Origin of the sequence: Rhizobium sp. SG570, from assembly GCF_012275345.1 — a bacterium.
Classification (GTDB): domain Bacteria; phylum Pseudomonadota; class Alphaproteobacteria; order Rhizobiales; family Rhizobiaceae; genus Rhizobium; species Rhizobium lusitanum.
This window is the reverse complement of sequence record NZ_JAAZQI010000027.1, coordinates 1-57,671: the sequence shown is the minus strand read 5'-3', so window position 1 is coordinate 57,671 and position 57,671 is coordinate 1. Positions and strand designations below refer to the sequence as shown.

Annotated in this window: 47 protein-coding genes and 1 riboswitch; of the genes, 19 read left to right on the top strand and 28 right to left on the bottom strand. The window is 61.6% G+C overall.

All coding sequences use genetic code 11. From position 1 onward, the window contains the following. Positions 1-71 precede the first annotated feature (71 nt). Positions 72-1,601, bottom strand: a complete 1,530-nt coding sequence (locus FHT28_RS36755) for an amino acid ABC transporter permease/ATP-binding protein (RefSeq protein ID WP_113134703.1) — start codon at positions 1,599-1,601, stop codon at positions 72-74. A 67-nt stretch (positions 1,602-1,668) separates the two neighbouring features. Continuing rightward, positions 1,669-2,496 (bottom strand): ABC transporter substrate-binding protein, encoded by an 828-nt coding sequence (locus FHT28_RS32745; protein WP_047561427.1) that lies wholly within the window; start codon positions 2,494-2,496, stop codon positions 1,669-1,671. 186 nt (positions 2,497-2,682) lie between these two features. On the opposite strand from FHT28_RS32745, the gene FHT28_RS32740 reads away from it, so the two are divergent. Beyond that, positions 2,683-3,765 (top strand): LacI family DNA-binding transcriptional regulator, encoded by a 1,083-nt coding sequence (locus FHT28_RS32740; protein ID WP_168598517.1) that lies wholly within the window; start codon positions 2,683-2,685, stop codon positions 3,763-3,765. On the opposite strand, the gene FHT28_RS32735 is transcribed toward FHT28_RS32740, so the two are convergent. Next, entirely contained in the window at positions 3,747-5,789 is a 2,043-nt protein-coding gene (locus FHT28_RS32735) for an NADH:flavin oxidoreductase (protein WP_168598516.1), read from the bottom strand. The genes FHT28_RS32740 and FHT28_RS32735 overlap by 19 nt on opposite strands. 74 nt (positions 5,790-5,863) lie before the next feature. After that, positions 5,864-6,775, bottom strand: coding sequence for a DMT family transporter (locus FHT28_RS32730; protein WP_047561360.1), 912 nt, complete (start codon positions 6,773-6,775; stop codon positions 5,864-5,866). A gap of 111 nt (positions 6,776-6,886) precedes the next feature. Here FHT28_RS32730 and FHT28_RS32725 point away from each other — a divergent pair, with 111 nt between their 5' ends. Further along, entirely contained in the window at positions 6,887-7,762 is an 876-nt protein-coding gene (locus FHT28_RS32725) for a LysR substrate-binding domain-containing protein (protein ID WP_047561362.1), read from the top strand. On the opposite strand, the gene FHT28_RS32720 is transcribed toward FHT28_RS32725, so the two are convergent. Further along, the gene (locus FHT28_RS32720) at positions 7,737-8,729 is read right to left on the bottom strand and encodes a GlxA family transcriptional regulator (RefSeq protein ID WP_037197560.1); all 993 of its coding nucleotides are present in this window, start codon (positions 8,727-8,729) and stop codon (positions 7,737-7,739) included. The genes FHT28_RS32725 and FHT28_RS32720 overlap by 26 nt on opposite strands. A gap of 103 nt (positions 8,730-8,832) precedes the next feature. Here FHT28_RS32720 and FHT28_RS32715 point away from each other — a divergent pair, with 103 nt between their 5' ends. The 10 genes from FHT28_RS32715 (at position 8,833) to FHT28_RS32670 (ending at position 22,656) form a co-directional block, all read left to right on the top strand. Continuing rightward, on the top strand, positions 8,833-9,735 hold the full coding sequence (locus FHT28_RS32715; protein ID WP_168598515.1) for a 3-keto-5-aminohexanoate cleavage protein: 903 nt from the start codon (positions 8,833-8,835) through the stop codon (positions 9,733-9,735). A gap of 7 nt (positions 9,736-9,742) precedes the next feature. Further along, positions 9,743-11,233, top strand: a complete 1,491-nt coding sequence (locus FHT28_RS32710) for a carnitine 3-dehydrogenase (RefSeq protein WP_112442547.1) — start codon at positions 9,743-9,745, stop codon at positions 11,231-11,233. A 12-nt stretch (positions 11,234-11,245) separates the two neighbouring features. Further along, entirely contained in the window at positions 11,246-12,406 is a 1,161-nt protein-coding gene (locus FHT28_RS32705; RefSeq protein WP_047561366.1) for an acyl-CoA dehydrogenase family protein, read from the top strand. Positions 12,407-12,410: 4 nt separating this feature from the next. Beyond that, positions 12,411-14,468 carry an acetate--CoA ligase family protein gene (locus FHT28_RS32700; protein WP_113119192.1) on the top strand — a complete coding sequence of 686 codons (2,058 nt, stop codon included), beginning with the start codon at positions 12,411-12,413 and terminating at the stop codon, positions 14,466-14,468. A 6-nt stretch (positions 14,469-14,474) separates the two neighbouring features. Continuing rightward, positions 14,475-15,257 (top strand): carnitinyl-CoA dehydratase, encoded by a 783-nt coding sequence (locus tag FHT28_RS32695; RefSeq protein WP_047561371.1) that lies wholly within the window; start codon positions 14,475-14,477, stop codon positions 15,255-15,257. A gap of 130 nt (positions 15,258-15,387) precedes the next feature. Continuing rightward, on the top strand, positions 15,388-16,977 hold the full coding sequence (locus FHT28_RS32690) for an ABC transporter substrate-binding protein (protein WP_047561373.1): 1,590 nt from the start codon (positions 15,388-15,390) through the stop codon (positions 16,975-16,977). A 156-nt stretch (positions 16,978-17,133) separates the two neighbouring features. Continuing rightward, positions 17,134-18,141: an ABC transporter permease gene (locus tag FHT28_RS32685; protein WP_037197396.1), complete on the top strand. Its 1,008-nt coding sequence runs from the start codon at positions 17,134-17,136 to the stop codon at positions 18,139-18,141. Then, a complete protein-coding gene (locus FHT28_RS32680; RefSeq protein WP_037197394.1) occupies positions 18,138-18,965 on the top strand; it encodes an ABC transporter permease in 828 nt (275 codons plus the stop codon). Before FHT28_RS32685 ends, FHT28_RS32680 begins: the two co-directional genes overlap by 4 nt. Then, complete coding sequence (locus FHT28_RS32675) at positions 18,958-20,589, top strand: ABC transporter ATP-binding protein (protein WP_168598514.1); 1,632 nt, start codon at positions 18,958-18,960, stop codon at positions 20,587-20,589. Before FHT28_RS32680 ends, FHT28_RS32675 begins: the two co-directional genes overlap by 8 nt. A gap of 63 nt (positions 20,590-20,652) precedes the next feature. Further along, positions 20,653-22,656: a CocE/NonD family hydrolase gene (locus FHT28_RS32670; RefSeq protein ID WP_168598513.1), complete on the top strand. Its 2,004-nt coding sequence runs from the start codon at positions 20,653-20,655 to the stop codon at positions 22,654-22,656. A 1-nt stretch (position 22,657) separates the two neighbouring features. On the opposite strand, the gene FHT28_RS32665 is transcribed toward FHT28_RS32670, so the two are convergent. Further along, a complete protein-coding gene (locus tag FHT28_RS32665; protein WP_168598512.1) occupies positions 22,658-23,578 on the bottom strand; it encodes an alpha/beta hydrolase in 921 nt (306 codons plus the stop codon). Positions 23,579-23,860: 282 nt separating this feature from the next. After that, positions 23,861-23,974, top strand: a riboswitch (guanidine-I (ykkC/yxkD leader). Positions 23,975-24,048: 74 nt separating this feature from the next. On the opposite strand from FHT28_RS32665, the gene FHT28_RS32660 reads away from it, so the two are divergent. The 7 genes from FHT28_RS32660 (at position 24,049) to atzF (ending at position 33,657) form a co-directional block, all read left to right on the top strand. Next, positions 24,049-25,122: a putative urea ABC transporter substrate-binding protein gene (locus FHT28_RS32660; protein WP_047561379.1), complete on the top strand. Its 1,074-nt coding sequence runs from the start codon at positions 24,049-24,051 to the stop codon at positions 25,120-25,122. Between the two features lie 62 nt (positions 25,123-25,184). Further along, positions 25,185-26,003: an ABC transporter permease gene (locus FHT28_RS32655; RefSeq protein ID WP_168598511.1), complete on the top strand. Its 819-nt coding sequence runs from the start codon at positions 25,185-25,187 to the stop codon at positions 26,001-26,003. After that, entirely contained in the window at positions 26,000-26,821 is an 822-nt protein-coding gene (locus FHT28_RS32650; RefSeq protein WP_168598510.1) for an ABC transporter ATP-binding protein, read from the top strand. Before FHT28_RS32655 ends, FHT28_RS32650 begins: the two co-directional genes overlap by 4 nt. Positions 26,822-26,823: 2 nt before the next feature. Then, positions 26,824-27,642, top strand: a complete 819-nt coding sequence (locus FHT28_RS32645; protein ID WP_037197385.1) for an urea amidolyase associated protein UAAP1 — start codon at positions 26,824-26,826, stop codon at positions 27,640-27,642. Between the two features lie 15 nt (positions 27,643-27,657). Then, positions 27,658-28,308: an urea amidolyase associated protein UAAP2 gene (locus FHT28_RS32640; RefSeq protein WP_037197384.1), complete on the top strand. Its 651-nt coding sequence runs from the start codon at positions 27,658-27,660 to the stop codon at positions 28,306-28,308. Position 28,309: 1 nt separating this feature from the next. After that, the gene (uca, locus tag FHT28_RS32635; protein ID WP_168598509.1) at positions 28,310-31,846 is read left to right on the top strand and encodes an urea carboxylase; all 3,537 of its coding nucleotides are present in this window, start codon (positions 28,310-28,312) and stop codon (positions 31,844-31,846) included. Next, positions 31,846-33,657, top strand: a complete 1,812-nt coding sequence (gene atzF / locus FHT28_RS32630) for an allophanate hydrolase (protein WP_168598508.1) — start codon at positions 31,846-31,848, stop codon at positions 33,655-33,657. Before uca ends, atzF begins: the two co-directional genes overlap by 1 nt. Before the next feature lie 192 nt (positions 33,658-33,849). On the opposite strand, the gene FHT28_RS32625 is transcribed toward atzF, so the two are convergent. The 22 genes from FHT28_RS32625 to FHT28_RS32520 all read right to left on the bottom strand — a co-directional run. Further along, positions 33,850-35,481 (bottom strand): FGGY-family carbohydrate kinase, encoded by a 1,632-nt coding sequence (locus FHT28_RS32625; RefSeq protein ID WP_168598507.1) that lies wholly within the window; start codon positions 35,479-35,481, stop codon positions 33,850-33,852. Next, complete coding sequence (locus FHT28_RS32620) at positions 35,481-36,209, bottom strand: SDR family oxidoreductase (protein ID WP_037197379.1); 729 nt, start codon at positions 36,207-36,209, stop codon at positions 35,481-35,483. Before FHT28_RS32620 ends, FHT28_RS32625 begins: the two co-directional genes overlap by 1 nt. 24 nt (positions 36,210-36,233) lie before the next feature. After that, positions 36,234-37,484 (bottom strand): ABC transporter permease, encoded by a 1,251-nt coding sequence (locus FHT28_RS32615; protein WP_037197378.1) that lies wholly within the window; start codon positions 37,482-37,484, stop codon positions 36,234-36,236. Then, complete coding sequence (locus tag FHT28_RS32610) at positions 37,481-38,302, bottom strand: ATP-binding cassette domain-containing protein (RefSeq protein WP_037197377.1); 822 nt, start codon at positions 38,300-38,302, stop codon at positions 37,481-37,483. Before FHT28_RS32610 ends, FHT28_RS32615 begins: the two co-directional genes overlap by 4 nt. Before the next feature lie 82 nt (positions 38,303-38,384). Beyond that, positions 38,385-39,470: a sugar ABC transporter substrate-binding protein gene (locus FHT28_RS32605; RefSeq protein ID WP_168598506.1), complete on the bottom strand. Its 1,086-nt coding sequence runs from the start codon at positions 39,468-39,470 to the stop codon at positions 38,385-38,387. 202 nt (positions 39,471-39,672) lie between these two features. Beyond that, positions 39,673-40,557, bottom strand: coding sequence for an AraC family transcriptional regulator (locus FHT28_RS32600; RefSeq protein WP_037197375.1), 885 nt, complete (start codon positions 40,555-40,557; stop codon positions 39,673-39,675). Positions 40,558-40,786: 229 nt separating this feature from the next. Further along, the gene (locus tag FHT28_RS32595; RefSeq protein WP_168598505.1) at positions 40,787-41,740 is read right to left on the bottom strand and encodes an ABC transporter ATP-binding protein; all 954 of its coding nucleotides are present in this window, start codon (positions 41,738-41,740) and stop codon (positions 40,787-40,789) included. Next, positions 41,741-42,757 carry an ABC transporter ATP-binding protein gene (locus FHT28_RS32590; protein ID WP_168598524.1) on the bottom strand — a complete coding sequence of 339 codons (1,017 nt, stop codon included), beginning with the start codon at positions 42,755-42,757 and terminating at the stop codon, positions 41,741-41,743. Beyond that, on the bottom strand, positions 42,757-43,677 hold the full coding sequence (locus FHT28_RS32585; protein ID WP_168598504.1) for a dihydrodipicolinate synthase family protein: 921 nt from the start codon (positions 43,675-43,677) through the stop codon (positions 42,757-42,759). The genes FHT28_RS32590 and FHT28_RS32585 overlap by 1 nt, the downstream gene beginning before the upstream one ends. Before the next feature lie 19 nt (positions 43,678-43,696). Then, positions 43,697-44,572 (bottom strand): ABC transporter permease, encoded by an 876-nt coding sequence (locus FHT28_RS32580; RefSeq protein ID WP_037197372.1) that lies wholly within the window; start codon positions 44,570-44,572, stop codon positions 43,697-43,699. 3 nt (positions 44,573-44,575) lie between these two features. Further along, entirely contained in the window at positions 44,576-45,535 is a 960-nt protein-coding gene (locus FHT28_RS32575; RefSeq protein WP_168598503.1) for an ABC transporter permease, read from the bottom strand. A 54-nt stretch (positions 45,536-45,589) separates the two neighbouring features. After that, positions 45,590-47,140, bottom strand: coding sequence for an ABC transporter substrate-binding protein (locus FHT28_RS32570; protein ID WP_246705015.1), 1,551 nt, complete (start codon positions 47,138-47,140; stop codon positions 45,590-45,592). A 70-nt stretch (positions 47,141-47,210) separates the two neighbouring features. Further along, positions 47,211-47,921 carry a FadR/GntR family transcriptional regulator gene (locus FHT28_RS32565; RefSeq protein ID WP_113102840.1) on the bottom strand — a complete coding sequence of 237 codons (711 nt, stop codon included), beginning with the start codon at positions 47,919-47,921 and terminating at the stop codon, positions 47,211-47,213. Between the two features lie 180 nt (positions 47,922-48,101). After that, positions 48,102-48,971 (bottom strand): shikimate dehydrogenase, encoded by an 870-nt coding sequence (locus FHT28_RS32560; protein WP_168598501.1) that lies wholly within the window; start codon positions 48,969-48,971, stop codon positions 48,102-48,104. Between the two features lie 139 nt (positions 48,972-49,110). Beyond that, a complete protein-coding gene (locus FHT28_RS32555; RefSeq protein WP_168598500.1) occupies positions 49,111-49,782 on the bottom strand; it encodes a TetR family transcriptional regulator in 672 nt (223 codons plus the stop codon). 83 nt (positions 49,783-49,865) lie between these two features. After that, positions 49,866-51,755, bottom strand: coding sequence for a sugar phosphate isomerase/epimerase and 4-hydroxyphenylpyruvate domain-containing protein (locus FHT28_RS32550; RefSeq protein WP_168598499.1), 1,890 nt, complete (start codon positions 51,753-51,755; stop codon positions 49,866-49,868). Positions 51,756-51,860: 105 nt separating this feature from the next. Then, entirely contained in the window at positions 51,861-53,201 is a 1,341-nt protein-coding gene (locus FHT28_RS32545; protein ID WP_168598523.1) for an MFS transporter, read from the bottom strand. Positions 53,202-53,623: 422 nt separating this feature from the next. Beyond that, the gene (locus FHT28_RS32540; RefSeq protein WP_348645050.1) at positions 53,624-53,908 is read right to left on the bottom strand and encodes a DUF983 domain-containing protein; all 285 of its coding nucleotides are present in this window, start codon (positions 53,906-53,908) and stop codon (positions 53,624-53,626) included. 332 nt (positions 53,909-54,240) lie between these two features. Continuing rightward, positions 54,241-55,644, bottom strand: coding sequence for a PLP-dependent aminotransferase family protein (locus FHT28_RS32535; protein WP_037197549.1), 1,404 nt, complete (start codon positions 55,642-55,644; stop codon positions 54,241-54,243). 326 nt (positions 55,645-55,970) lie between these two features. Continuing rightward, positions 55,971-56,093: a cytochrome bd-I oxidase subunit CydX gene (gene cydX / locus FHT28_RS32530; RefSeq protein WP_037197367.1), complete on the bottom strand. Its 123-nt coding sequence runs from the start codon at positions 56,091-56,093 to the stop codon at positions 55,971-55,973. Between the two features lie 18 nt (positions 56,094-56,111). Next, the gene (gene cydB, locus FHT28_RS32525) at positions 56,112-57,266 is read right to left on the bottom strand and encodes a cytochrome d ubiquinol oxidase subunit II (RefSeq protein ID WP_168598498.1); all 1,155 of its coding nucleotides are present in this window, start codon (positions 57,264-57,266) and stop codon (positions 56,112-56,114) included. A gap of 6 nt (positions 57,267-57,272) precedes the next feature. Next, positions 57,273-57,671: cytochrome ubiquinol oxidase subunit I (locus tag FHT28_RS32520; protein WP_168598497.1), on the bottom strand; the 399-nt coding region annotated here is incomplete at its 5' end.

Sequence of the window (57,671 nt, the reverse complement as noted above, 5' to 3'; positions counted from 1 at the left end):
TTGAGTAACCTTGTTGTCTACGATGGATGTTGCGATCGAAAGGCTGCCGAAATTCTCGCCAGCCCTGCTTGTCAGAGAACCTCGGCGAGGAACCGCTTCAGCCGCTCGCTTCGGGGATTGTCGAAGATCTGCCCAGGCGGGCCTGCCTCGACGATGCGGCCTTCGTCCATGAACACGACCTGATCGGCGACCTTGCGGGCAAATCCCATCTCGTGCGTGACGACAGCCATCGTCATGCCCTGACGTCCGAGATTGGCCATCAGATCAAGAACGCCCTTGACCAATTCCGGATCAAGCGCGCTCGTGACCTCATCGAAGAGGATAACCTCGGGATCCATCGCGAGTGCGCGAGCGATCGCAACGCGCTGCTGCTGGCCGCCGGATAGGCTCGCCGGCCGGTGATCCTTGCGTCCGGCGAGACCGACCTCCGTCAGACGCATCTCGGCGATCCGACGTGCCTCGCCTTTCGGCATCCTCTTGATCTTGGTCAGCGACAGCATGACGTTTTCAAGCGCGGTATGATCGGGAAACAGATTGAAATGCTGGAACACCATGCCGACGCGACGACGCAGGCTTTCCGGCTTCATCGCCAGAATGCTTTCGCCGTCCAGCAGGATGTCGCCCCCCTTGGGTTCGACAAGCCTGTTAAGGCATCGCAGCAGTGTCGATTTGCCGGAGCCCGACGGGCCGATAATGCAAGTCACCGTGCCCTTAGCGATATCGAGGTCGACGCCCTTCAAGACATCGAGATCGCCATAGGACATGCTGAGATCGCTGACCTTGACGGCTCCCCCCGTGAAACGCGCCGCACCGGCACCGTTTGCGGGCTGCGTACCCGACGCCGCCGCCAGTTCAGTGACTTCGACAAGCCCGCTGGCGGCACCCGAGCCCTGACCCTGCCGCCCGAGGCGCAAACGCGCATCGATATAGTTGACAAGATGGGTGAGCGGAACGGTGATCACCAAATAGAAGACGCCTGCAAGTAGCAGCGGCGAGAGATTTCCGGTCACGACTGCCTGGTCCTGGCCGACGCGGAAGATCTCGCGCTCCGCCGCCAATAGCCCAAGAAAGTAGACCAGGCTCGAATCCTTGACGTTGCCGATGAACTGGTTGACGAGGGCCGGCAGGACGCGCCGCACGCCCTGCGGAATGACGATCAGCCGCATCCCTTGCCCGTAGCTCATGCTGAGCGCGCGGCAGGCCTCCATCTGGCCGCGTTCGACGCTTTGAATGCCGGAACGGAAAATCTCGCCGATATAGGCGCCTGCGATCAGGCTGAGCGCGATGATCCCTAACGGAAATGGCGACGGGCCGAAGAGGGCGCGGCCCATGCGTGCAAAGCCCTGACCGATGATCAGGATCGTCACGATTGCCGGCAGGCCGCGAAAGATGTCTGTATAAATGCGCGCCGGCAGGCGCAGCCATCGCGATTGCGAGATGCCCATCACCGCCAGCACCATTCCGATGACGACTCCGAGCACTGTGGAGGCCGCCGCCAGGATCAGCGTGTTCTTCAAACCGACGGTGATCATGCTCGGCAGGACTTCCGCCATCGCATCCCAATCAAGGAAGCTGCGGCGGAGATTTTCTAGCCAGTCCATTCAATTCCCCATGAAATTCTCGAGAGCAGGCGGATGCTCCGCCCGGCAAGCCGGGCGGAGCGCGGCCTTACTTCTTGGGAAGATACTGGTCCGGCATCGGCGAACCCGGGAACCACTTTTCGTAAAGCGTCTTCCAGGTGCCGTCCTGCATCGCGTCATGCAGCCCCTTGTTGAGCGCCACACGGAAGGCATCATTGCCCTTCTTGACGACGAAACCTGCCGGCGCGTCGAAGGACGGAATGTTCACGGCGATCTTCAGCGCGGGATAGCGTTCGCCATATTGCTTGGCGGCTTCATAATCGAGGAAATGCGCAGCGACGGTGCCATTGTTGAGTGCCGCGACCGCCGAATTATTGTCCGGGAACTTGACCAGGTCCGTTCCGGTAAAATTCTTCGTTGCATAGATCTCCTGCAAGGTGCCCTGCACGACGCCGAGGCGCTTGCCCTTGAGGCCGTCGGCGTCCTTGATCGCGGCGTCGGAGGTTAGAACCGAAAGATAGCCGGCGAGGTAACCGTCGGAGAAATCCACCGTCTTCTTGCGTGCCTCGGTGGTTCCGATCGCCGCGACGGCGACGTCGAAACGCTCATTGGCAACCGATGGCAGCAGGGCCGAGAACTCCTGGCCGGTGAAGGTCACCTTGTCCTTCGGAAAGCCCATGCGCGAGACGACGTTGAGGAACAGTTCGATATCGAAGCCGCTGAACTGACCGTCGGCCGTGGTAAAGGCATAGGGCTTGGAGTCGCCCATGGTGCCGACGCTGATGACGTTCGGATCGATGAGATTATAGGGATTGTCGGCCGCGACAGCCGGGCCGACGCTTGCCGCGACGAGATAGGCCAGCACGCCCGCGCGCAAGGGCGCCGCGATGGCTGAGAAGATGCCAGATATTTTCATGTTCGTTCTCCGCTCTGAAAGGATGCTCTTATCGGCATTCATGCATGCTCCGCCCACATCCCTGATCGACTATCAAAAGGGATATCTGGACAAGAGACCGGTCTCAAATATAAAGAGACCGGTCTCATCAGATATTTGTTAACTTGAGATTGACCTCCCGTCAACAACTCTTGTAGTCGTCATCCCATGGAAGAACCGCTTGCTTCGAAACGCTCCGTTACCGTCGCCGATGTCGCCAGGGCGGCGAAGGTCTCGAAGGCCACCGCAGCGCGTGTTCTGGGCGGCTACGGCGTGGTCAGCGACAAGATTCGCGCGCAGGTGACGGCCGCGGCCGCAGCGCTCGAGTATCGCCCCAACGAACTCGCCCGCAGCATGACGACGGGCAAATCCGGCATCATCGGCGTGGTCGTCGGCGATATCGAGAACGCCTTCTTCAGCCTCGCCGTGCGCGGCATCAGCGACGTCGCCCGAATGGCCGGCTTCAATGTCATCATCGCAAATTCCGGAGAAGAGCTGGAGGCGGAGAAATCGGCGGTGGATCTGCTGATCGGCAAGCGCGTCGATGGCCTCATCGTCACGCCGGCGCGATGCGACCGAATGGAACACCTGCGGGACATACGCCGCGTCGGAGTGCCGCTTGTGCTGTTTGACCGAAGTATTCCGGAGCTTGGCGTCGACTCCGTGACCGGCGATGACTTCGACGCGGCCGCCACCGCCACACGCTACCTGCTCGACGCTGGGCATCGCCATATCGCTTATATATCGGCCATGGACGCCGCCGACGAGCGGCTTACCGACAGCCGCGAACTTTCCAACTCCGCAGTGCGCGAGCGCGTGGAAGGGGTGCTGAAAGCGCAGGCTGCCGCGGGAATTGAAGACCCGCAGCGCTATGTGCGGCTCGGCGCCACCGATCAGGCGCGTACGGATACAGTCGTCAAACACCTGTTGCAAGAAATGCCGGTGCCGACCGCGCTCGTCGCATCCGACAGTCTCGTCGGCCTCAGGGTGTTCAAGTCGCTGCAAGCCCTCGGACTGTCCATACCCGCCGATATCTCGATGATTTCCTTCCTGGATGCCGATTGGACGACCGTCACCACGCCGCCAATCACCGTCGTCGACCAGCCGGTCTACGAGATGGGCAAGAAGGCAGCCGAAAGGCTGATTTCAAGACTGAACGGCAGGGACATGCCGGTCGAGCGCACCGCCGTCAAAACGAGCCTGATCAAGCGCGGATCGGTGGCCTCGCCGCCTCACAGCAGCGAGCAATAGCGCAGCGCATCATAAATGGCCGCATGGATATTGCGGCTCGCGATCGCATCGCCGATGCGGATCAGGTCGAATGCACCCGCTTCGTTTTTCGCCGGCAGCGGCGCACGACGCGCAATCAAGGCCGGATAGTCGATTGCGCCGAGGTTGCGCGACAGCGGCTTCAGCTCAAGGTAAAGTTCGTCGTTGGCGACGGTGCCATGCTCGACCACGACTTGGGAAACACGGCGCTCCCACAGCGTCTGTTCGGAAAAATCGGACCCCAGAACCGCAACCAGCGCATTGCCGTCGCGGCGCACCGATTTCAGCCGCGTATTGATGGTGACCCGGACATTTTTCTCGGCGAAGGTCTTCGCATAGGGCACATGGTTCATGCCGCCCATTTCCGGCGCGAAGAAACGCTCTGGCGAGACAAGCTCCAGTTCGGCGCCGCTATTGGCGATGACCTCGGCGGCCGACATGCCCGGATGCCCGCCATTGTCGTCGTAGAGCAGGACCTGCCCCTCGGGCTTCACCGCGCCGGCCAGAATGTCCCATGAAGACGTGACAAGGCCATCGCCACCGTCGAGTTCGGGCGACTGTGCAATGCCACCTGTCGCCACGACGACGAGATCGGGCTCGAATGCCATCACCTCATCCGCCCCGGCATAGACGTCGTAATGGATCGTGACGCCGAACCGCTCCAATTCGGACAGCCGCCAATCGATGATCCCGATCATCTCCTTGCGGCGCGGATTGCGGGTGAGGAGATTGACTTGACCGCCGGCCTTCCCGCTTGCTTCGAGCACATCAACCGTATGGCCGCGCTCGGCGAGGACACGAGCCGCCTCCAGACCGGCTGGGCCGGCACCGATGATAACAACCTTTCGTGACACCGCTGCCCGTTCGATCTGATGCGGCATCTCGGCCTCGCGGCCGGTCGCCGCATTGTGAATACAGAGCGCTTCGCCGCCTTCATAGATGCGATCGAGACAGTAGGTCGCGCCGACGCAAGGGCGGATGCGGGCTTCCTGCCCCGACATCACCTTGTTGACGATATGCGGGTCGGCAATATGGGCGCGTGTCATGCCGACCATATCGAGCTTGCCCTCCGCAATTGCATGGCGGGCCGTCGCGACATCGCCGATGCGGGCAGCGTGAAAGACCGGGAACTTGGTCGCCGCCCTCACCTCGCCGGCAAAATCCAGATGCGGCGCCGACGCCATTCCCTGGATAGGGATGACGTTGTTGAGCGCTGCGTCGCTGTCGATATGCCCGCGAATGATGTTGAGAAAATCGATGTTGCCGGAGGTGGCGAGACGCCGCGCGATCTCGATGCCCTCCTCCCGCGAGAGCCCCTTCTCCCAATCCTCATCGGCCACAAGCCGGATGCCGACGATGAAATCCTGTCCGACCGCCTTGCGGATCGCCTCGGTCATCATCATCGAAAAGCGCATGCGGTTTTCAAGCGAACCGCCGAAGTCGTCCTCGCGCCTGTTCGTCGCCGGCGACCAGAACCCGTCGGTCAGATGGCCGTAGGCTTCGATTTCGATGCCATCGAGGCCGGCAGCCTGCATGCGCTGGGCGGCGGCGGCGAAATCGGCGATGATCCGCTCAATATCCCAGTCTTCGGCAGCCTTTGGAAAGGCGCGATGCGCCGGCTCGCGGATCGGCGACGGCGCCAGCACCGGCAGCCAGTCTCCCTTGTTCCAACCGGTGCGGCGGCCGAGATGGGTCAACTGGATCATCACGGCCGCACCGAATTCATGACAGTCGTCGGCAAGCTTCTTCAGCCATGGAACGATCTCGTCGCGATAGGCATGGAGATTGCCGAATGCCGGCGGCGAATCCGGCGAGACGACTGCCGAACCCGCCGTCATGGTCAGCGCGATGCCGCCCTTTGCTTTCTCCCGATGATAGAGCCTGTATCGATCCGTCGGCATGCCGTCTTCCGAATAAGCCGGCTCATGCGCCGTCGACATGATGCGGTTCTTCAGCGTGAGGTGCTTGAGTTGATAGGGCCGGAGCAAGGGATCGTTGGAGGTCATATCGCTTTCATCGCTTTTGTGAAATCGAGGCTCAAGCCGCTATCTTTGCCGAGACGAGGGCCGATGGCTATAGCCTATTCGGCGGGCACACGAGCACGGCGCCCATGTCGCAGATCGACAGCCGTGTGCCAGACGATCGTCGCGAAGATGATCGCCCCGCCGATGAATGTGGCAACGGGCGGCGTCTCGGAGAAGAAAAGCCAGACCCAGAAAGGGGTCAGCACGATCTCCATCGAACTGATGAGGGCCGCATCGGCCGCAGGCATACGCCTGGACCCGAAAAGGAAGAGGACGAAGGCGAGCGCGAAATTCGTCGCCCCGAAGGCGGCCAGCAAAAGCCAGTTATAAACGTCCAGCGAGCTTGTCGAGGCGAAAGGCACGAAGATCAAGAATGTCAGGAGCCCGCCGACAACGCTCGACGGCAGGATCGGAATGCTGCGATCCATGCGCGGGATGACGATGATAAGGGCGAAAGTGATTGTCATGCCGAGCGCCAGCAGATCGCCGACGCCGGTACCGCCACCGATCGAGGAGGCGACGATGACGGCAACACCGATGAGGCAGACGCCGCCGGCAATCAATGTCCGCTTCGCCACACGCTCCTTCAGCATGGTCCAGCTGAGAAACGCGGCGATAAATGGCGCCGTCGCATAGATCATGGTCACATTTGCGACCGTGGTCATGTAAAGCGCGCCGATGAAGCAGGCCTGACTTATCATCTGGCAGGCGAGCATCGCCAGGCCCGCCGGATGAAAGATCGAGGCCCATTGGCGCCGTGAAAACCCACCTTCGAGGAAAAAGCTGGGAATCAGCAGGAACAGGCCGCCAAACAACGATCGCCAGGCGATCGCCGTCCAAATGTCCGTGGTGAGGAGGCGTGCGTAGATGCCGCTGCAGCTCCACGCAAGCATTGCCGTAGCCACGAGTACAACGCCCCTCTCATAATCGCTGGCAAAAGCGGAGCGGGTCGGGAACTGGAATGTCATGTAATGGACTCAGAAAGGAAACCGAAGGAACGCCTCCTGTGTGCGCCGATATTTGACATCAGGCAAACGAATAGTAGAGATAGTAGCTATCAGAAATATTTGTGATCTCCGATGCACGACCCTATCGAAAGCGATTTGCTCCGAACCTTCCTCGTCATCAGCGAGACATCGAATTTTTCCGTGGCCGCGCAGCGCATCGGCCGCACGCAATCGGCCGTCAGCGCTCAGATCAAGCGCCTGGAGGAAACGATCGGCGAAACGTTGTTTGACAGAAATGCGCGAGGAGCGGTCCTGACCCGAGCGGGCAATCAGCTGCTTCCCTATGCCCAGAGGGTCATCGAGCTTCTGAACGAAGCGGCCGCGACCATCCGCACCAAGCCACTTGATGGACCAGTGCGGATCGGAATTCCGGAAGAGTATAGCCAGACCATTCTGCCTGCGGCACTTGCCGCCTTTGCCGTCAGACATCCGGCTGTCGAAGTGACCGTTTCCTGCGACTATACCGCCCGAAACCTTGCAGCCCTGGAGAAGGACGAACTTGATCTGGCTGTCGTCTTCGACTGGAGCAATCAGACGACGGGCGAAATTCTCTGCATCGATCCCACCGTCTGGGTAACCTCACTGGTACATCGCCTGCACGAAGCGACACCGCTGCCAATTGCAGTCTACCGGAATTCGACGTGGTGTCGCGATTTCGCTCTGCGATCCCTAGAGCAAACGGGGCTGCGCTATCGCATCGCCTTCGTCGCCGACACGAGTTCGGGCCTGAAGAATGCCGTCTTGGCCGGCCTTGCCGTTTCGACGCTGTCGCGCAGCAATATTCCGCATGGATGCAGGGAGCTGACGAGCGAAGACGGCTTTCCTCCCGTCGATTCCTCGCGCGTCGTGCTTCGCCGCAATCCCTATCATTCGAGCGAGGCAATCCAGGAGCTTGCCGAGAGGGTGCGCGAAGCCTTTCAGCCTATGTCGGCTCTGCCGCAGCAGTGATACGGCCGCGCAGCCTGCGGCGCGTACCGGATGGGCTTTCGGAAAAGCTCGCCCTGTAGCTGCGGGAGAATGCCGAGGCCGAATTGAAGCCGGTTGCTGCCGCGATCTCGGCAAAGGAATCCTTCGTCTCGATCACCTTGCGTCGCGCCGCGTTCAGTCGAAGTGCCAGATAGTGCACATGCGGCGGCGCGCCGATGCTGTCCTGGAAAAGCGCCTGCAGATGGCGTGCGCTGATGCCGACGCGGCGGGCCAGGCGCGCCAGAACCAACGGCTGCTCGATATGGTCTTCCATCAGGCGGATGGCCTGCGCGACCCGCGGATCACGCATGCGCAGACCCGCGGTCGATGGGGAAAGCTCTGCCGCGCCTTGGGTGGAAGCCGGCTCATAGATGAACAGGCGGCTGACCTCGAGCGCCAGCGAATAGCCCTGCCGTCGACGGATGATTTCGAGCATCAGATCGACGGTCGGCAAAGAGCCGGCCGTGGTGATACGCTTGCCGTCGATCACGAAGCGGTCCTTGACGGCCTTCACCTGCGGATAGGCAAGCGCGAAATCGTCGAAATCTTCCCAATGGACGGCGGCAGAGACATTGTCGAGAAGGCTCGCCTCGGCCAGCAGCCAGCTGCCGGATTCGATGCCCGCGATCATCGAACGATGGCGCGCGGTTTGCGACAATTGCATCTTCAGCGCCTGCGTGGCGCTGCGCCGCCAATTATAGCTGGCAAGCACGAAGAGCGGCGCCGTATCCGACATCGGCTTGAAACCGCCGGATGCCGGCACCGGAATGAGGCTTGTTGTTTCAACCGGCGAGCCGTCCAGCGTCAGCAGGCGCCAACGATAGATCTCTGCCCCGGAAATGCGATTGGCCCCGCGTAGCGGCTCGATCACCGAAGCGATCAGGATCAGGTTCGTTTCCGGCAGGACCAGGAGATCGATGTCGAGTGGCGTATCGGACGGGGTCAGCATAACCATTATCTCAAATTTCCGATAATGTATCGACAGATTCCGATAATGCAAAGCATGAAGATGTCGCATGCCGCGTAATGCTCTCAATACGAGGGAGAACAAAATGCCTCTTGCGATGAACCGAGATGTCTTCATCACCTGTGCCGTGACAGGCTCCGGCGATACCGTTTCGAAATCCAGCCATGTTCCGATCACCCCCAAGCAGATCGCGGATTCGGCAATCGACGCCGCCAACGCTGGGGCCGCAATCGTTCACTGCCATGTCCGCGATCCGGAAACCGGCGCTGCCAGCCGCCGCAACGATCTCTACAAGGAGGTCACCGACCGGATCCGCTCGGCGGACGTCGACGTGGTGCTGAACCTGACTGCCGGCATGGGCGGCGACCTGATTTTCGGCGATGTCGAAAGCCCCCTGCCTCTGAATCCCAAGGGCACCGATATGGCAGGCGCAGCCGAACGTGTCAGCCATGTCGCCGAATGCCTGCCCGAAATCTGCACGCTCGATTGCGGCACCATGAACTTCAGCCTCGGCGACTATGTCATGACCAATACGCCCTCCATGCTGAGGGCCATGGCGAAGAAGATGACCGATCTCGGCGTGCGCCCCGAGATCGAGGCCTTCGACACCGGTCATCTCTGGTTTGCCAAACAGCTTGCCGAGGAGGGTCTTATCGAGGACCCGGTCCTCATCCAGCTCTGCATGGGCATCCCTTGGGGGGCGCCCGACGACCTCAACACCTTCATGGCGATGGTCAACAACGTTCCCACCAGCTGGACCTTCTCGGCCTTTTCCATCGGTCGTAACGCCATGGCCTACCCTGCGGCTGCTATCCTTGCCGGCGGCAACGTCCGCGTCGGCCTCGAAGACAATCTCTATGCCGGAAAAGGCATGCTCGCCACGAACGCACAGCTCGTCGAAAAGGCAGTGCAGGTGGTCGAAGGCATGGGCGCGCGCATCATCGGCCCCGAAGATGTCCGCAAGAAACTGAAACTGACGAAGCGCTGAGGCTGCGATGACCAAGATCAACAAGGCAGCCTGCATCGGCGGCGGCGTCATCGGCGGCGGATGGATTGCCCGCTTTCTGCTGGCCGGCATCGATGTCGATGTCTACGATCCACATCCCGAGGCAAACCGAATCGTCGGCGAAGTGCTTGATAACGCCGAAAAAGCCTATGCGATGCTGACGGGCGCCCCTCTTCCGCCGCGCGGCAAACTGACGTTCCGCGAGACGCTGGAAGCGGCCGTCGCCGGTGCCGACTGGATTCAGGAAAGCGTGCCCGAGCGGCTGGACCTGAAGCGGAACGTGCTGACGCAGATCGACGCGGCGGCACGACCGGATGCGCTGATCGGCTCCTCTACTTCGGGGCTGTTGCCGACCGATCTGCAACGCGACATGCGCCATCCGGAACGCCTCTTCGTCGCCCATCCCTATAATCCCGTCTATCTGCTGCCGCTTGTCGAGATCGTCGGCGGCGAAAAGACGAGTGCTGCGACGATCCAGGCCGCGATGGACAGGCTGCCGCCGATCGGCATGAAGGGCGTGCATATCGCCAAGGAGATCGAGGCTTTCGTCGGCGACCGCCTGTTGGAAGCTCTGTGGCGCGAGGCGCTCTGGCTGATCAAGGACGACATCTGCACCGTCGAGACGCTGGACGACGTCATCCGTTACTCCTTCGGCCTGCGCTGGGCGCAGATGGGCCTGTTCCAGACCTATCGCATCGCCGGCGGCGAAGCCGGCATGCGGCACTTCCTGGCGCAGTTCGGCCCGGCCCTGCAATGGAACTGGACCAAGCTGATGGATGTCGTCGATCTCGACGATGCCCTCGTCGAGAAGATCGGCCAGCAATCGGACGAGCAGGCGAACGGATTGTCGATCCGCGAGCTGGAGCGCATCCGTGACGAAAACCTCGTCGGCATTCTGCAGAGCCTGAAAGGCGGCCACGGCGGCAAGGGCTGGGGCGCCGGCAAGCTGCTCAAGGATTTCGAACAGAGCCTCTGGGCGGCAGGCGGCGGCGAGAAGACGCCGCCTGACGTGGCAAGGCCGCTGCGCCTGATCGACACCAAGGTCAGCCCGGCATGGGTCGACTATAACGGCCACATGACCGAGCATCGCTATCTGCAGGTATTCGGCGACACTTCGGATGCGCTTCTGCGCCTGATCGGCGTCGATTTCGACTATGTCGAACGCGGCCACAGCTACTATACGGTGGAAACCCATATCCGCCATATCGGCGAGGCCAAGCTCGGACAGGCCATCCATTCGACCTGCCAGGTCCTCGCATCGGACGAGAAGCGGCTGCATGTTTTCCATAGGCTACACGACACGGCGAGCGGCGATGTGATCGCCACCGCGGAACACATGCTCCTGCATGTGGATGCCAAGGCGGGCAAGGCTGTTGCCGCACCGGAGGAGGTGCTGGTGAGAGTAAGGCCGATCGCCGCCGCGCATGCAGCACTGCCAATGCCGGAGGGAGCCGGCCGCCATGTGGGACAAAAACGCTAGGAGGAAGCGACCGTGAATTTCGGACTCAGCGAAGAACAGGAGATGATCGTCAAAACGGTCCGGGACTTCGTGGAGACGGAGATTTATCCGCATGAGAACGAGGTCGAGCGCACCGGCATCGTGCCGCCGGATGTTGCCGAGGATATCAAGCGCAAATGCATCGAGCTCGGCTTCTATGCCTGCGGCTTTCCGGAGGAGATCGGCGGCGCCGGCCTCGATCATCTGACCTTCACTCTTGTCGAGCGCGAGCTCGGCCGCGGTTCGATGGCACTGACGGTTTTCTTCGGCCGCCCCTCCGGTATCCTGATGGCTTGCGAGGGCGAGCAGCGGGAGCGCTATCTCCTGCCGGCGGTGCGTGGCGAACGGATCGACGCTCTCGCCATCACCGAACCGGACGCCGGTTCCGACATGCGCGGCATGAAATGCGCGGCACGACAGGATGGCGATGATTTCATCCTCAACGGCACCAAGCATTTCATATCGCATGCCGATGTCGCCGATTTCGTCATCGTCTTTGCCGCCACCGGCGAGGAAGAGACCTCGAAAGGCGTCAAGAAGAAGATCACGGCCTTTCTGGTCGACCGCGGCACGCCGGGCTTTGATATCGTGAAGGGTTATGACTCGGTCTCCCATCGCGGCTACCACAATGCCATTCTGAACTTTACCGATTGCCGTCTGCCGAAATCGCAGGTGCTCGGTGAGGTGCATCGCGGCTTCGATCTCGCCAATCAATGGCTGTACGGAACGCGGCTGACGGTTGCGGCGACCTGCGTCGGGCGGGCTCGCCGCGTCTTCGACCTTGCGCTGCCCTATGCCGCCGAGCGCAAGCAATTCGGCAAGCCGATCGGCGCCAATCAGGGTGTATCGTTCAAACTCGCCGACATGATCACCGAGATCGACGCCGCCGACCTCCTGACGCTGTCCGCCGCCTGGAAGCTGGATGCCGGCATCCCAGCCAATCGCGAGATCGCCTCGGCAAAGCTCTATGCTTCCGAGATGTTGGCTCGCGTCACCGATGAAGCCATCCAGATCTTCGGCGGCATGGGGCTGATGGACGACCTGCCGCTCGCCCGCTTCTGGCGCGACGCCCGCGTCGAGCGCATCTGGGACGGAACCTCGGAAATCCAGCGGCACATCATCAGCCGCGACCTGCTTCGGCCGTTCGGAGCATGACGACATGACGCCACGCCCGCTCGACCGCCTCATCAGACCCAGAACGATCGCCGTCTTCGGCGGTCGCGAGGCGCGACGGGTCATCGAGCAGTGCGACCTGATGGGATTTGCCGGCGACATCTGGCCGGTGCATCCGACGCTGGAAAGCGTGCTTGGACGCCGCTGCTATCGCTCCGTGGAGGAGCTGCCGGATGGGCCGGATGCCGCCTTCGTCGGCGTCAACAGGATGCTGACCGTCGAGATCGTGCGAGCCCTCTCGGCACGAGGTGGGGGCGGCGCGGTCTGTTACGCCTCCGGCTTCAGCGAGGCGGTTTCGGAGCTGGCGGATGGAGCGGAGTTGCAGCAAGCCCTCGTCGAAGCCGCCGGCGACATGCCGATCGTCGGTCCCAATTGCTATGGCATGATCAACGGCCTCGACGGCGCCCTGCTCTGGCCTGATCAGCATGGCATCGTGCGCAGCGAGCGCGGCGTTGCGATCCTCACCCAATCCTCCAACATCGCCATCAATCTCAGCATGCAGCGGCGCGGCTTGCCCATCAGCTACCTGATGACGGCCGGCAACCAGGCGCAGATCGGGCTATCGGATCTTGCCCATGCCGTTCTCGACGACCCGCGCGTGACGGCAGTCGGCCTGCATATCGAGGGCTTCGGAAATATTCGTGCGCTCGAGGCTCTTGCCGCCCGCGCCCGCGAGCTGAAAAAACCGGTCGTCGCCCTGAAGGTCGGCAAATCCGAACAGGCGCAACGCGCCGCAATCTCGCATACGGCCTCGCTTGCAGGCAGCGATGCCGTTGCAGACGCCGTACTCCATCGCCTCGGCATCGGCCGGGTGACAACGCTGCCGGAGCTTATCGAAACACTGAAGCTCCTGCATGTCGCTGGCCCGCTCGAAAGCGATGCGATCTCCTCGATGAGCTGTTCAGGCGGCGAGGCATCGCTGATGGCTGACGCAGCCGTCGGCCGGAACGTGGAATTTCGCGCCCTGAAACCCGAGCAGCTGCCGGCCTTGCGCGCGAGCCTCGGCGAGATGGTGACACTCTCGAACCCGCTCGACTATCACACCTTCGTCTGGGGCGATCTCTCCCGCCAGACGGATGCCTTCACCGCCATGTTCGAAGGCGGTTATGCCCTCAATCTGGTCGTGCTCGATTTTCCCCGGGAAGATCGCTGCGACGGTGTGGACTGGATGACGACGGTTTCCGCTGTCGCCGCTGCCGCCAAGCGAAGCGGCGCCCGGGCCGGCGTCCTCGCGACCTTGCCGGAAAATCTGCCGGAACCGATCGCCAAGCAGCTCATCGAAACCGGCATCGTGCCGCTCTGCGGCATCAGCGAAGCACTAGCGGCCGCCGATGTCGCGAGCGGGATCGCCAGAGTTTGGAAGAAGCCGCGGCCATTGCCGTTGCTGGACCAGCCCGCAGACGCGGGCGAGATCGAAACCTTGAGCGAAGCGGCAGCGAAGGCGGAGCTTGCCGCTGCCGGCCTTACGGTTCCGCTAGGAAGAACGGCCGCTACCGCAAATGAGGCAGCCGAAACTGCACAGCAAATTGGCTTCCCCGTCGCACTCAAGGCGCTCGGCATAGAGCACAAGTCCGAAGCGGGTGCCGTCAAGCTCAACCTATGGGATAAGAATGCAGTCAAAGATGCGGCCGAAGGCATGGCTCCCATCGCCCGCGGATATCTGGTCGAGCGAATGATCGAGCGCCCTGTCGCCGAGCTCATTGTCGGTGCGGTGCGCGATCCCGTCGTCGGCCTGACCTTGACGGTCGGCGCGGGCGGAATCCTCGTGGAATTGCTTGAAGATTCCGTTGTCCTGCCGCTTCCGGTGACGAAAGCGGAGGTTTTGGACAGGATTTCACGGCTGAAGATCCGCAAGCTCATCGAAGGTTATCGTGGCAGTGCTGCAAGCAGTCTCGAAATCGTTGCCGACGCCGTCGTATCAGCGGCAGAATATGTCGTAAAGAACGCCGCGCTGCTCGAAGAACTGGACATTAATCCCTTGATGGTCTTGGGTGAATCACGCGGTGTCGTTGCCGCGGATGCCCTCATCCGGCGAAGGAGGTAGCAGAAGTTGCAAGACCCCATTCGCACCCGATGCGACGACGGTATCCTCGAGGTCGTCATCGACCGGCCGAAGGCGAATGCCATCGACCTGGCGACCAGCCGTACCATGGGGCTCATCTTCCGCGACTTCCGCGACAATCCGGATCTGCGCGTCGCCATCGTTTCGGGCGCCGGCGAAAAATTCTTTTCAGCCGGCTGGGATTTGAAGGCTGCCGCTGATGGTGACGCTGTCGACGGAGACTATGGTGTCGGCGGCTTTGGAGGCCTGCAGGAGCTGCGCGATCTCAACAAGCCGGTCATCTGCGCCGTCAACGGCATCTGTTGCGGTGGTGGCCTGGAGATCGCGCTTTCCGCCGATCTGATCATCGCGGCCGCTCACGCGACCTTCGCGCTGCCGGAAATTCGCTCCGGCACTGTCGCCGATGCGGCGTCGATCAAATTGCCGAAGCGCATTCCCTATCACATCGCCATGGATATGCTGCTCACCGGCCGCTGGCTCAATGTCGAAGAGGCGCATCGCTGGGGTTTCGTCAACGAGATCGTCTTGGCCGACAAGCTGATGGACAGGGCTTGGGAACTTGCCCGTCTGCTTGCAAGCGGGCCGCCGCTCGTCTATGCGGCCATAAAGGAAATAGTTCGCGAAGCGGAGGGAACGACGTTTCAGACTGCCATGAACAAGATCACCAAACGGCAGTTTGCGACCGTCGACGCCCTCTATTCAAGCGAGGATCAATTGGAAGGCGCAAGGGCTTTCGCGGAGAAGCGGGCCCCCATCTGGAAAGGAAAGTGAAAAGCGGCGGCAACCGCAGCATTTTCCCGCATGATCGCGGGCAACAGGCTTCACGCGGAAGAGGAAACCGTGACGTGAAGTGCGCTGCCCGGGAATTTCTGTCAACACGGCAAAAAGAAGGAACAGGGGAATGAACGACTATACGAAATATCTGGCAAGCCGCGTGACTTCGGGCGGGCTCAGCCGCCGCGAATTCATGGGACGAGCAATGGCAGCCGGTGTAACCTTGGCACTCGCCGACCAGCTCTTTACCGAAAGCGCGATGGCGGCCGAGCCGAAGCGCGGCGGGCATCTGAAGCTCGGCCTCGAAGGTGGAGCTGCGACCGATTCCAAGGATCCGGCGAAATTCCTGTCTCAAGTCATGTTCTGCGTCGGCCGTTGCTGGGGCGACATGCTGGTGGAATCCCACCCGCTGACCGGCGCTGCCGTTCCGTCGCTTGCCGAATCCTGGGAGCCGTCGAAGGATGCCGCTACGTGGACCTTCAAGATCCGCAAGGGCGTGAAGTTCCACAACGGCAAGGATCTGACGATCGACGACGTCGTCGCCACCCTCAAGCGCCACACCGATGCGAAGTCGGAGTCGGGCGCGCTCGGCGTCATGAAGTCGATCAAGGAGATCAAGGCCGACGGCGGCAACCTCGTGTTGACGCTGACGGAAGGCAACGCCGACATGCCGTTGCTTCTCACCGACTATCATCTCGTCATCCAGCCGAATGGCGGCTATGACGATCCCCTCGCCTCGATCGGCACCGGCCCCTACAAGATGGTCAGCTTCGAACCCGGAGTGCGCGCCACGTTCGAGCGGAACAAGGACGACTGGCGCACCGACCGCGGCTATGTCGATTCAATCGAAATCATCGGCATGAACGATGCGACGGCACGCATCGCCGCCCTCTCCTCCGGCCAGGTGCACTACATCAACCGCGTCGACCCTAAGACGGTTGACCTGTTGAAGCGCGCACCGAATGTCGAGATCCTGGCGACGGCCGGCCGCGGCCACTACGTGTTCATCATGCATTGCACCACGGCGCCGTTCGACAACAACGACCTGCGTCTCGCGCTCAAATACGCCATGGACCGCGAAACCATGGTCAAGAAGATCCTCGGCGGCTATGGCAAGGTCGGCAACGATTTCCCGATCAACAACACTTATGCCCTGTTCCCCGAAGGCATCGAGCAGCGCACATACGACCCAGACAAGGCCTCCTTCCACTACAAGAAGTCCGGCCATAGCGGCTCGGTGCTGCTGCGCACCTCCGAAGTCGCTTTCCCGGGCGCCGTCGATGCAGCCGTCCTCTATCAGGAAAGCTGCAAGAAGGCGGGGATCGAGATCGAGGTCAAGCGCGAGCCGGGCGACGGCTATTGGACCAACGTCTGGAACGTCCAGCCCTTCTCCACATCCTATTGGGGCGGCCGCCCGACACAGGACCAGATGTATTCCACCGCCTACCTGTCGACCGCCGACTGGAACGATACCCGCTTTAAGCGCCCGGACTTCGACAAGCTTCTGCTTCAGGCCCGCTCCGAACTGGACGAAGCCAAGCGCAAGGAGCTCTACCGTGCCATGGCGATGATGGTGCGCGACGAAGGTGGTGTGATCCTGCCGATGTTCAACGATTTCGTGAACGCCTCCACCAAGAAGGTGAAGGGCTACGTCCACGATATCGGCAACGACATGTCGAACGGCTACGTCGCGACCCGCGTCTGGCTGGACGCCTGATGCCCGAAGCCGGGCGACAACGCCCTCATCTCTGACGAAGCCTGGACCGCGGACACTCTTCGCGGTCCTCCCGACGTTTAGAGCAACTCCAGGAAAAGTGCGCAGCGGTTTTCCGTCCGGAATTGCGTAAAACAACAAGAGCGCGAGGCATCGGCCATGTCCAATCCATCCCCCGGAACCGTTCTGCCCGGGCTGAGGTTCAAGCAGCGCTTTCCGCTGCTGTCCCTGATCATCGAGCGCTGTCTGCTCAGCATCGTCCTGCTGTTTGCGGTCTCCATCCTGATCTTCGGTGGGCTGGAAGCCCTGCCGGGCGATTTCGCGACCACCTATCTCGGCCAGTCGGCAACGCCGCAGGCGGTTGCCAACATTCGCGCCGATCTCGGCCTCAACCGGCCTGTCGTCACTCGCTATGTGGAATGGCTCGGCAACGCCGTGCAGGGCGACTTCGGCACCTCCTGGGCCAGCAAGAACTCCGTCAGTGAGCAGATTGGCAAGCGGCTCGGCAATTCGCTGTTTCTGGCCGGTTTCGCCGCGCTGATCTCGGTGCCGCTCGCCGTCGGCCTCGGCATGCTGGCGGTGCATTTCAGGAACCGCATGCCCGACAAGATCATCAATGTCGTTTCGCTGGCGGCGATCTCCCTGCCGGAATTCTTCATCGGCTACCTCCTTATCCTGTTCTTTGCCGTAAAATTCGGCGTGGCGACCTTTCCCGCCACCGTCTATGAAGGCATGGGCCTCATGGACCGGCTGCAGGCGATCGCCCTGCCGACGGCGACGCTGGTGCTCGTGGTGCTTGCTCACATGATGCGCATGACCCGCGCCGCCATCCTCTCGGTCATGTCGTCGGCCTATATGGAAACGGCTGAGCTCAAGGGGTTGTCTGCCTTCCGCGCCATCGTCAAGCACGCGGCCCCCAACGCGCTGGCCCCGATCATCAACGTCATCGCGCTGAACCTTGCCTATCTCATCGTCGGCGTCGTCGTCGTCGAGGTGGTCTTCGTCTATCCCGGCATGGGCCAGTACATGGTCGATGCGGTCACCGTGCGCGATATGCCTGTCGTCCAGGCCTGCGGGCTGATCTTTGCCGCCGTCTACATCCTCCTCAACATGACCGCCGATATTCTGGCGATCGTCGCCAACCCGCGCCTGAGGCATCCACGATGAGATTGAGAGAGATCCCCATCACCGCCTGGATCGGCATAGCCGGTATTCTGCTCGCCTTCTTCTGCGCGATCTTTGCGCCCTGGATCGCCCCCTATGGCGAGACCGAAGTCGTCGGCAACGTCTGGCAGGCCGCCGACGCGCAATATTTCTTCGGCCTCGACAATCTCGGCCGCGATATCCTGTCGCGTCTGATCTATGGCACACGCACGACGCTGTTCGTCGCGCTGACGGCGACGATCATCTCCTTCTCGCTCGGCATCGTCCTGAGCTTCACCGCCGCCGTCTCGCGCGGATTGATCGACACGATCTTCTCGCGCTTCAACGACCTGATGATGTCGATCCCGACGCTGATCTTCGCGCTCGTCGTGCTGGCGGTGCTGCCGCAGAACCTGATCGTGCTGATCCTCGTCATGGCCATCCTCGATTCCACCCGCGTCTATCGTCTCGGCCGTGCCGTGGCGCTCGATGTCGCGGTCATGGAATTCGTCGAGGCCGCCAAGCTGCGCGGCGAAGGCAGGATCTGGATCATCTTCCGCGAGATCCTGCCGAACACGCTTTCGCCGCTGCTGGCGGAATTCGGCCTGCGCTTTGCCTTCTCGATCCTGTTCCTTTCCACCCTGTCCTTCCTCGGCCTCGGTATCCAGCCGCCGTCCGCCGACTGGGGCGGCATGGTCAAGGACAACAAGGACGGCATCATCTTCGGCATCTCTGCCGCTCTCGTACCGGGCTCCGCCATCGCGGCGCTCGCGGTCTGTGTCAATCTGGTGGTCGACTGGCTCTTGAAGCGCACCTCCAGCCTCAAGGGAGGGCGTGGCGATGCCTGAGCTTCTTTCCGTTCGCGATCTCAAGATCGAGGCAACCAGCTATCCGCCGGGCGAGCCACCGAAACGCGTGACCATCGTCGACGGCGTGTCCTTCGATCTCAAGAAGGGCAAGGTGCTCGGCCTGATCGGCGAATCCGGCGCCGGCAAGTCCACCATCGGTCTCTCCGCGCTGGCCTATGGTCGCGGCGGCGCCGAGATCACCGGCGGCCAGGTGCTGCTCGACGGCGTCGACATCCTGCCGCTCGGCAAATCCGGCATCCGCAAGATCCGCGGTGCCCGCGTCTGTTATGTCGCGCAATCGGCAGCGGCCGCCTTCAATCCGGCGCACAGGCTGGGCGATCAGGTGATCGAAGCCACCGTCAAACACCGGCTGATGACGAAGGACGAGGCCAGGAAGCGCGCGCTTTACCTCTTCCGTGTGCTTGGCCTGCCCAATCCGGAAACATTCGGCGAGCGCTATCCGCATCAGGTCTCCGGCGGCCAGCTTCAGCGCGCCATGACGGCCATGGCGCTTTGCTCCAACCCCGAACTGATCGTCTTCGACGAACCCACAACCGCGCTCGACGTGACGACGCAGATCGACGTGCTGGCAGCGATCAAGCACGCTATCGAGGAAACACATACGGCGGCGCTCTATATCACCCACGATCTCGCCGTCGTCGCCCAGATCTCCGACGACATCATGGTGCTGCGATACGGCAAGCAAGTGGAGTACGGCAGCGTGCAGCAGATCATCGAGGCGCCGCGACAGGACTATACCCGCGCCCTCGTCAACGTTCGCCAGATAGCGAGAGAGGAAACCGCCGATCAATCGGGAGCGCTTCTGAAAATCGAGAATATCAACGCGCAATATTCGAACGGTTTCAAGGTATTGCACGATGTTTCTCTACATGTACCAAAAGGTCAGACACTGGCTGTTGTCGGTGAATCCGGATCGGGGAAATCGACGCTCGCCCGCGTCATCACCGGCCTGCTGCCCCCGAGCGACGGACGGATTTCCTTCGACGGCAAGCCGCTGACACCAGCCTTGAAAAACCGCTCCCGCGAGGAATTGCGGCGGATACAGCTGATCTACCAGATGGCCGACACCGCCATGAATCCCCGCCAGACCGTGCGAGACATCATCGGCCGCCCGCTGACCTTTTATGACGGTCTGCACGGCACGGCGAAGACGGCGCGCGTGAAGGAACTGCTCGACCAGATTGAGATGGGCACCGGTTTCGTCGACCGTTACCCGGCCGAGCTTTCCGGCGGCCAGAAGCAGCGCGTCGCAATCGCCCGTGCGCTTGCCGCCAAGCCGGAGCTCATCCTTTGCGACGAGCCGACCTCGGCGCTCGATCCACTCGTTGCCGATGGCATTCTGAAGCTGCTCTTGAGGTTGCAGAAGGAAGCCCAGCTCTCCTACATCTTCATCACGCATGATATCGCCATCGTGCGCGCCATCGCCGACAGCGTCGCCGTCATGCATCGCGGCAAGCTCGTTCGCTTCGGACCGAAATCACAGGCACTGTCGCCGCCTTTCGATGATTACACGGACCTGCTGCTGAAATCCGTGCCCGAGATGGAAATCGGCTGGTTGGAGCGTGTCTTGACGACGCGAAAAATGGAGAGCGCCGGAAATTGAAGGCTCGACATCTCAAGGCCTCCGCCCAATCTTAATCCTGCCTGCAATACCGGAATGGGACGCATGACCGACCGCAGCTTCACCACCATCGAAAACCACTGGATCACCCTCAAGGACGGCACGCGCCTGGCGGCGCGCATCTGGATGCCGGACAATGCGGAAAACGATCCCGTGCCCGCCGTCTTCGAATTCCTGCCCTATCGCAAACGGGACGGAACGAGCCCTCGGGATGAATCGACCTACCCGGTTTTTGCTGCTGCCGGCATTGCCGGCGTGCGCGTCGATATAAGAGGCTCCGGCGAATCCGACGGCGTGATCGATGGCGAATATACCGAGCTCGAGCTTGCCAATGCCTGCGAACTGATCGCCTGGATCGCCGAACAACCCTGGTCCAACGGCTCGGTCGGCATGATGGGCATTTCCTGGGGCGGCTTCAACTGCCTGCAGGTCGCCGCCTTGAAACCGCCGGCACTGAAGGCCGTCATATCGATCGCCTCCACCGTCGATCGCTACAACGACGACATCCACTACAAGAACGGCTGCCATCTCTCCGCGCAGCTCTCCTGGGCGGCAACCATGCTCGGCTATCAATCGCGTTCGCCCGATCCGGCCATCGTCGGCGAGCGCTGGCGGGAGATGTGGTTGGAGCGGCTGGAACACGAACCCTTCTTCATGGAGGAATGGCTTCAGCATCAACGCCGCGACGATTTCTGGCGGCATGGCTCCATCTGCGAGAATTTCGCGGAGTTCGATGTTCCGGCTATCGTCATTGCCGGCTGGGCGGACGGCTATCGCAATACGCCGCTGTTGGCTGTCGAAGGCCTCGGAAATAAGGCGAAGGCGCTTGTCGGGCCGTGGGTCCACAAATATCCGCATTTCGCCTGGCCGAAGCCACGCGCCGATTTTCACGGCGAGGCCATCGCCTGGTGGAACCGCTGGCTGCGCGGCGACCAGAATGGAGCAGAAAGCATACCGCCAGTTCGCGCCTATATTCTCGATGCCATAAAACCCGCAACACGCCGCGATTTCGACCCTGGTTTCTGGATCGCCAAGCCCGAATGGCAAAAGCCTGATATGCAGTGCTTCTATGTCGAGCAGTTCGGCACGCTGATGGAAGGCATGCCGATCCCACATGCGCCGGAACATCCCATCTATCTGCGCTCGCCGCTCGACACGGGCACCGCCTCGGGCGAATGGTTTACCCTGAAGCCGGACGTGGAAATGGCGATCGATCAGCGTCTCGACGATGCCGGCTCGCTCACCTTCCAGACGGCGCCGCTTGTAGAGGATCACGATTATCTGGGACGCCCGGTACTTGCGTTGACGCTTCGATGCGACGCGGAAACGGCAAATCTCTGCGCAAGACTTGTCGATATCCATCCGGACGGCACGGCGACGCGCGTCTCCTTTGGCGTGCTCAATCTCGCCCATCGCAACAGCAATGCCGAGCCCGAACCACTGAGCAAGGGCGAGCGCACCAGGGTCACGCTGACGCTCGATGCCTGCGGCTACCGCTTCCGCAAGGGTCATCGCATCCGCCTGTCCCTGTCGACGGCCTACTGGCCGATGGTCCTGCCGCCGCCGGAAGATCCGGGCCTGACGATCGACCTCGCCTCCATCGGCCTCGGCCTGCCAAAGCTCGGGGCGCACGACGTCATCGACTTGAAGCAGCCCGATAATCCGGATCCGCTGCCGAAATACATCGAACATGCGCCGGCTTCGACGAAACGGCGGGTGATGCGCGACCTTTCGGCAGGTAAAACTCACTATGAAATTCATGAGGATACCGGACTTTTTGAACATCCCGGTACAGGTCTTTCCACGCGGCAGCTACGTGAAGAAGTGTGGTCGATCGCACCGGACGATCCGCTGTCGATGAAGGGCATTTCGACCTGGACATGCGACATGCAACGCCCCGACTGGTTCGTTAGGACGATCGCGACATCGGCGATATCCTGCACGGCAACGGACTGGATCGTCAGCGCTTCCGTCACCGCCTATGAAGGCGAGACGCAGATTTTCCGCAAAGTGTTCGAGGAGAAGCGCGTCCCGCGCGACCTGATGTAAATCAGCGCGTGCCTGCGAACCGGCTTGCCGCGGCGCATATGGCGGCAAAGCCGTCGCGGGCGCCGTCGCTCATATGTCTCGCCCGCAGCCAGGCATGCACCATCTGCGGCTCCTCGCGGAACCAGACCTCGACGCCCGCCTGCGCCAGCCTTGCCGCATAATTGCGGCCGTCGTCGCGCAACGGATCGAAATGCGCCACCGTGATGAAGGCGGGGGGAAGGCCGGCAACCGATTGCGAGGCAAGCGGCTCGGCAACGGGATTGCCTGATGGAGCCTGCAAGACGCTGCGGTAGTAGCCGACATCGGCGGTCGTCAGCCCCGGCGCGTCCGCCATCTCCTGGTAGGAACCGGAGACGAGATCGCCGCCGAGCGCGGGATAGATGAGGATCTGACCCGCAATCCCCGAAAGACCGTCGGCCTTCGCGCGGATGGCCAATCCAGCCGCGAGATTGCCGCCGGCGCTGTCACCGATCAGCACGACGGCCTTTCCCTCGGCAAGCAATTGCCCGAGAACGCTGAAGCAATCATCCGTCTGCGTCGGCCAGCGATACTCCGGCGCCAGACGATAGTCGACGGAGATAAGCTCTGCTCCGGCATGGTCGGCAATCTCGGCGCAAATCGCGTGGTGGCTTTCGAGCGAGCCGACGACGAAGCCGCCGCCGTGAAGATAGAGCAGGCAGGTTGCGGTGCGGATGTCGGCCGGAAGGTAGCGCCTGATCGGAATCGTTCCCGACACAAGCTCATCGCGCATGCGCATGCCATCAGGCAATGGTCGGTCGAAGCGAGCGCAGAGCGCGTCATACCATTGGCGTTGCTGTCCGATGGAAGCCGTCACCGCGTCCGGCGGATAAAAGGAATCGCAGATCTCCATGAACTGCAAGATACCCGCCTCGGTCGGCATCGGGCGCTGCGGAGAATACATCTGAAATCCTCGTTCCGTTGGAATTGTCGAGCAATAGCACAATCCCGCCGCGGGCCGCTTATCCGCTTACGGCCAAAGCCGCCGCGACGGCGACATACGGCTGGACGGCTCCACGGAAAGGCGAGCGATTGCACACAGCCCCTCATTGCCGGAAGATTCGTCAGAAACTGCACATTTTTCACGCAAGTGCATGCACTATTGATTCCAGAAATTGTCGCTCAATCACATCACCAAATAAAATCAATGAGTTGTGATTTGGCACGCCACTTGCTTTGCTACTGTCGAGTTGGTGGCTAGGGTTCCGGCGCTCCATTGAGAGCGTGACTGGTCCGAGAGCTGCCACCGGTCGGGAGAGAAATCCCACCGGATGCACGGCGGGACAAAAGCCCGGGAGACCTCGTAAGCCAAGGGATTGGCGGCGCGATGGTCTTTGCCGATCCCTTTTGATGAAAAGCAAAAGGGGAATTTCTATGCAGACTTTTTCAAAGATCCTTTCCGTAACCGCTCTTTCGGTATCGCTGGCTCTCGGGCTCGGCTCCGCCGCCAGCGCAGCACCCAAGACCAGCTTCAAGGTCGCCTGGTCGATCTATGTCGGCTGGATGCCCTGGGGCTATGCCGCCGACCACGGCATCGTCAAGAAATGGGCCGACAAATACGGCATCAGCATCGACGTCACCCAGTTCAACGACTATGTCGAATCGATGAACCAGTACACGGCAGGCGCCTTCGATGCCGTGACGCTCACCAATATGGACGGCCTGTCGATCCCCGCGGCGGGCGGCGTCGACACGACTGCCGTCATCGTCGGCGACTTCTCCAACGGCAATGATGCCGTGATCCTCAAGGATAAGACCAGCCTTGCCGATATCAAGGGCCAGAACATTAATCTCGTCCAATATTCGGTCTCCCACTACCTGCTCGCCCGCGCGCTCGACAGCATCAAACTGACCGAACGCGACGTGAAGGTGGTCAACACCTCGGACGCCGACATGGTCGCGGCCTACAAGACACCTGATGTCTCCGCCGTCGTGACCTGGAACCCCTTGGTCTCGACCATTCTCGAGGACCCCACCGCCAAGAAGGTGTTCGACAGTTCGCAGGTGCCGGGCGAGATCATCGACCTGATGGTCGCCAACAGCAACGTACTCAAGGACAACCCGAATTTCGGCAAGGCACTGGCCGGCATCTGGTATGAAACGGCGGCGCTGATGAAGGCCGACACGGCGGAAGGCAAGGCTGCCCGCGAGGCGATGGGCGCGGCCTCGGGCACGGATATCAAGGGCTTCGAGGCACAGCTTGCAGCCACCAAGCTCTTCGACAAGCCGGCCGACGCCGTCGCCTTCACCGCATCACCGAGCCTGCCGAAGACGATGGATCTCGTGCGCAACTTCCTGTTCCAGAAGGGCCTGCTCGGCAATGGCGCTGCTTCCGCCGATGTCATCGGCATCGAAATGCCCGATGGCAAGGTTCTCGGCGACAGCAAGAATGTCAAGCTGCGCTTCACCGAGAGCTACATGAAGGCAGCCGCCGACGCCTCGCTCTGAGCGAAAGACCCATCGGCGGCGCGATGGCGCCGCCCCGTTCCTTCATTCGCGGAGCATTGTTCATGCGTTGGATCAACACCAGGCCGAGCCCGGGCGCGCAGCTTGCCTTGACGCTGCTGCCCTTTGCGCTGCTGATCGTCGCCTATGCCATCGGTTCGGCCGCGCGGCTTGCCGAAAACGCCAACGACAAGCTGCTGCCCAATCTTGCCGGCTTTGCCGATGCGATCGACCGCATGGCCTTCATCGCCGACCCGCGCACGGGAGATTATCTGCTGTGGTCCGATACGGGGGCGAGCCTCGTGCGGCTGCTATCCGGTCTCGGCATATCCACAGCGATCGCGCTTTGCCTGGGCATGCTCATCGGCATGTTGCCCTATCTCAGAGCCCTGCTCTCCCCTTTTGTCGCCGTCATCTCGATGGTGCCACCCTTGGCGCTTCTGCCGATCCTCTTCATCGTCATGGGCCTGGGCGAGACGTCGAAGATTGCGCTGATCGTCATCGGCGTCACGCCGACGATGATACGCGATCTGGCGCTGAAGGCGCTGGAATTGCCGCGCGAGCAGATCGTCAAGGCCGAAACGCTCGGCGGCTCCTCCTGGCAGATCGCTCTTCGCGTCGTGCTGCCGCAGATCCTGCCACGGCTGATCACCTGCCTGAAATTGCAGCTCGGCCCGGCCTGGCTGTTCCTGATCGCGGCTGAAGCGATCTCGTCGGATGCCGGCCTCGGCTACCGCATCTTCCTCGTTCGCCGATACCTGTCGATGGACGTGATCTTTCCCTATGTCGTCTGGATCACGCTGCTCGCCGTGCTCATGAACTATCTGCTCGATCGCATCCGCATCGCCGTCTTCCCCTGGTCGGAGCTGGAGAAGCAGGCATGAGCGCGCTCAGCATCGAAAAGGTCTGGAAGGAATATGGCGACCAGATCGTCCTTGAGGACGTGTCGCTGACCGTGGATTCGCGCGCCTTCGTCGCGCTGGTCGGCCCCTCTGGCTGCGGCAAGTCGACCTTTCTGCGCATGCTCTTGGGGCAGGAGCAGCCAACCAGGGGCAATATCCTTCTCGACGGCGTGGCGTTGCCGTCAGAGCCAGGTGCGGATCGCGGCGTGGTCTTTCAACGCTATTCGGTCTTCCCGCATCTGACCGTGCTCGGCAACGTGCTGCTCGGCAAGGAACTCACCGCCTCCCGCTATAAGGCAAGGCTCCTTGGTGCAGCGCGCCGGAGCGCCCTCGATGAAGCCCGTCAGCTGATCACCGAGGTTGGCTTGGCTGGCGCGGAGAACAAATATCCGGCCCAGCTTTCCGGCGGCATGCAGCAGCGCCTCGCGCTTGCCCAGGCTCTCATCATGCGGCCGAAGGTGCTGTTGCTCGATGAGCCCTTCGGTGCGCTCGATCCCGGCATCCGCGCCGAAATCCATACGCTGATGAAGCGGCTGTGGCACGAGACGCAGATGACCGTCGTCATGGTGACCCATGACATGCGCGAAGCCTTCACGCTCGCCACCCGCGTCGTCGCCTTCGAGCGCCGCCGCGACCGGCCGGAAGAAAAGGAGCGCTACGGCGCGACCATCACCAAGGACATTTCCATCTGGCCGCCGCGCATCGCCGGCGCAGCCTCGATCTTCAGCCCCGACCGGGACGGCCCGGTCGCTTCCCCGGGGCACCGCCGGGACGACCTGGCACCGCTGGGAGACATCTAGCCATGCAGCACGTCAGACGTTCGCCGGAAGAAATCGCCGCCAATCGCGCACGCTATGAGGAACATCAAAGGAAAGGACTGGAGTTCGCGCCCAAGGCCTTGCCCGCGCCAAGCCCCCTTCCCGCCCCGCCTGTCGACGCAGTTCGCGTCATTCATCAGGAGGTCATACCGGGCGGCTGGTATTGGTCGACCCGCATCAAGCGCGGCGAGACGTTGCGCATCGCCCAGCAGCAGGGTTTCTCGACGGTAACGCTCGTCGCATGGAATGCGGCCGAAACAAGCGAGCGGCTGAACCTGCCCGACACCGTGAAAATGCAGTGGACCACCGCCCTTTCGAAAGGCCGGGTGATCTTCTCCGATATGGGCCGGGTGATGTTTTCCGTGATCGAGGATTCCTCCGGCGCTCATGATTGCCTTATGGGCGGCTCCACGGCCACGTCGAATCTCACGAAATATGGCGAGGGTACGCGCAACACCCGCGACAACCTCGTTTTGCTTGCGACCAAGGCCGGGCTTGAGCGGCGAGACATCCCGGCGGCGCTTTCGCTCTTTGCCCCCGTCCGCGTCGACCAGGACGGCAAGTTCCAATGGAGACCCGAGCTTCGTCATGAGGGCGACTACATCGAGCTTCGCGCCGAGATGGAAATCATCGTCGGCCTCTCCAATTGCCCGCATCCGCTCGACCCCAACCCCGACTACCGGCCCAATCCGGTAACGGTCACCCGCATCGCAGCAACCGAGCCACGCGCGGACGACATTTGCCGGACGGCAACCGCCGAAGCCGTGCGCGGCTTTGAAAACAACGCGCTGGCAGCGATCTGAGCGAGGAGCAATATCGTGACCCCATTCATCCAGACCGCATCCAGCCGCACCCTCGATAACGCCGCGCAGGATCACTTCATCCCGGCCGAAGCGCCCTTCTCAACCGTGATCCGCAAGGGCCAGACGCTGCGCATCGAGGATAGCTACGGCCAGCAGGCGATCGACACGCTATTCTACAACGCTGAAGACCACTCCGAGCGCTATTCCAGCCAGGACACGATGCGCGAGCAGGGTGCCGCCTATATCACCACAGGCACCCGGATCGTCTCCAATGAGGGGCGAGTGATGCTGACCATGAGCGCCGACAGTTGCGGGCGCCATGACACCTCGGCCGGCGCCTGCTCCTGCGAGAGCAACACGGTGCGCTTCGGCCATGGCACGAAGTATCTCCATGCCTGCCGCGACAATTTCGTTCTGGAGGTCTCCAAGCACGGCATGAGCAAGCGCGACGTCGTGCCCAACATCAATTTCTTCATGAACGTGCCGATCGAACCATCCGGCGAGATGACGATCGTCGACGGTATTTCCGCGCCTGGTGACTATGTCGAGCTGAAGGCCGAGATGGACGTGCTGCTCGTCATCTCCAACTGCCCGCAGATCAACAATCCCTGCAACGGTTTCGATCCGACGCCGATCCGGGTTCTCGTCTGGGACGGTGAGGCCTGAGATGTTCAAAAAGATATTGATCGCCAACCGAGGCGAAATCGCCGTCCGGATCATCCGGACATTGAAACGCATGGGCATCGCCTCCGTCGTCGTCTATTCCGACGCCGACCGGTTTTCCAAGGCATCGCTGATGGCCGACGAGGCCGTAAGGCTCGGTGCGGCAACCGCCTCCGAGAGCTATCTTAATGTCGATGCCGTCATCGCCGCCTGCAAAGCGACTGGCGCCGAGGCCGTCCATCCTGGCTACGGTTTCCTGTCGGAAAACATCGGTTTTGCCGAGCGGCTGGCCGCGGAGGGCATCGTCTTCATCGGCCCAACGCCGGAAAACATTGCCGCCTTCGGCCTGAAGCACACGGCGCGCGAGCTGGCGCGAGCAAGCGGCGTGCCGCTACTTCCGGGCAGCGGTCTTGTCGACACGAGCGAGGCGGCGCTAGCGGCCGCCGCGGAGATCGGCTACCCGGTCATGCTAAAATCGACAGCGGGCGGCGGCGGCATCGGCATGCAGCTCTGCGAGGATGCCGATAGTCTGAAGGCCGCTTTCGAAAGCGTGCAGCGCACGGCCAAGGCAAGTTTCGGCGACGCGCGCGTCTATCTCGAACGCTTCGTTTCCAAGGCCCGTCACGTCGAGGTGCAGATCTTCGGCGATGGCGAGGGACGGGTGATCGCGCTCGGCGAGCGCGACTGCTCGCTGCAGCGCCGGAACCAGAAGGTGATCGAGGAAACCCCCGCCCCCGGTCTTTCGCCCGCCGTGCGAGAGCGTCTGCACGCCGCGGCCGTGGCGCTGGGCACCTCCGCACGCTACCAATCCGCCGGGACGGTGGAATTCATCTACGATCCGCTGCGCGAGGAATTCTACTTCCTCGAGGTCAATACCCGCCTGCAGGTCGAGCATCCGATCACGGAAGCCGTATATGGCATCGATCTCGTCGAATGGATGATTCGCCAGGCGGCCGGCGAGGATGTGATCACCGGCAACGACCATCTGACTCCGAGCGGCGCTGCGATCGAGGCTCGCATCTATGCCGAGATGCCGCATGCCGGCTTCCGGCCCAGTGCCGGTCTGCTGACGGAAGTCGCCTTCCCGGCGAGTGCGCGCGTGGATGGCTGGATCGAGACCGGCACGGAAGTTACGCCCTTCTATGACCCAATGCTCGCCAAGGTGATCGTCACGGCCGAAGACCGACCTGCCGCGATCGAGAAGTTGAAGCACGCGCTTGCGGAAAGCGCCATCGCCGGCATCGAGACCAATCTCGAATATCTCAAGGCGATTGCGGGATCGGATCTGCTGTCGAGCGGCGATGTGGCGACGACCGCGCTCAAGGACTTCGCCTTCGTCCCCGACATCATTGAGGTGGTGGCGCCCGGTGCGCAGTCGAGCATACAGGAGCTACCCGGCCGGCTCGGCCTCTGGCATGTCGGCGTGCCGCCGAGCGGCCCGATGGACGAGCGCTCGTTCCGCCATGCCAATCGGCTCGTCGGCAACGCCGATGAGACGGCGGCGCTGGAACTCACCGTATCCGGCCCGATACTCAAGATCTTCTCGGACATCACCATTGCTCTCGCAGGCGCGCGCATGCCGATGAGCCTCGACGGCCTCCCTCTGCCGCATGACGAAGCCGTCACCATCAAGGCGGGACAGACGCTTGTGATCGGCGCGATAGAGGGTGCCGGCCAGCGCTCCTATCTCGCGGTTGCGGGCGGCTTTGCAGCCCCCGTCACGCTCGGCTCGAGAGCGACCTTCGGCCTCGGGAAATTCGGCGGCCACGCCATTGGCACGCTCCAGACCGGCCATGTGCTGCGGCTGGCCCGCGCACCGCAACTGCCCGCCAAAGCAGCTGAGGCACCGGCGCCGCTGACCCGCAACTGGCAGGTCGGCGTTCTCTATGGCCCACATGGCGCGCCGGACTTCTTTCTGGAAGACGACATCGAGACGCTGTTCTCGACCGAATACGAGGTGCATTTCAACAGCGCCCGCACCGGCGTGCGTCTGATCGGCCCAGCACCCAAATGGGCGCGCAGCGACGGTGGCGAAGCCGGCCTTCACCCCTCCAATCTCCATGATAATGCCTATGCTGTGGGAGCCATCGACTTTACCGGCGACATGCCGATCATTCTCGGACCCGATGGCCCGAGCCTCGGTGGCTTCGTCTGCCCTGCCGTCATCGCCCGCGACGAGCAATGGAAAATGGGTCAGTTCAAGCCCGGCGATAAAATCCGGTTTCATCCGGCCGAGCGTGCGCAAGATCCTGTCGCCGGTCCCATGGTGCGGCGCATCGGTGATGAAGCTGGATCGGCGATCGTCGGCCAGAACGAGCATGGACCGGTTCCCGTCGTCTATCGCCGCCAAGGCGACGACAATCTGCTGGTCGAATATGGCGCGATGACCCTCGATATCGCGCTGCGCCTGCGGATACACCTGCTGATGCAGGCGATCATCGAGGTCCGTTTACCTGGGATCATCGACCTGACACCCGGCATCCGATCGCTGCAGATCCATTATGACGGCACCACGCTCACGCGAACGCGCCTGCTGGGCCTGCTTGCCGAGATCGAGGCGGCGCTCCCGGCAGCGCAGGAGGTCAAAGTCCCGAGCCGCATCGTGCATCTGCCGCTCTCCTGGAACGATCCGGATGCCGAACTCGCCATGCGTAAATATCAAGAACTTGTGCGGCCAAACGCGCCCTGGTGCCCATCGAATATCGAGTTCATCCGCCGGATCAACGGCTTGCCCGACGAGCAGGCCGTGCGCGACATCGTCTTCGATGCCAGCTATCTGGTGCTCGGCCTCGGCGACGTCTATCTCGGCGCACCGGTCGCGACCCCAATCGACCCGCGCCATCGGCTGGTGACGACGAAGTACAATCCGGCCCGCACCTGGACGCCGGAGAATGCCGTCGGCATAGGCGGCGCCTATATGTGCATCTATGGCATGGAGGGCCCGGGTGGCTATCAGCTTTTCGGCCGCACCATCCAGGTCTGGAACAGCTGGCGGCAGACACCGGTCTTTGCCCGAGGCAAGCCGTGGTTGCTGAACTTCTTCGACCAGATCCGCTTCTTTCCCGTCAGCCACGACGAACTGGCGGAGGCACGTGCCGCCTTCCCGCATGGAGGCTATCCGGTCAAGATCGAGGAGACGGAATTTTCCTACGGTGCCTATGAAGCAGCACTTGCCCGCGACGCAGCCACCATCGGCGCTTTTAAATCCAGGCAGCAGGCCGCCTTCGAAGCGGAACGCCAGCGCTTGAAGGAACTCGGTCTCGACAGTTTCACCGTCGACGAGGGAGCCGGCCCCGGATTGGGCGGCGACATACCCGAAGGCTGTTTCGGCATCGAAAGTGCCGTACCCGGCAACGTCTGGAAAATACTCGTCGAAGAGGGGCAGCCGGTTGCCGCCGGCGATACATTAGCCATCATCGAATCCATGAAAATGGAAATCAACGTCACCGCACACGCCGCCGGGCGCGTCCGCGATCTGCGCGCCGGCCCGGGGCACAACGTCAAAGCCGGCGATGTGCTCGTCATTCTGGAGGAAATCTGATGCTTCCCACCATTCTCGATCTCGCTTCGCTGAAAGCGGCCTATGCGGCAGGCCTGTCACCGCTCGACCTGGTGGAGGAGATCATCGCCAGACGGAAAGCGTCGGACGATCCGGCGATCTTCATCACCATGACGCCGGATGACGATCTGCGCGCGGCAGCCCGCGAGCTGTTGGCAAGAGTGCCCGAGCCGAACAGCCTGCCGCTCTGGGGCGTTCCCTTCGCGGTCAAGGACAACATCGACGTCGCAGGTCTGCCGACAACAGCCGCCTGCCCGGCCTTCGCCTATCATCCTGAAGAGGATGCGACCACGGTCGCCCGGCTGAAAGCCGCCGGCGCCATCGTCATCGGCAAGACCAATCTCGACCAATTCGCGACCGGCCTTAACGGCACGCGTTCGCCCTATGGCGCACCGCGTTCCGTATTCGACCGCAACTACGTTTCCGGCGGCTCCAGTTCCGGTTCGGCCGTCGCCGTCGCGGCTGGACTGGCGAGCTTTTCCCTTGGCACCGATACGGCAGGCTCGGGCCGCGTGCCGGCCGCCTTCAACAATCTCGTCGGCATCAAGCCGACGCCAGGGCTTGTGCCGAATGTCGGCGTGGTGCCCGCCTGCCGCAGCGTCGATGTCGTCACCGTCTTTGCGGCGACAGTGGGAGACGGCACTACCGTGCGCAGGATCATGGAAGGCTATGACGCTCGCGATCCGTTCTCGCGGCAGGCCGCGCCGGCAAACCTGCCATCATCACGCCCGCGCATCGGCGTGCTCGACGGCGTGGAGCGCGAATTCTATGGCAACAAGGATGTCGAAGCTCTCTATGACGCCGCCATCGAGCGGGCTAAATCGCTGGGTGCAGAGATCGTACCCTTCGACTATGCGCCTTTCCGGCAAGCGGCCGAATTGCTCTACAACGGCCCCTGGGTCGCCGAGCGGCTGGCGGCGGTGAAGGATTTTCTGGAGACGAATGCCGGTGATTTCAATCCGACCGTGCGGACCATCATCGAAGGGGCAAAGGCCTATGACGCGGTCGCTGCCTTCGAAGGCCGGTACCGGTTGGAAGCCTTGCGACAGAAGACGAAGGTGGAATGGGAGAAGGTCGACTTCCTGATGCTGCCGACCTCGCCCACCACCTACACCGTCGAGGAGATGCGGGCCGATCCGATCGTCAAGAACGGCCACTTCGGTCGCTATACCAACTTCGCCAATCTGCTCGACTGCGCGGCGATCGCCATACCTGCCGGCTTTGACGCCAAGGACCATCTGCCCGCGGGCGTGATGCTCGTCGGCCCCGCCTTCACCGACGAAGCATTGGCGCCCTTCGCCGACGCCATGCATCGCGTCCTGAACGCTGGAATGGGCAAGGACCGCACGGCCGCGCTGCCCGCTGCAAGCCGCGTAGCCCCAGCTGCCGAAGACCTCGTTCCAATCGTGGTCGTCGGCGCGCATCTGACCGGCATGCCGCTCAACCATGAACTGACCCGGCCGGGCGGATATAAGTTGAAAACCTGCCGGACGGATGGCAGCTACCGGCTCTTTGCGCTCCCCGGCACCGTCCCCCCGAAGCCGGGACTGGTGCGCGATCCGGGTTTTGCCGGCAAGGGTGTGGAAGTTGAGGTCTGGGCTCTGCCGCCTGCGGCATTCGCCCGGTTCGTCCAGAATATTCCGGCACCGCTGGGCGTCGGCAAGATCACGCTCGACGATGGAAGTTCCATCTCGGGGTTTCTCTGCGAGGTCCATGCCGTCGCTGACGCCCGGGATATCACCGAATTCGGCGGCTGGCGCGGCTATGTAAGCGCCGCTGACCCGGCTTCTTGAGGAGGCAAGTCAAATGCCGGAATTGCTGATGAAGGCGTTGCGAACCATCCTCGAAGGCCTGATAGCGAGAACCGGTGCTATCGGTGGCGGCCGTCCTGACAGGCACGACCTCCAATCACAAAAAACTCGTGTTAGCGACTCCTGACTGATCTCGGCCACCGTGGATGACGAGCATCCGCTCGTTGATGGCATCTACGATGCCATCAACGAGCGGATGCTCCGATCAGCCGATTGCAGCAGTTCGAAAGCGGCATAGCGACGTTCGTGCAGCACCTTGATGGCGCCGTGCGCCGGCGAGAACAATTTCGCCAGCCGTGACATGGCCGCCATCGCTTCCGCGAGCGAGCCATAATGTCCACCGGCCGTAGCGCCCAGCATGGCCGCCCCGAGAAGAACCGGCTCTTCAGTGTCGGCAACAGCGACAGGTATGTTGGCCGTATCGGCCAGAAGCTGTCGCACAAGGCCGCTCTGGGCGGCACCGCCGCTCGCAACGATGAGATTGCACGCGATGCCATCCAGAGACAGCTTTTCGAGCAGCTGCCGCAAGCCGTAGCCGATGCCGCAAAGGCCGGCGACATAAAGCGCGACCAGATCGTCGATGCCGGTCTCCAGCGCCAGACCCGAGATGACGGCACGGGCGTCGGGATCAGCGAAGGGTGAGCGGTTGCCGAGGAATTCCGGCACCACCTGTATGGATTTGGCGAGCACGACCGCGTCAGACGCATTCTTGCAGGCTTCGCCTGCCTGACGATCGAGCCAGGCGACCAGCGAGAGGCCCTCCGCCTCGGCCCTCGCCCGCGCTTCGTCGGCTGCGGGATGCATGGTGACGAGATGGTCGATGGCGGCTCCAGCCGCCGACTGCCCGCCTTCCGTCAACCACAGGCCGGGCACCATGGCCGAATAATAGGGGCCCCACACGCCATCGACGAAAACCGCCGTCTCGCTTGAGGCCATCGAGCAGGCTGATGTGCCGAAGATGTAGGCGAGCCTGTTGCTGATATCGGCATTCCCCTTGGCGTCCTGGCCACCTAAGGTGCCGACGCCGCCGGCATGAGCGTCGATCAGGGACGCGCCGACGGGCGTGCCGGCTGCAAGGCCCAGATCACGGGCCGCAGCTTCGCTCAGACCGTTCCCCAGGGGAGTGCCGGGCTCGACGATGTCAGTGCCTATTCTGGCAAAATCCTCGTCAGCCAGTTCTCCGACGCCGATATCCCTGAAATATTGGGCGTCCCAGCGCTTTTCATGCGCGAGATAGGTCCATTTGCAGGTGACCGTGCAGATTGATCTCGTCAGTGAGCCCGTCGCGCGCCAGGTCAGATAATCGGCAAGATCGAAAAAATGATCGGCCGCTGCGAAAGATTGCGGCAGGTTTCGCTTGAGCCAGAGGAGCTTGGGGGTCTCCATTTCGGGCGAGATGCGGCCGCCGACATAGCGCAGGACGGCGTGATTGCCGGCATTGATTTCCTCAGCTTCGCGGGCGGCGCGATGATCCATCCAGACGATGATATTGCGAGCGGGATCGCCGGACGGACCGACGGCCACCGGCGCGCCATCCGCCCTGACCGCGACAAGTGAGCAAGTCGCATCGAAGCCGATGCCGGCAACATCGGTTGCCACTATGCCAGCAGTCGCGACAGCTTCCCTGACGCTGTCGCAAACGGCCTTCCAGATCTGCTCGCTCGACTGCTCGACTATGCTGCCGGCCTCGTGCCAGATGGTGATCTGGCGTTTGGCCGAGGCGAGCAGATGTCCCCGCGCGTCGAAGACGCCGGCGCGGGCGCTGCCGGTTCCGACGTCGATGCCGATGAAATAAGGTGCCGTCATCAGAGATCCGTACTTAAAGGCAGGATCACCAGATCCCGAATGACAATGTTACGTGGCCTCGATAGCATGAAGAGGACGGCTTCCGCCACTTCGGTCGCTTCCATAAGGCCGCCGGCGGCGATCGTCTCGTCCAGCTTCGCCTTCGGCCAATCGCTAATCAGCGCGGTCACCACGGGCCCTGGCGCGACTGCGCCGACACGGATGCCATGCTTGGCGACCTGGCGGCGTACGGTATGGACGAATGCCTGAACCGCATGTTTCGAGGCCGTATAGATCGGCTCCCAGACCACCGGCACCAGGCCGGCAATAGAACTGGTCATGATGATGTCGCCGGTCTTCCGCTCGACCATATGCGGCAGCACCATCCGGACGGAACGGAAGGCCGCGTTGATATTGAGATCCAGCATCCGATCCCAGGCATCGGGATCACCATCCACGACCTCGCCGCCAATATAGGCGCCGGCATTGGCGTGGAAGATGTCGAGTTTGCCGAATTTCTCCAGAATCTGCGGCATCATGGTGGCCACACTTGCAGGGTTCAGAAGGTCGATGACCACGGGATGGGCATTCGGTCCCAGGTCGGCGCAGAGGCTTTTCAGAGTATCCTCGGCTCTGTCGATGAGGGCGACGCTGGCGCCCTCGTTCAAAAGCGATTTGGCGCATTCCAGCCCGATCCCGGAGGCGGCCCCGGTGATGGCGGCGATTTTACCGGCAAAATCCTGTCTCATATCAATCCTTACTTTGTGATGAAATCAGCCACGACCATGCGAGGCGCGAGACCGGCGAGCCAGAGAGTCGACGATGACAGCGATGGCAAGGACTGCGCCGGTGATCATGTAGCGAAGCGCCGACGACAGATCGAGCATCGTAAGACCGCTCGCGATCGACTGGATGACGATGATGCCCAGTAGCGCCGAATAGGCGTTGCCACGGCCGCCGAAGAGGCTGGTGCCGCCAATGACGGCTGCGGCGATCGCATTCAGGTTGACGTCTCCGGTGCCGGCCTGCTGGCTGGCCGAGGCCAGACGCGCTGCGGCCAGCACACCGCCGAGGGCTGCAAACATGGCGCAGAGCACGAAGGCGCTCGTATAGATCATCCGCACGTTGATGCCGGCACGCCGCGCAGCCTCCCGGTTGCCGCCGACCGCTGACATCGACCGGCCCCATTGCGTGCGCGTCAGCGCGTAGTCCATCAAGATGACCAGCACCACGAACAAGGCGAACATCCAGGGAATGCCGCGATCCCGATTGAGGTAGAAGGCGACGAATTCAAGAGCCACGGTGATGGCGACGGCTTTGGCAACGAGGCCGCCGGCGGAAGGAGCCGACAAGTTCGCCTGCTTGCGGCGACGAACTACGGCGAAGCCGGAAAACAGCATCACCACGCCGGGGATGAGCGCAAACAGATAGGCGAGCGGACGCGGAATGACCAGGAGTTGGCCGAAGTTCACGATCGCCGAACCATAGGGCAGATTGATGGAGCCGGTGGCGCCGAGCAAATAGAGCTGCATGCCGAGTACGGCGAGCAATCCCGCCAACGTCGAAACGAAGCTTGGCATGCCCAAACGGTTGAAGAGCAAAGCGTAGATCGTGCCGATCACACCACCGAAGACAAGCGCGGCGAGGATGGCGAGTACCACCGGCCAGCCTTCATTGACCCAGAGCATGCCGACCATGGCCGAGGCGAAGCCGCTGATCGAGCCCACCGAAAGATCGATCTCGCCGACCATCAGCACACAGACGATGCCGAGCGAGATGATGCCGACCGTCGACGCGTCGAACAGCAGATTAGCGAGATTGTTGCTGGAGAGGAATGTCGGGTTGAGCGCGCCGAATACCGTCCAGATGATGACGAGGCCGACGACGACTGGCAGGGAGCCGAGATCGCCTGACCGTACCTTGTCGATGGACGAACGGATCGTGGCGGCGATGCCTGTTTCATGGCTGACGCGAACGTCGCTTCGGTCGAGCAACACGGCCGGCTGCTTCATGTCCTGGTTCATAGCTGGCCCCCTTCTCTTTGTTCCTGTTGGGCCTGACGCCGCCCGGCGCGCCGCGACACGGCATTTTCAGTTGCGCCGGTGATGGCGCTGACAAGTTCCTGGTTCGAGGTGTCGGGATAGAAGATGCCGTTGTTGCGGCCGAGGCGCAGCACGACGATACGGTCGGCCACGGCGCGCACGTCCTCCATGTTGTGGCTGATCATGAGCACGCCGAGCCCCTTGTCGCGGACGCGTTCGATCAGGTTCAGCACCTCCGCTGTTTGCGCCACGCCGAGCGCGGCTGTGGGCTCGTCCAGCATGATGAGCTTCGGCTCGAGCAACAGCGAGCGGGCGATGGCCACCGTCTGCCGTTGGCCGCCGGAAAGCGAGGCGATGGGAATGCGCACGCTTGGGATGCGCGCAGCAAGCTCATTGAGGAGTGTCCAGGCACGCACCTCCATCGCGGTCTCGTCGAGCTTCAGCGGGCTGAGCTCCCGGCCGAGGAAGATGTTCGCCACGACATCGAGGTTCTCGCACAGCGCCAGATCCTGAAAGACCGTGGCGATGCCGAGATCGAGGGCTGTGGCGGGATCGCTGAGCGTGACCGGCTTGCCTGCGAATGTGATCGTGCCGGCGCTCGGCTGGTGAACGCCGGCAAGGATTTTCACGAGCGTCGATTTGCCCGCGCCGTTATCGCCGACAAGCGCCACGACCTCGCCGGCATGTACATCGAGATTGATATCAGTCAGTGCCGAGACGGCGCCGAAATGTTTGGAGACACCTTGCAGGCTGAGCACCAGCTCGCCTGTCGGGGCTCTTTGACCGGAAGCGTCAATCATGTTTCGCCACTCTCTCGGTTTGCAGTGATGGTCGGTTCATTTCCGGCCGCCGAAGCGGCCGGAGCATATCGATTAGCTATAGTCAGCTGCCGATACCGAGCTTCTTGCAGCCATCCGCGTAGCGATCGGTGCAGAGCTGGTCGGGCGTCTGGATCGGCTTGCCGTTGACGGCCTTGTCGATGATTTCAGCCTTGAGATTGTCGGCCGTAACCAATGCCGGCGTGAAGAGCTTCGTCGGCGTGTCGAAGAGTTTCGTGTCCGCCTTCGGCGTTTCGCCTGAGAGCAATTCTATCGCGACATTGGCAGCAGCCGCGGCGACGATCTCGCTCGGCTTGGAGATCGTGTTGTACTGATCGCCGGAAATGATGAGCTGCAGGCCGGCGATGGTGGCGTCATTGCCCGTGATCGGCGGCACCGGATCGAAGCCTGCTGCCTTGAAGGCCGCCACCGCAGCGCCGCCCGTGCCATCATTGGCCGCGACCACGCCGAGGATCTTCTTGCCAAAGCGGGTGATCTGGCCACTTGCCCATTGCTGTGCCTTTGGTGGCGCCCATTCCGGCGTGTCGAATTCGGCGAGCACGGGATAGCCGCCCTCGGCGAGACCGGCATGGATGCCCTTCTTGATGAGGCCGGCCGCCGCATCGGTCGGCGAACCGTTGATCTCGAGCAGGCCGCCGTCACCGGCCTTGACGTTCTTGGCCTTCAGCTGATCGACGAGCGATTTCGCGATCATCTTGCCGATCTCTTCGTTGTTGAAGGACACATAGTAATCGGCAGGGGTCGACGGGATCGGGCGGTCATAGGCGATGACGCGAACGCCCTGGCTCTGGGCCATTTTGACCAGCGAGGCAGCGGCGGTGGAGTCGACCGGGTCGAGCACGATTGCCTTGGCACCCTGCGAAATCGCCGAGTTGAATTGCTGCTGCTGGCGCGAAGCATCGCCATTGGCATTCTGGTAGATGACCTTGCAGCCGGCGCAGAGCTTCTTCATCTCCGCCTGGAAACCGGGAAAGTCATGCTCTTCGTAACGCGTCGAACTCTGGTCTGGCATCAGGAAGGCGACGGTTGCGTCGGTCACCTTGGCGGATTGCGCGAATGCGGACGTGCCGCTCAGAAGACCAACCGCGAGCGCGGCTGCGCCAGCGATTTTCAGTGCGAGATGGTTCATTGGAAATTCTCCGTTCCAAATGGTAATGGTTTCCCTCGATCATCGCGGCCCTAAGCACGCGATGCTCTTGTTCGACGTCCCCTGGCGACGGTCGTCCGACCGTGGCAGCGGCTATTTTTCGGACAAACGATCTCCTTCGGGCGACAGAGGTGCCCGTTCGCTTGGCCTGAATTGTTGTCTCTCCTCCCTGTCCTCCCCTTGGTTAGGCGGCCTCCACCGCACGAGCATGCTGTGCCAACAGTGATCTGAACCGTGAGGGCGCCATGCCCTTCTGATCCAGAAAACGGCGATTGAAATTCGAGATATTGTTGAAGCCGGCGGCAAAGCAGATGTCGGTGATCGACATATCCGCCTTGCTCATCAGCAGGTGACAGGCGAAGTTGACCCGCAGTCGGTTGACATATTGCACCAGCGCCATGCCGGTGTGGCGGCGAAAGCTGCGCGAAAAAGCGCTCGGGCTCTGGCCCGTCAACTCGGCGAGGTCACATTCGCTGAATGGCTCGGTCAGATGTGCATTGATATAGGACAGCGCCTGATTGACACCCGCGGACATGAAGCCAGACGGATCCGGCTGGTAACCGGCGCTGGCAAGCGAGCGCGTATCCGAGGCACTGCTCATGGCGTCGAGAATGTTCATGAAAAGCTCGATACGGCGGATGCCGGTCGCCTCAACCAACTCACCAAGGATTGGGCCGACGATTGCGGCAGTCTCGGGCGTGAAGAGCGCACCACGGCGGCTCGTTTCCAATATGCCTGCGCAAGCGGACAGTTCCGGGAAGACCCTGCTCGCATCGGCAAAGAAGGATTCGGAAAATTGCAGGACGCGGCAGCGCAGAGGAAGGGTGACGCCGACCGGGACGTCGCTCACCCAATTATGCGGTAGGTTCGGCCCCGTCAGCACCAGATTGCCCGGCTCGAACTCGCCGATAAAATCGCCGACAAAGTATTGCCCGGTGGTCGCCACGACATGATGGATTTCATACTCGGGGTGAAAATGCCAGCGAACCGTGCGGTAGGGATAGCCATGCTCCCAGGCCTTGAAGGACTCGCCGCTGCCGATCGCAACAACTTCCAAATCGGGGTTCATCAGCCAGCCTCCTTTCGCCCGCCCGTGCTCAATCCGGTTGCGGGGCCTCCTCCCAGAGGCCATCACGTCTTCTATGTGGTAAATCTACGCCTCGTATTCGCCCCCCGCTACTACGCCCTGAACGCTCGGCCGATACTTTTTTGACATGAATGGCCCCTTCGTTGGCCAAATGTGCAGTGCAGTATGACAAACCGCAATGCGAGGGGCGTGGCGATATTATGAAGCGACTTCAATCCAGATCGTTGCGGATGCATGCCTTGAATTGTCCCGGCACGACTTCGCGCAACTCGGGCACTGTTGCTGCACATGCATCGAGAGCATGCGGACAACGCGTTCGGAAGACGCAGCCGCTGGGCGGGTTTGCCGGGCTGGGAATGTCGCCCTTCAGGATCTGGCGGTCGCGCCGGGCATCCGGATCGGGGGACGGAATGGCTGATAGGAGCGCGCGCGTATAAGGATGGCTGGGGCGGGCATAGAGATCGGCGCCCGCGGCGATCTCCATGATCCGCCCGAGATAGAGTACAATGACCCGATCGCAGACATATTCGACGACGGCGAGATCATGCGAGATGAACAGCATGGTCAGGCCGAGCCGCTGCTGCAGGCCGCGCAACAGATTGATCACCTGGGCCTGGATAGAGACATCCAGCGCTGAGACGGGTTCGTCGGCCACGAGAAACTCCGGTCCGAGCGCAAGCGCGCGTGCGATGCCGATCCTCTGTCGCTGGCCGCCGGAAAACTCATGCGCATAGCCATTGATCGCCTCTGCCGGCAGATCCACCTGCTCGAGCGCTGCTCGCGCCCTGTCGAGCCGATCCAGGCGATGGCCGATACGCTGTATCTTCAGGCCTTCCGTCAGGATCTCGCCGATGGTCATGCGTGGCGATAGGCTGGCGAAGGGATCCTGGAAGATATACTGCATGCGTGGCCGCATGCGTCGCAACGCTCCCGCGCGAAGACCGGTGATCTCGGTGCCATCGAAACGGACGCTTCCGGCGGTGGGCTCGACGAGCCTGAGGACAGAGCGCCCTATCGTCGTCTTGCCGCTACCAGATTCACCCACGAGCCCCACGACCTCCCCCTTGCCGATATCGAAGGAGATATCGCGAAGGACGGCAAGCTTTGCGCCTCGGGAGACATAGTCCTTGGCAAGGCGGCGCACGGAGAGAAGCGGTTCGGTCATCTAGATCTCCCGCCAGCGGATACAGCGGCTCGCATGCCCCGCACCAACAGTCTCCAGAGCCGGCACTGCTTCGGCGCAGGCGGCAATGGCGTGAGAACAGCGCGGTGCGAAGGCGCAGCCTGGAGGCATCCTGGTCAGTCCCGGCACGACACCCGGAATGGCGGCCAGCTGTTCGCCGGCTTGCCGCATCCGCGTTGCCTCGCCGAGGCGCGGCATGGAGGCAAGCAGCCCCTGCGTATAAGGATGCCTTGGATCGCGAAACACTGTTCCGACCGGTCCTTCCTCGACAATCCGGCCGGCATACATGACGGCGACGCGATGGGCGATTTCGGCCACCACACCGAGATTGTGGGTGACGAAAAGGATCGCCATGCCGCGCTCCCGTTGCAGCCGCTGCATGAGTTCGAGGATCTGCGCCTGGATCGTGACGTCGAGAGCCGTTGTCGGCTCGTCTGCGATCAGCAGCACCGGGTCGCAGGCGAGCGCCATGGCGATGGTCGCCCGCTGCCGCATGCCGCCGGAAAGCTCATGCGGATACTGCCGCACCCGCCGCTCCGCATCGGGGATGCCGACGCTCTCCAACAGCGTGATAGCCTTGCGCATTGCCGTCCTGCGGTCAGCCTTGCGATGGATGCGGATCGGTTCGGCGATCTGGTCGCCGATGGTCAGCACCGGGTTGAGGCTCGACATCGGCTCCTGAAACACCATGCCGATATCATCGCCGCGTATCGCGCCCATATGCCTGTCGTCCAGGGTGGCGAGATCGCTGACGACGCCTTGCTTGTCCCGCAGCCTGATACTTCCGGCGGCAATGACGCCGACATTGCGCGTCAGCAGCCGCATGACTGAAAGACTGGTAACCGACTTGCCGGAACCGGATTCCCCGACCAGCGCCAGGGTCTCTCCAGCGCCAATGGTCAGGTCGACATCCCGCACCGCCGTCAACTCGCCGCCACGGGTACGGAAGACGGTCCTCAGCCCCTTGATGTCGAGAACGGGTTCGGCGGCCGGCGTCATCATATCTGGAGCAGCCCCGTTTCCCGCAGGATCCCATCGATCCTGGCCGTCTCTTCCGCATTGAGCGGTGCGCGCGGACGCGGCATGATGGCGGTATCGATGATGCCGAGGCTTTTCATCGCTGCCTTGAAAGCGCCGATGCCGGACGCGCCGCCGCTGACGCGGCCCTGCGCCACCCAGACGATCTCGAACAGGCGGCAAAGCCGCTCCTGTTCGCGCCGCGCCGCGACCCAATCGCCTCGCTGTGCCGCATCCCAGAGGCGGACGTAGCCATGCGGATCGACATTGGCGATACCGGGAACCACACCATGCGCTCCCATCAGCAAGGCATTGTCGACGACGATCTCGGAGCCGGTCATCAGGAAGACGTCCTTGTGATCGGCGAGATCGAGCAGCGCGTAGCGGAAGTTGCCGTCGTCGCCGCTGGAATCCTTCAGCCCGATGATGGTGCCTTCCTTGGCAAGGGTCACCACCGTCTGGCGCAGCAGCTTCACATGCACGCAAACTGGAATGTCATAGGCGACAAGCGGCACGTCGACGGCGTCGCGGATATAGCGGAAATGATCGAGTATCTCGGATTGGCTGGTGACCGTGTAAAACGGCGCCGTCACGACGACGGCATCCGCCCCGGAAGCCCTGGCGATCTGCGAATGGGCGATCACGCGGTCGGTAGTCGCGTCGATAGTGCCGACCAGCAGCGGAACGCGGCCATTCACGACCTTGGCCGAATGTTCGATGATCTCCCGCCGTGTCTTCTCCTCATGGAAGACGACTTCGCTCGTCGAGCCCAGCACGAAGACGCCATGGCAACCGGCCTCGATCAGATGCTCCAGAACCCGCGTATAGGATTTGTAATCCACCGTGAAATCATCATTCAGCGGCGTTACGACGGGGGGCACCACACCCTTGAATTTGCTCATTGTCTCTTTCTTTCCTGGTTCAATGAAGCTCGGCGCGCGGATCGAAGGCATCCCTCAATCCGTCGCCGATGAAATTGATGGCAAGGACGGCAAGAATCAGCGCGGCGCCGGGAAACAGCCATTGCCAGGGATATTGTTCAAGGACGGCGGTGGAGCGGGCGGCATTCAGCATGTTGCCCCAGCTTGCTGCCGGCGGGGCAATGCCAAGCCCGAGAAAGGAGAGCCCCGCCTCCAGCAGGATCGCATTGGCAACCTGGGTCGTCGCGTAAACCACGAGAATATCGATACAGTTCGGCATGCCGTGACGCAGCAGAAGGTGCGGCAGCCCGGCGCCCATGCCGCGCGCGGCCGTCACGAAATCGCGTTCGCGCAATTCGAGCAGCCTTGAGCGCACCATGCGCGCAAGCAGCGGCCAGGACAGCAGCGATATGACCGTGATCGTCGGCAGGATACCGGTGCCGGTGATGGAGGCGAGCACCAGCAGGAAGATCACCGGCGGCAGGGTCATGACCAGATCGACGAAGCGCATGCTGAGCGCATCGGCCCAACGACCGGCAAAGGCCGAAATGGAACCGAACAGGAAGCCGATCAGCGCCGAAATCAAAGTGGAACCCGCAGCCACCATCAGCGAAATACGACCGCCTTCGAGGACTCTCGCAAAGACATCGCGTCCGACACCATCGGTTCCGAACCAATGCGTCGCATTGGGTGCGGAATTCATCGCCAGAAGGTCGATGTCGTTCGGCTGGAACCGCCACCACAGCGGATAAGACAGAATGAACACCAGCATCGGCGCGGCGATGCAGACGCCAAACAGCGCCGCTCCGTTCAGCCGGAAGCGGTCGAATGCGCGGGCCAGAGGGCCGTGACTTGGTCGTTCGGTTCGCGCCAGCATCGCTCATCCCACCTTGATGCGCGGATCGACCACCGCATAGGCGATGTCGGTCAGCAGATTGACGACGATGACACAGGCGCCGACGACCAGCGTTGCTCCCATGATCACAGGGTAATCACGGGTCGTGACCGCATCGACGAGCAGCAGGCCCATGCCGGGCCAGTTGAAGACGCTCTCGATGAAGATCGCCCCGCCGATGGCAAGCCCAATGGTCGAGCCGATGACGGTGACAACAGGCAGCAGGGCGTTGCGCAGAGCGTGCTTGACGATAACCCAGAACTCGACCACGCCCTTGGCCCGCGCGGTGCGCACATAATCCTGGTTGAGGACTTCGAGCAGCGAGGCGCGCATGTAGCGCATGATCAAAGCCGCCTGGGCGACCGCCAGAAGTGCGGACGGCAGGATGAGATGCCGGAGCAGGTCGCCAAGAGAGAAATCCTCGCCCGGCGTCAACATGCCCCCGGATGGCAGCCAGCCGAGACGCACGGCAAAGATATAGAGGCCGAGAAGCGCGCTCAGGAAGGCCGGGCTCGATATGCCGGCCAGCGCCAGGACGGAGAGCGAAACGTCGGTTACGGAATTGCGCCTGACGGCGCCGATGACGCCAGCGGCAATGCCGGCGACGATCGCCATGATAAGTGCGGAGCCGATCAGCAGGAGAGTCGGCCCTATGCGCGACAGCATCAGCGTCAGCACCGGCTGATCCAGCCGCTTGATCGAATAGCCGAAATTGCCGTGCAAGGCCTGCTGCAGCCACCCGATATATTGCACCGGCAAGGGCTGATCCAACCCAAGTCTATCGCGCAGATCGGCCATGGCAGCCGGAGACAGCGGCGTGCTCGGATCGATATAGGCATCGATGGGATCGCCTGGTGTCAGCCGCAGCAGCACGAAGACCAGCATGCTCAGCGCAATGAGCATGCCGATACCGATCGCCAGACGCTTGAGACAGGAACGAAGCATATCGAATCCGCGCTTGAAGGATGAGCCAGCCGCAGCCCGCGACCGGCCGAAAGCCTATTCGGAGAGTTTCCACGCTTCCGGATGGGCCACATACGGACCACCGCCGGGCGCGGGCGTCCAGATGAAGTCCTTTACCTTCGATGAAACGACACCATAGCGGTTCGCCACCCACATGGTCGCCCAGGGCAGATCCTTGTTCATGACCTTGCAGACATCCTGATAGCGCTGGTGGCGCTTGGCGACGTCCGTCTCGGCAATGGCGGCGTCGAGTGCCTTGGTCAGATCCGGCATGCGGGCACGCACGACATTGGCGCCCGCCGGCGGGATCTGTTTTTCGTTGAGCCCGGTATTGATGTTGCTCGGATCGGGGCCATTCTGCAAACCCGCATAGACAAGCTGGAACTGTGATGCATCAGCGTCAGGCTTGAGCACCAGACCGTTATAGGTCGGCGCATCGACCGCGCGCGGCACGACGTTGATCCCGACCTGCGCGAGCATTGCCTGCACCGCCGCCAGCACGTTGGTGGCAAGCGGGGTGTTGTAATAGGTCAGCAACGTAACCGGCTTGTCGCCGTTGATCTTGTTCCACCCGGCCTCATCCAACAGCTGCTTGGCTTTGGCAGGATCGTAGGGATAGGCCTCGATACCTTCCGGAACCAGCTGACCCGCCACATAGGCGCAATTGGCCGGCTTTGCCGCGCCGCCATAGAGGCTCTTGATGATCGCATCGCGGTTGAGGGCATACATGACGGCCTGGCGGACACGGAGATCCTTCCACAGCGGCGAGTCCTGGTTGAAGCCCAGATAGTTGACGACGAAGGAAGCTCCCTCGATCACCCGGAAGGATTTATCGTCCTTGAAGGTCGGCACATCGTTGGAATCGATGTAAGTGAACTGGATTTCGCCGGCGCGCAGCGCCGAGATCGCCGAAGCAGGATTGGCGAAATAGCGATTGATCAAACGATCGAGGACGGGCTTGCCGCCGCGATAGTCCGGATTTGCGGTCAGCTCGACATATTGATCCTGTACATATTTGACGAATTTGAACGGACCTGTCCCAATCGGCGAGGTCGACCACCAGGTGCTTTTCGCAAGCTGATCGGCGGGTACGGCCGCAAGCGCATGCTCCGGCAGCATCATTATCTTCGTCAGCGTGTCCAGGAGACTGGCGGAGGGAGCGGAAAGCTTGATGATCAAGGCATGATCGTCAGGCGTCTCGATCGCGGATAAAACCTTCAGGCGAGCTGCGAAGATCGAACCCGTCTTGGCATTGGCAGCAAGCTCGATGGTGAATTTGGCGTCCTTGGCCGTGAAGGCCTTACCGTCGTGCCATTTGGCATCCGCAAGCTTGAACGTATAGGTGAGCTGATCCGGGCTTACCTCATAGGAAGAGGCAAGCACGCCGACGATCTTCTCCAGCTTTTCGTCATAGCTGATCAGCGGCTCGAAATAGATGCTGAGCCAGGTTAAGCCGGCGGTCGCAGCCAGCGGATTGAAATTGCCTTGAAAGCCGCCGGGGCCAACGTCGAATCCACCAGACAATGTCGCGGCAGTTGCGGGCGCGGCCACACCACCTAAGACCGGCACGCCGGTGATCGACATCATCGCTCCCAGCGCGATTGCCGGCAGACAAAAAAGCTCCCTCATCATAATCCTCCTCCCTAGTTTTGGGTCGCTAACCCTTCTTGTTGTTGGCTATCACCCTCGAAATCCCCTCATAGTGGCGGTCGAGGCGCATGCGCACCTCCTTCAAATTCTTCGCTTCGACGGCATCGACGATCGCCTCATGGTCCCTCCACGTGGCCATGGGATCGGCATTGTCGAGGTCGAAGAAGTTGGATGCCTTGTAAAAAGCGAGCCAGAACACGTCGATCAGTCGGACGAAGGTCTCGTTGCCCTGGCAGCGAAACAGCAGCCGATGAAACAGCTGGTCGTCCTCGGCGAAGGGTTCGCCGCGCTCGGCATGAATGCGCATGCGGTCGACGGTGGCGCGCAGTTCGGCCAGATCCTCCGGCCCGATCATCTCAAGCGTCTTGCCGATGAGGCCGACTTCGAGTGTGCGGCGAATTTCCAGCACCTCCTCCATATAGCGCAGCGCATTGCCGAGCCCATAGGCGAGATTGTCCAGCAGCGGCCCAAAGGAAAACGCCCTGACGAAGATGCCGATGCCGCGGCGCGTCTCGAGCACACCCAGGGATTCTAGCGCCTTGATGCCCTCGCGCAGGGAATTGCGGCTGACGCCGAGCTGCGTCGCCAGTTCGCCTTCGGCCGGCAGCGGCGTGCCCGGTTCCAGACCGTTGTCGGCGATATAGCTGCGCAGGCTTTCCTGCACCGAAACATGCAGCAACGGCGCGCGCATCAAAGGCTGAATGACTTTGCCGACCATGAAACGGCCCCCCGAAGTATCGGCATTGATCCTATGAACTTGTAGGATATCCGTCAAGTAGATGAGTGCATGCACGAAGAGGCCGGATGGCGGCTGCCTGAATTCGCCTCCAAAGCAAAAAGGCCGGGCTATCAACCCGGCATCTTCCGCACCATTCGTTTCAGGGGATTATCCGATGGTCTAAGAACGCAGCGAGTCGAAATGCTGCATCATGCGCTCCGCATCGGGGCGAATGCCTGTGAACAGTTCGAAAGCCTTGACCGCCTGGAACACCGCCATGCCGCCGCCATCGAGAACCCGGCATCCCTTCTGTCTGGCAAGTTTCACCAGTTCCGTTTCGATAGGGAAATAGACGATCTCCGCGACCCAGAAGCGATCCGAAACAAGATGGGCCTCGAGCGGCAGGCCAGGGTGGGCGCCCATGCCCGTCGGTGTCGCATGCACGAGACCATCCGCCCCATTCAAGGCTTCAGCGAGGTTGTGACCGACGGAGAAGGAACAGGTGGCATGAGCCGCCTGCAACTGATCGGCAAGCGCATGCGCGCGGGACTGGTCCAGATCGAAGATCTCGATCGAGCGCGCGCCCATTTGCGCCACCGCATGCGCGACGGCAACCCCGGCGCCGCCCGCTCCCAACTGCACGACACGATCAAGCGAGACATCGCCAAGCCCACGACGAAAGCTCTCCGCAAAGCCCCACCAATCCGTATTGTGCCCGATCCTGCGCCCACCACGAAAGACGATCGTATTGATCGATCGCAGCGCCTGGGCATCCGGCGACAGTTCATCGACCAGCGCGACGGCAGCCTGTTTGCAGGGATGCGTGATATTCAGGCCGGCGAAACCCGCTGCCTCGGCCTCATCGATCAGGGCCGGCAGATCCGACACGGAAAGACCCCGTGCCTCAAGATCGATCAGATCGTATTGATAGGAAAGGCCACAATGCTCGCCTTCGCGCATATGCATGGCCGGCGTCAGCGAGCGGCCGATGCCCGCGCCTATCAGGCCGACATGAAGTTGACGCGGAATGATGGCTGCCTGAGTGTTCAATCTATCCTCCCGAGCGGCGAGTCAATGGAATATCTCGGCCCACAATCAAAATGTACGAACTAGTACGTAAAGTCAATGAACGCCGCAGAAACCCTATTCCGGGGTAACGTCGGTCGATATCCTCCGGCGGTTCAGATTCTCATGTAATCTCAGAGGAAGGTGTTCTTAAGAAAGCCAAGATTGCATCGACTATCAATGCCTTGTGCCGATTCTTTAATTCATCGGAAGATAGGTCGCGTTCGAAGATCGCCCCGAAGGTATGGCGGTTCGATACGCGGAAAAAGCATTGCGCACTGATCATCATGTGCAGATCGACCGGGTCCACCCGGCGCGAAAAGCTGCCGTCGGCATAGCCGCGCGCCAGGATCTCGGTGATGATGTCGATCACGGCGATATTCATCTCCGATAGCACGACCGAGCGTTTCATATGCTCGGCACGATGAATATTCTCGATGCTGACAAGGCGCACGAAATCGGGATTCTGATCGTCGTGATCGAAGGTGCTTTCGATCAGTTGGGCCATGGCCTGAACGGGCGGCATGTTCTGCAGATCGAGTTCGCTCTCCAGCGTGCGGATCTTGGTGTACGCCTGCTCGAGAACGGCGAGATAGAGCCCTTCCTTGCTGCCGAAATAATAATAGATCATCCGCTTGGAGGTCTTGGTGCGCTCGGCGATCTCATCAACGCGAGCGCCGGAAAAGCCTGCGGCGACAAACTCTTCCGTCGCGATCTTCAGAATATTTTCCTTGGTCGCGTCGGGATCGTTCTTTCGCGTAAGGCGCTCGATCTTGGCCGCTTGCGCTTTGGTCATGCCTTGCTCGTCTTCCTGGGTTCATCGATGCCCGCCATCGAAGATCAAAGCTTTAACACAGCCTCAACGCGAATGGGGAGAGCCTAACGCTTCGGCAGACCAATCGGTCGCAGATGCCGCCTCAGCGCTGCGATGCGGAAGATGGCGTTCGCCGCGCCATAGCCGCGATAGCCGCTGCGCTGGACGATCTCGAAGAAGAAGCCTTCGCCATAGGTCGGGCTGTAGAGCTGGAAATATTCGCCATGCTCGTCGCGATCGTAGAGAATATTATGTGCCTTCAGGCGCTCGGTGAAATCCGGGTCAAGGCCGAACCTGGCTTCCAGATCGTCGTAGTAATTCGGCGAGATCGCCAATGTCACGAAGCCGTTGGCCGAAAGGGCCGATGCCGTCGCGAAGATGTCGTCGGTCGCAAAGGCCAGATGCTGAATGCCCGAGCCGAATGTCTCGGCGATGAAATGGCCGGCCAGCGTATTGCGGTTCTCCGCACCGTTCAGCGTGATCCGCAACGTACCCGGGTCATTTTCGACGACCTGGCTTCGAACGACACCGGCCGGGTCGATGATGTCGACCATCGGCGTCTTATGCGCATCGAGTATCGCCGTATAGAACAGCAACCAGGTCAGCAGCTCATCATACTTCATGCTCTGCGCGACATGGTCGATGCCTGTCAAACCTACCGGCTGCAGATCGGCACTATCCTCGACGGGGTCGAACTCGATCTCCCAGATCCGCCCGAGCGGGCTCTGGCGATCGAGGAAATAGAGGATGCCGCCGCCGATCCCGCGTATGGCAGGCATTTCGATCTCGCCGGGATCCAGCGACTGCTCGAAACGCTCGGCGCCGAGCGCAACGGCACGCGCAAGGGCCGCCTGCGCGTCGCCGACCCATAGGCCCATCGCATAGGCCGATTGCCCGTGCAGCGCATAGGAAGCGCCGGCAAATCCGCCTTGATCCGCATTGACGACCAGATTGATGCCTCCCTGCCTGAAGACATCGACGCGCTTGGTCTTATGGCGGCCGACATGCCGGAAGCCCAGCCCGCGCAGGCGATCGGAGAGGGCCGATATCTCGGCTTCATCGACGGTGAATTCGATGAACGCCACGCCCTCGACTCCGGCACGCGGCGGCATGGGCGCCAGCGTCAGGTTGCTGCCGCTTACGGCGCGGCGGACCTGATCGCCTAGATAGACAAGGGAACGCCTCCCGTCCACGGCAATGGCCGTCGGAGAGCCGCCGCGGAACTGGTCGTTGAAAATCTCGAGCGAGAGATAGCCGTCATAGCCCGTCGCCGCTACCGCATTCATGAAATCGAGGACGGGCAGATCGCCCTCGCCCGGCATGTTGCGGAAATGACGGCTCCAATAAAGAAGATCCATATCGATCAGCGGTGCGTCTGCAAGCTGGATGATGAAGATCTTTTCCTTCGGGATCGACCGGATCGAATTGACGTCGATCTTGCGCGAAAGCGTGTGGAAGCTATCGAGGATGAGGCCGATATTTGGGTGATCGGCACGTCGGACAATTTCCCAGGCATCGCGGTGATCGTGAATATGCCGCCCCCAGGCAAGCGCCTCGTATCCGACGCGAAGACCGCGCTTTGCCGCCCGCTCCCCAAGCTCGAAAAAGTCGGCGGCAGCACGGTCGATGCCGCCAAGCGCCGCCGAAGAGACGTTCGAGCAAACAAGCACAAGATCGGTGCCCATTTCCTGCATGAGATCGAATTTGCGCTCGGCACGATCGAAAGTGCGGCTGCGCAACGGCTCGGGCATGCCCTCGAAATCGCGGAACGGCTGAAAGAGCGTGATCTCCAAGCCGTAATCCCTAACCATCTGGCCGACCTGGCGCGGCGATTCATCGAAGGCAAGGAAGTCGTTCTCGAAGATTTCGACACCGTCGAAACCGGCCTTGGCGATGGCGTGCAGCTTCTCTTTGAGATCGCCGCTGATCGAAACGGTCGCGATCGAGGTTTTCATTGTGTCATCCCATCCATTTGGCGATTTCCAACAAATTCATCCGCGATCGCGTGCCCCCGCTGCTGCTATGAGGTGCCGGCACAACGCACCGGCACCCGTTCATAGTCAGAGGGCGCGGTCGGCATGCGGCGTCGTAGCCGCGTATCGGCCTATATCCCTGCCGAGTTGGTCGATCGGTGTCCGATAGGTCTCTGTCGCCGTTGCCGCGGAGACGGCGGCAATGAGGGCAGTGATCGAGGTAAATGCTGCGACCGGCACCCAGCCCATCGGCCCGGTGCCCATTAAGGCGGCACTGATCGCAGGGGCGAAGCCGCCGAGCGCAAAACCGATCTGGGTGCCGACCGCCATGCCGGACAGACGCACGCGGGTGTCGAACATTTCCGCATAGAGCGCCGGCCAGATGCCGTTGGAGGCGCTGTAGACCACGCCCGAGAGCAGAATGCCGAGGACGAAGACGAGCGTGAGGTTGTTTTGGCTGATCGCCCAGATATAGGGCCAGATCAGAATTGCGCAGCCGATGGCGCCAAAGATGAAGATGGGCTTTCGGCCGATGCGGTCGGCCAGGGTCGCCCATAGCGGGATCGCACCAAGCGCCACGAGATTGGCGAGCACCAGCACGGTCAGCATGGTGGAGCGGTCGATATGCATGGTGTTGACTGCATAGGATAGGGTGAAGACGCTGAAGATCGTGCTGACGACCGAAATCAATGCGGCAAAGATGATGCGCAGGACATCGGCCCAATAGTTCGTCATCAGGGCGACCAGCGGCAACTTGGCAACCTCGCCCTTCTTAGTCTCTTCAAGGAAGGCTGGGGTCTCGGCCAGCGTGCGGCGAACCCAGAAACCGACGATGACGACGACGAAGCTCAGGAAGAAGGGAATGCGCCAGCCCCATGACAAGAGCGCGGCTTCGTCAAGCCTCCCCAGCGGTATGAAGACGAGGGTTGCAAGGATCAATCCGGCCTGCGTGCCGCTTAGCGTGAAGCTGGTGAAAAAGGCACGCCGATGCTCCGGCGCGTGCTCGAGCGTCATCGAACTGGCGCCAGCCTGCTCGCCGGCGGCGGAGATGCCCTGCAGCAGTCGCGCCAGAACCAGAAGCATCGGTGCCAATATGCCGGCTTGATGATAGGTCGGCAGGCAGCCGATGATGAAGGTCGAAAATCCCATGAGCAGCAACGTGAAGGTGAGCACCTTCTTGCGGCCGAACTTGTCGCCGACATGACCCAGGATAACGGCACCCAGAGGGCGCATGATATAGGCAACGCCGAAGGTGGCGAACGAGGCGATTGCCGCCGTCTGCGGATCTTCCGCAGAAAAGAATATCTTTGGAAAGATCAGCGCCGCTGCCGTCCCATAAACGAAGAAATCGTAATATTCGACAGCACTTCCAAGCCAGCTCGCCAAGGCGGCGCGCTTCGGCGTTTTATGTTCGACTGGTGTTTTCATCATCGTTCCTCCCCAGAACATTTCCGTTTCGAAGACATGCCGCATCCCTGAGCGCAAGCTTCGGCCGGCACCCTCCCGCGTGACATCCAAGATTGTCTTGGCAGCCATGGACGCCACCCATGGCAGCGTTCGTCACTCCTCGCGACAAATAATGTACGAACTAGTTCGTTTTGTAAAGTACCGCCGTTTGAAGCGGCTTGCCGGCCTATTTTTCCAGATTGGTCTATGCCGGCTCTGCCCTTTCAATCGGGCAGGTTCAGGCATCGGAATAGCCGTCTATGCATATGATGTTAACCGCTTTTGGGGCGATACATAGGCGCGAGGCAATCGCAACGCACCATAGCCGCAGAGACACTTACGGGCGGTCTCTCCGGTTAGCTGACGATGATGTGCACCGGCTCTCGATCGGAGCGGCCCGAAACTTATTTCACACTCTGAGGTGCATCCGTAGCAGGCAGACGAACGAGCTTGCCTTCCTCCGCCTTGTAGAAATATTGGCTCGCGATCAACCAACCCTTCAAGGGCCGTAGCGGTGGAATGCAGGTCGCCAGCATGAAGGGGCCGGTCACCAGAAACTGAACCCAGATCGGTGCGGAATAAGCGACCTCCAGCCAAACACCAAGAAGTACGCTCGGAATGCAGGCGAAGCAGATGACGAAGAAGGCTGGCCCATCGGCCGGTCGGCAAAGGAGTAATCGAGCCCGCACGCCTCGCACTCCTTGCGCAGAGTCAGGAACCCGTCGAACAGACGTCCCTGACCGCAACGCGGGCAACGGCATCTCAGTCCGGTCTGCAGCGGCTTCAGCGGGGGATATTCGGTATCCATGGCAATCTCGCTTTCAAACGGTAAGTCAGCGTTATGATGCATTCAATTTGAATTATTGCATGCATACAATGTAATTGCAATGAAAGAGAATTGTTTGTCCATTCGGCAGAATGACGCAGCGTAAATAGAGCGGAAGCGGGAGCAGAGGATTGCGTGTGCCGCCCGCAGTCGCGAGCCGCCTGTCCATCGCAGCGTTCGGGAAGCTGGGCGAACTCAGAAAAATGAGGCTGCCATCTCCGGCGGGCCTTCCAGGGCATGCGCCATGAAATCCAGCGCGCCTTGCAATCTTTCGCGTGAAATCGGGCCGCCGAGGCAGACCCGCACGGCCTCGGGCGCTGTTCCGTCGACCGTAAAGACATCGCTCGCCACGACGCCGATGCCGGAGTTGCGCATGTGGCTGCCGAACGTGGAGCGCGTCCAGCCGTTGGTCAGCGGCAGCCAGATATTGAAGCTTATCGGATCGGCATTGTAGCTGCCGGCCGGCAGAATATTGGCCACCATCGCCTGGCGCGCAGCCGATTCCGCGCGAATGAAGCGCAGAATGCCATCGGCGGTGCCGTCCTCTATCCAGCGGGTTGCGAGCGCCACATTCAGCGGTGAGGCCATGACATTGTTGGTTCGCATGGCGCTGACGAAGGGCCATATGGCTTTCGTATCCGGCGCAACGACATAGGCGAGGCGAAGCCCCGCACCGATACATTTTGCCAATCCGCCGATGTGCCAGGCCAGATCCGGCGCGATGGCGGCGATCGGCGGGGGACCATGCAGCGGAATGAAGCCGTAGGCGTCATCCTCGATGACCGGCACGTGGTATTCGCGAGCAATCGCCGCAATCGCCTCGCGGCGTTTCTCCGGAATGGTCAACGTCAACGGATTTTGCAGCGTCGGATTGAGATAGAGCGCTTTCGGCTGCAGCCGTTCGCAGGCCTCGGCGAAGGCGTCCGGCAGGATACCCTCTTCATCCATCGGAAGGCCCGCGAGATTAAGCCGGAGCTGGGCGGCAATCGAACGCATGCCCGGATACGTAATCCTTTCTGACAGCACCGCCTCTCCGGGCTTGGCAAGCAGACCGAATATGGCGAGCAAGGCCGGATGCGCTCCTGGCGTTACGAAGATGCGCTCCTGCGACGGCACAAGCCCGCGGCGGCTGAGCCAGGCGGCAGCCGCCTCCTTGTCCATGCTTGAGCCGCCGAAACCCTGATAACGCAGCAGTGAAATGAGATTGGTCGCCACCGCGGACATGCCTTCGCGCATGCGGGCAACAAGGTCCGGATCGTTCGGCTCCGGCGGCAGGTTCATCGAGAAGTCGACCATCGAGGTGCGGCGCGGATCGGGCGCCGCATCTGACACGAAGCCACGGCGCTCCTTGTCGGCGCCACCGGTCACGAATGTGCCGCGACCCACATGGGAATCCACCAACCCGCGCTTCTGCGCCTCGACATAGCCTCGCGCCACCGTCGTGAAATCGATATTGAGGCGCTTCGCAAGCTCGCGCTGTGGCGGCAGCCTGTCGCCCACCACCAGAACGCCGCTACGCAGATCCATTTCGATCAGGTCGGCAATGGCGATATATCGGGGATTTGAGGAGCGGCTGAGATCGGGATGCCAGTTCTTCATTTCATGCTCCGCGATGATGATCGGACGGGGAAAGAAATCCAACCGACATTGATCGTATATTGTTGCATGCGGCTCACGTCACGCGAAAACATCGCGTCCACTTTGCGGGCAACGAATGACCAAATGTCGCAGCTGGCATGTCGCTGACACGCTCCGTTCAGCGAGAGAACCCTAGAATTGAATGAACCAAAAACTAGATTGATGGCATTTCTGCACAGCAAGTTTGCGAAAACGCCGCTCAGACGGCGGCAGTCCCGGGGCAGCCCGGCGCGAGCCGGGATGCCATTCCTGCTTGGCCGGGCAACGATTTGGCGTTGCCTTGATAATCATTGCCCCTTTTGGGAGGCTTTCTCTTTCGCCTGATCGTCGACGAGTTCATACCACATGGCATTGAGGACAGCGAAAGCGGCGGCCAGAGGAAAGCCGAGAAGCCAGGCGAAGTACCACATGCGGAATCTCCTTGAAGGTTAGTAGGCGTGACCGCCCTTGTCATTGACCGTCTTCTCGTCGACCTTGCCCCACAGCACCCGATAGACCCAGGCAGTGTAGGCGAGCACGATCGGCAGGAAGATGCCCGTGACGACAAGCATGATGAACAGGGTCAGGTGACTGGACGACGCGTCCCAGACCGTGAGGCTGGAGCGCGGATCGAGCGACGACGGCAGGATGAACGGGAACATCGACAGACCCACCGTCGAGATGATGCCGAGGATGGCAAGCTTGCTGAACAACAGCACGGTCACTTCACGCCGGGCCAGCATGGCAAGCAGGGCGGCGGCCGCGCCGACGAAACCGAGAACCGGCGCGATCATCATCCACGGATGCGTACCGTAGTTGACAAGCCACGCCCCTGGACTGTGCTCGACGGTCTTGAGCAGCGGATTGGAAGGGCCGGCCGCATCGATGGCGCTGGAAATGCGATAGCCGTCGATCCCCGCCCAGAGAAACAGGCCGCCCAGTGCAAAGAGAACGATCACGGCCACAGCCGCCAGACTGCCGTAACGGCGTGCTCTTTCTGCGACATCGCCGCTCGTCTTTAGTTGCAGCCAGGCCGCGCCATGCATGGTGAGCATGGAGACCGAGAGAAGGCCGCAGAGCAGCGCATAAGGGTTCAGAAGCGCGAAGAACGACCCTTCATAGTAGATGCGCATGTCGTCATCGAAGCGGAAGGGCACGCCCTGCAGCACATTGCCGACCGCCACGCCGAAGATCAGCGAGGGAACGAAGCCGCCGATGAACAGCGCCCAGTCCCAACCGGCCTTCCAGCGGGCGCTTTCGCGCTTCGACCGGTATTTGAAGGCGACCGGCCGCAGGATCAACGCAAACAGAATGGCGAACATGGCAAGATAGAAGCCGGAGAAGGACACCGCATAGAGCGGCGGCCAGGCGGCGAAGATGGCGCCGCCGCCGAGGATCAGCCAGACCTGGTTGCCTTCCCAGGTCGGGCCGATCGAGTTGATGGCAATGCGCCGCTCCGTATCCGTCCTGGCGACGAAGGGAAGAAGCGTGCCGACGCCGAGGTCGAAACCGTCGGTCACGGCAAAGCCGATCAGCAAGACGCCAAGGAGCAGCCACCAGATGATGCGCAGGGTCTCGTAGTCGATTAATTCATGAAGGATCATGGCAGGTTACTCCGCAGCGGGAATGAGGGTTTGGGAGATGAGGCCGGCTTCCTGCTCGTCGTCCGCTTCCGGACCCTTGCGAATGCCCTTCACCATCAGGCTCATTTCGACGACGATCAGCGCGGTATAGATCGCCGCGAAGCCGAGGATGGTCAGAAGCACGGTGCCGGCGCCGAGATTGGAGACGGCAGCAGCCGTCGGCAGCACGCCTTCGATGATCCATGGCTGGCGGCCGAATTCGGCAACCACCCAGCCCAGTTCGATGGCGACCCAGGGCAGCGGGATGGCGAAGACGGCAATCCGCAGCAGCAGCGGATAGCGGTCGAGCTTGCGCCGGGCCGACAGCCAGAAGAACACCGTCATCAGCAGGATGAAGAACATGCCGAGACCGACCATGATGCGGAA

Coding starts and splice junctions, on each gene's coding strand:
- FHT28_RS32610 (WP_037197377.1), bottom strand. CDS start 38,302: ATGATTGACGCTTCCGGTCAAAGAGCCCCGACAGGCGAGCTGGTGCTC.
- FHT28_RS32600 (WP_037197375.1), bottom strand. CDS start 40,557: ATGAACCCCGATTTGGAAGTTGTTGCGATCGGCAGCGGCGAGTCCTTC.
- FHT28_RS32685 (WP_037197396.1), top strand. CDS start 17,134: ATGTCCAATCCATCCCCCGGAACCGTTCTGCCCGGGCTGAGGTTCAAG.
- FHT28_RS32655 (WP_168598511.1), top strand. CDS start 25,185: ATGCGTTGGATCAACACCAGGCCGAGCCCGGGCGCGCAGCTTGCCTTG.
- FHT28_RS32565 (WP_113102840.1), bottom strand. CDS start 47,921: ATGGTCGGCAAAGTCATTCAGCCTTTGATGCGCGCGCCGTTGCTGCAT.
- FHT28_RS32585 (WP_168598504.1), bottom strand. CDS start 43,677: ATGAGCAAATTCAAGGGTGTGGTGCCCCCCGTCGTAACGCCGCTGAAT.
- FHT28_RS32625 (WP_168598507.1), bottom strand. CDS start 35,481: ATGACGGCACCTTATTTCATCGGCATCGACGTCGGAACCGGCAGCGCC.
- FHT28_RS32690 (WP_047561373.1), top strand. CDS start 15,388: ATGAACGACTATACGAAATATCTGGCAAGCCGCGTGACTTCGGGCGGG.
- FHT28_RS32590 (WP_168598524.1), bottom strand. CDS start 42,757: ATGACGCCGGCCGCCGAACCCGTTCTCGACATCAAGGGGCTGAGGACC.
- FHT28_RS32725 (WP_047561362.1), top strand. CDS start 6,887: ATGCACGACCCTATCGAAAGCGATTTGCTCCGAACCTTCCTCGTCATC.
- FHT28_RS32615 (WP_037197378.1), bottom strand. CDS start 37,484: ATGAACCAGGACATGAAGCAGCCGGCCGTGTTGCTCGACCGAAGCGAC.
- FHT28_RS32665 (WP_168598512.1), bottom strand. CDS start 23,578: ATGTATTCTCCGCAGCGCCCGATGCCGACCGAGGCGGGTATCTTGCAG.
- FHT28_RS32595 (WP_168598505.1), bottom strand. CDS start 41,740: ATGACCGAACCGCTTCTCTCCGTGCGCCGCCTTGCCAAGGACTATGTC.
- cydX (WP_037197367.1), bottom strand. CDS start 56,093: ATGTGGTACTTCGCCTGGCTTCTCGGCTTTCCTCTGGCCGCCGCTTTC.
- FHT28_RS32675 (WP_168598514.1), top strand. CDS start 18,958: ATGCCTGAGCTTCTTTCCGTTCGCGATCTCAAGATCGAGGCAACCAGC.
- FHT28_RS32545 (WP_168598523.1), bottom strand. CDS start 53,201: ATGAAAACACCAGTCGAACATAAAACGCCGAAGCGCGCCGCCTTGGCG.
- FHT28_RS32650 (WP_168598510.1), top strand. CDS start 26,000: ATGAGCGCGCTCAGCATCGAAAAGGTCTGGAAGGAATATGGCGACCAG.
- FHT28_RS32660 (WP_047561379.1), top strand. CDS start 24,049: ATGCAGACTTTTTCAAAGATCCTTTCCGTAACCGCTCTTTCGGTATCG.
- FHT28_RS32715 (WP_168598515.1), top strand. CDS start 8,833: ATGCCTCTTGCGATGAACCGAGATGTCTTCATCACCTGTGCCGTGACA.
- FHT28_RS32735 (WP_168598516.1), bottom strand. CDS start 5,789: ATGACCTCCAACGATCCCTTGCTCCGGCCCTATCAACTCAAGCACCTC.
- cydB (WP_168598498.1), bottom strand. CDS start 57,266: ATGATCCTTCATGAATTAATCGACTACGAGACCCTGCGCATCATCTGG.
- FHT28_RS32620 (WP_037197379.1), bottom strand. CDS start 36,209: ATGAGACAGGATTTTGCCGGTAAAATCGCCGCCATCACCGGGGCCGCC.
- FHT28_RS32570 (WP_246705015.1), bottom strand. CDS start 47,140: ATGATGTCGATCACCGGCGTGCCGGTCTTAGGTGGTGTGGCCGCGCCC.
- FHT28_RS32745 (WP_047561427.1), bottom strand. CDS start 2,496: ATGAAAATATCTGGCATCTTCTCAGCCATCGCGGCGCCCTTGCGCGCG.
- FHT28_RS32580 (WP_037197372.1), bottom strand. CDS start 44,572: ATGCTGGCGCGAACCGAACGACCAAGTCACGGCCCTCTGGCCCGCGCA.
- FHT28_RS32670 (WP_168598513.1), top strand. CDS start 20,653: ATGACCGACCGCAGCTTCACCACCATCGAAAACCACTGGATCACCCTC.
- FHT28_RS32535 (WP_037197549.1), bottom strand. CDS start 55,644: ATGAAGAACTGGCATCCCGATCTCAGCCGCTCCTCAAATCCCCGATAT.
- FHT28_RS32740 (WP_168598517.1), top strand. CDS start 2,683: ATGGAAGAACCGCTTGCTTCGAAACGCTCCGTTACCGTCGCCGATGTC.
- FHT28_RS32575 (WP_168598503.1), bottom strand. CDS start 45,535: ATGCTTCGTTCCTGTCTCAAGCGTCTGGCGATCGGTATCGGCATGCTC.
- FHT28_RS36755 (WP_113134703.1), bottom strand. CDS start 1,601: ATGGACTGGCTAGAAAATCTCCGCCGCAGCTTCCTTGATTGGGATGCG.
- FHT28_RS32680 (WP_037197394.1), top strand. CDS start 18,138: ATGAGATTGAGAGAGATCCCCATCACCGCCTGGATCGGCATAGCCGGT.
- FHT28_RS32730 (WP_047561360.1), bottom strand. CDS start 6,775: ATGACATTCCAGTTCCCGACCCGCTCCGCTTTTGCCAGCGATTATGAG.
- uca (WP_168598509.1), top strand. CDS start 28,310: ATGTTCAAAAAGATATTGATCGCCAACCGAGGCGAAATCGCCGTCCGG.
- FHT28_RS32605 (WP_168598506.1), bottom strand. CDS start 39,470: ATGAACCATCTCGCACTGAAAATCGCTGGCGCAGCCGCGCTCGCGGTT.
- FHT28_RS32550 (WP_168598499.1), bottom strand. CDS start 51,755: ATGAAAACCTCGATCGCGACCGTTTCGATCAGCGGCGATCTCAAAGAG.
- FHT28_RS32645 (WP_037197385.1), top strand. CDS start 26,824: ATGCAGCACGTCAGACGTTCGCCGGAAGAAATCGCCGCCAATCGCGCA.
- atzF (WP_168598508.1), top strand. CDS start 31,846: ATGCTTCCCACCATTCTCGATCTCGCTTCGCTGAAAGCGGCCTATGCG.
- FHT28_RS32555 (WP_168598500.1), bottom strand. CDS start 49,782: ATGACCAAAGCGCAAGCGGCCAAGATCGAGCGCCTTACGCGAAAGAAC.
- FHT28_RS32710 (WP_112442547.1), top strand. CDS start 9,743: ATGACCAAGATCAACAAGGCAGCCTGCATCGGCGGCGGCGTCATCGGC.
- FHT28_RS32700 (WP_113119192.1), top strand. CDS start 12,411: ATGACGCCACGCCCGCTCGACCGCCTCATCAGACCCAGAACGATCGCC.
- FHT28_RS32720 (WP_037197560.1), bottom strand. CDS start 8,729: ATGCTGACCCCGTCCGATACGCCACTCGACATCGATCTCCTGGTCCTG.